Here is a 55,676-nt window from a genome sequence, read left to right on the forward strand (position 1 = left end):
GTCCTGGTCGACCTCACCGGGGCGGAGAACGTCGCCCCCACGACCAGCGCGGCGCTCGCCGCGGCGGGGCGGCAGCTGGCGCGCCGCCGAGGCTGGCTGAAGACCATCGGGCACGGCGCGTCGTCGGCCGCGCGGTACCAGGCGTCGCTGCCGGACGTGTTCGCGATGTACCAGGCGGCGGTGCGCAGGGGCGTGGTCGGCGCCGCGGTCGACGAAACGGCATGACAGGTCCCGGACGGGGGTCCCTCGTGATCCTCGAGCGGTCCGCGGTGACCAAGATGGACCCGGACGCGGCCCGGGGGACGGGGACGCCGGCCGTCGCGGGCCCCGCTGACGCGGTCGTCGCGTGTCTCGCCGCCCGGTAGCGGGGCGGCGCCTGCAGGCGAGTGACCGCCTGCCGGGGTGAAGTGGATCGAGGAACACCGGTGGGTGGGGGACGTGTGGCTCTGGGCGTCGGCGCGGAGCTGGCGGGGCTCGTCGCGGCGGCGTCGTCGCCGGACCAACTGCTCGTGGGGATCGTCGAGCTGGCGGCGCGCGAGGTGCCGGGGGCGGTGTCGGCGAGCGTCGCGCTCACCGCGTCGGCGTTGGGCGCCGAGGCGAGCGCGGCCGACGAGCGCGCCGCCCGGCTCGAGGCCCGTCAGCTGCGGGACGGGGCCGGCCCGGGCCTCGACGCGCTGAAGTCGGCGCACACGGTCGAGGCCGACGACCTGCGCAGCGAACGGCGCTGGCCCGCCTTCGCCCGCGCCGCCACCGCGGAGGGGGTGCTCGCGGTGCGCGCCGTTCCGATGCGCGTCCGCGGCGGCGCCCCGCTCGGCGTCCTCACCGTCCACGGCGGCACGCCCGGCGCGTTCGGGGTCCCGGCCCGTTGGCTCACCGACCGGATCGCCGGCTACGCCACCGTCGCGGTCGCCGGGACGATGCGCACCTACGACGAGACCACGCTGTCGGCGGGCCTGCGGCAGGCTCTGTCGTCCCGGTCCGCGATCGACCAGGCGGTCGGCATCGTCATGGCCGAGCGCGGGTCCTCGCCGGAGGAGGCGCTCGCCGTCCTGCACGCGGCGGCGCGCGAGCGCGGCACGACCCTGAACGCGGTCGCGGCGCGCCTCGTGGCCGACGTGGAGGCGCCGCACGGCAGGTGAGCGGCGGGCCGGCTCGTCAGCGGGCGCTCCCCGGCTGGAGCGACTCGATCCAGTACTCGCGGGCCAGCGCGTCCACGCCGGCCGGGGAGACCCCGCGCAGGTGCACCACCGTGCCGTCGGTTCCCGCGACGCGGCCGTGCTTCTGCAGCTCGAGCACGTGGTAGCGCTCCGGCGGGAAGTCCAGCACCACGTCGACGGGGAAGCGTCCGCGCTCGTCCGGGTTCGCGCCGACCCCGGGGGCGGCCTTGCCGACGGCCTGCACGGACAACCAGCCCTGGTACAGCAGCACGAGCAGCACCACGACCGCGATGCGGCGCAGCGCCGGGCTGCGCACGGCCCTACGCAGGGTCGGCGACGGCATCGGCCTCGTCCCCCACGAGCAGGTCGGTGATCCGGTTGCACAGGGCGCGGAACCGCGGCAGCTCGCCGGTGGTGCGCCAGGCCCGCGGGCGGGGCAGGTCGACCTCCACGATCTCCTGCACCGTGCTCGGCCGCCCGGTGAGCACGACGACCCGGTCGGACAGGAACACCGCCTCGTCGACGTCGTGGGTCACGAAGAAGACCGTGGGCCGCCGCTCCTGGAAGATCCGGGTGAGGTCCTCCTGCAGCCTGCGCCGCGTCTGCGCGTCGATGCTCGCGAACGGCTCGTCCATGAGCATCACGGCGGGCTCGTTGGCCAACACCCGGGCCACGCCGAGCCGCTGCTGCATGCCGCCGGACAGCTCGTGCGGGTAGCGGTGCTCGAAGCCGGTGAGCCCGACCAGGCGCAGGTACTCCGCCGCCGTCGCCTCCCGCTCCGCCTTCGGGACCCCGCGCATCCGCAGCCCGAACGTCACGTTGCCCAGCACGGTCTTCCACGGGAAGAGCGCGTGGTTCTGGAACACGACGCCCCGGTCGGGCCCGGGCCCGGTGACGGGTTTGCCGGCGACGGTGACCGTGCCCGCGGTCTGCTCGACGAACCCGGCCACGATGTTCAGCACGGTGGTCTTGCCGCAGCCGCTCGGGCCGAGGACGGAGACGAACTCGCCCTCGGCGACGGCGAACGAGACGTCGCCGATCGCGACGACCTCGTCGCCGGAGTAGCCGTCGACGTAGGTCTTGTGCAGGTGGTCGATCTGCAGTGCCGTCACCGGGCAGCCTCCTGGCGGACCAGTCCCCAGCGCTCCACCGTCGCCCGCTCGAACGGGGCGAGGAACAGCGCATCGAGCGCGTACCACAGGATGCCCAGCACGATCATCCCGAGGAAGACCTCCGCGACGTCGCCGACGCGGCGGGCGTCGAACATCATGAACCCGATCCCGCTGGTCCCCACGATGATCTCGGCGGCGACCAGCGCCCGCCAGCCGTAGCCGAGGCCGGTGCGCACGCCGCTCGCCACCGACGGCAGCGCGCCCGGCAGGATCACCTCGACGAAGATCCGCAAGCGGCTCGCGCCCAGGCTGCGCGCCGCCCGCACCAGCTCCTGCGGCACCTGCTCGATCCCGGCCACGATGCTGAGCACCAGCGGGAACACGATCGTGTACACGATCACGAACGTCACCGCGGTGAGGCTGAACCCGAACCAGACGATGACGATCGGCAGCCACGCGATGTCGGCGACGGCCTGGAAGAACAGCAGCAGCGGCCAGGTCAGCCGCCGCGCGAGCGGGGACATCCCGATCAGGAAGCCCAGCGGCAGCCCGATCAGCAGCCCGAACAGCACCCCGTACCAGAGCCGCGTGAGCGAGTCGGACAGGTAGCCGGGCAGGATCCCGCGCTCCAGGAGCCCGGCCAGTTCGGCGAGCACCACGTCCGGGCCGACGAAGAACGCAGGCGGGAAGACCTCGAGCGCCGCGAGCGCCCACCACAGCGCCACGACCGGCACGAACGGTCCGAGCGTGCGCACGGCCGGGCGCCGCGCCAGCTGCCGCCACACCGCCGTCCCGCCGGTGGTCATGAGACGGCCACCGTCATGCCCCAGCGCTGCACGGTGCGCCGCTCCAGCGGGGCGAGCAGCAGGCGGTCCATGATCAGCCAGAGCGCACCGATGATCACCATCGAGGCGATGATGACGTCGGTGGAGAACGTCTTCTGGGCGAGGAACAGGGCGTAACCCAGGCCCGCCCCGGTCGCGATGATCTCCGCGGCGACCAGGCCCCGCCAGCCGTAGCCGAGCCCGACGCGCAGGCCCGTCACGACGCTCGGGAGCGCACCGGGCAGCAGCACCTCCCAGAACATGCGCAGGCGCCCCGTGCCCATGCTGCGCGCGGCGCGCAGCAGCGGGAGCGGGATGCGCCGCACCCCGAGCATCGTGTTGTAGGCGAGGGCGAAGAACATCGCGTTCCAGACGATGAAGATCACCGCGCCGTCGCCGTAGCCGAGCCAGAGGGTGGCGATCGGGATCCAGGCGATGCCGGCCAGCGCCACCGAGAACCGCAGCAGCGGCGCGAAGAACGCCGAGAGCCGGGGGCTCGCCCCGAGCGCGATGCCGAACGGCAGCGCGGTGACCACCGCGAGCACCGAGCCGATCAGGACCCGGCGCAGGCTCGCGGCGAGGTGCGCGGTGAGCTCGCCGCTGACGGTCATCCCGACGAGCGCCCGCGCCACGTCGGTGACCTGCGGGAAGATCCGCATCGGCACCCCGGTCGCCGCCACGACCGCGGCCCACACGGCGAGCAGCGCGGCGAACGGGGCGAGGAACCAGAGCACCGAGCGGATCCGGGGGGCCCGCGGCGCGGTCATGCCGCCGGGCACGCCGCCAGCGCGGCGTCGCGGTCGTAGGTGTAGCCGTCGTCGATGCGGGCGCTCTCGGGGATCGGGGGGAGGTCGTCGAACAGGTCGGGCCGCTCGGCCATCACCGTGGTGATCGGGCCGGGCACGAAGCGGTCGTCGACGGTGAACCCGGGCTGGGTGACGCCCTGCTCGGCGAGCATCTGGGCGACGGTGTCCAGCGCGGTGTAGTTGCAGGCCGAGAACCGCGGGTCCAGCTGCGCCACGTTGTACTGCATCGCCTCGTGTGCGACGGCGGGCTCGGTGCCCGGCAGCCACCGGGTGGCCGCCTCGGCGGCCTCGTCGGGGTTGTCGCGCATCTACTTGTCGGCGGTGGCGCGCGCGACGAGGAAGCGCTGCACGACGTCCGGGTTCTGCTCCACGAACTCCCGCATCGCGACGATGTAGCCGACATACGGGATGTGGCCACCGCCCCGCACGATCTCCTCGCTGCCCTCGACCTGCTGCCGGATCGTGATCGGCCACGGGTCCCACACGATCGCGGCGTCGAGGCCGGACGTCTGCAGGGCCACCGGCATGTCCGGCGGGGCGGTGTTGACGATCTCGACGTCCGCGACGGGGATCTGCAGGTCGTTCAGCAGTCCGATCAGGTAGAGGTGGTTGATCGAGCCGACCGACACCCCGATGCGCTTGCCGCGCAGCGTCGCGAGGTCGGCCGCGCTGATGCCCGAGCCGGGCCGCGCGACGACGGCCATGGTGTCGTCGATCGCGCGCTTGCTCGCCGAGCCGGAGTAGTTGCCGAGCAGCACGACGTCCAGGCCGCGCTGCACGGCGCCGATCGCGGGCGTGCCGACCTGGACGAAGTCGACCTCGCCCGCCTGCAACGCGTTCAGCGAGTCGACGCCCGTCGGGAACGGCTGCGCGAGCCGCACGTCGAGCCCCTGTTCCTCGAACGCGCCGATCTCCAGCGCGATCGGCAGCCCGAGCTGGTCGACGGCCGACACGTATCCCGCGTCGACCGTGACGAGCTGCGGGGCGGTGCCGCCGCTCGCGTCGTCGTCGACCGTCGCGCCGCCTCCGCACGCGGCCGACAGGACCATGACAGCGCCGGCGGCCAATGCGGCGGCGCGGTGCGGCTTCCGGTGGTTCACCGTTGAACCCTCCTGTCCGTTCGAGCTCTGATCAGCGGGCGAGCCAGCCCCCGTCGACGGCGAGGACGTGGCCGTGGACGTAGTCCGCGGCGGGGGAGGCGAGGAACACCGCGGCCCCGGCGACGTCGGCGGGCTCGGCCCACCGGCCCGCCGGGATGCGGGCGAGGATCTCGGCGCTGCGGGCGGGGTCGTCGCGAAGCGCCGCGGTGGTCGCGGTGGCGACGTAGCCGGGCGCGATCGCGTTGACGTTGACCCCGTGGGCCGCCCACTCGTTGGCGAGCGCGCGGGTCAGCCCGGCGATCGCGTGCTTGCTCGCCGTGTACGAGGGCACCAGGAGCCCGCCCTGGAAGCTCAGCATCGACGCGACGTTGACGATCTTCCCGGAGCCGCGGGCGACCATCCGGCGCCCCGCCGCCCGGCTCAGCTCGAAGGCGGCGTGCAGGTTGAGCTCGATGACCTCGTACCAGTCCGCGTCGCTGAACTCGGCGGCCGGGGCTCGGCGGATGATCCCGGCGTTGTTGACGAGGACGTCGACCGGGTGCGCGTCGAGCAGCTCCTCGACGGCCTCCCGCCGGGCGGCCCGGTCGGCGAGGTCCAGCTGCGCGGTGGTGACCGCAGCGCCCAGCTCCGCGGCCTCCTTCGCGACCGGGGCGAGGTTGTCGCGCTCGGACATCAGCAGCAGGTCCGCGCCCGCGCCGGCGAGGCCGAGCGCGATCGCCCTGCCGATGCCCGATCCGGCGCCGGTGACCATGGCCAGCCGGCCGTCGAGCGCGAAGGGGGAGCTGGTGGGGGCCACGCCTGGACGGTAGGAGCAGGTCCGGGCGCGGTGAAGCACGACTTCCGGATCTGCGCTATTCGGATCCCGGATCGGGCACCGGCTCGGTGCCCTCCGGGCGGGGCTGGCGCAGGATCTGCTGCAGCAGCGCGCGGGCGGCGGCGGTGAGCATCCGGGAGCTGTCCCAGTGGACGGCGACACGCCTGCCCGCACCGCCCTCCAGCGTGCGCACGCAGACGCCGGTGGTGTCGGTGATCTGGGCCGCGAGCGAGTTGGTGACCCCGACCCCGAGGCCGTGGCGCACCAGCGACATGAGCGTCTGCGGCTGGTTGGTCGCCTGCACCGGCTCGAGCTCGTAGCCGCACTCCCGGAAGCGCTGGTACGACTCGAACTCCCCGGTCTCGGGCGCGTCCAGGCGGCCGATGGACAGCAGGGGGTGCGCAGCCACCTCCGCGACCGGCAGCGGGTCGGGCAGCTCGGACAGCGGGTGCCCGGGCGGGTGCAGCGCGACGAGCGGCTCGGCCCACAGGACGTGCGAGCGCACGCTCGACTTGGACGGGCGCGGGTCGACCGGGCGGATGCACAGGTCGAGCTCCCCGCTGGCGAGGGCCTCGTCGAGCTCGAGCGTGGAGCGCTCGACGAGCACCACCCGCACGTCCGGGCTGGTACGCGCGGCCTCCCGGAGCACGTCCGGGACGAACGCCGCGCTCGCGCTGGGGTGGCTGCCCAGCGTGACGACGCCGCGGGCGCCGCCGCGCCACGCCGCCATGGCGGCCTCGGTCGCCTCCACCTCGCGCAGGATCGCCCGGGCGTGGTCGGCGAGCGCCTTGCCCGCCTCCGTGAGCTCGACGGGGCGTTTGCGCCGGTTGAACAGCGGGATGCCCACCCCGCGCTCCAGGGACGCGACGTGCATGCTGATCCGCGGCTGGGACCGGTGCGTCGCCTCGGCGGCAGCGACGAAGCTGCCGGTGTCGACGACGGCGAGGAACGAGACCAGCCATTCCAGGCGCATGGGACACCACCCCCCGACGTCGGGCCGACCCTAACCGTGTCCGATCAGCCGGGTCCCATCAGCCACGCTGATGGTGGCATCCGCAAAGCGCGGTTCACGCGCCCGCCGCGCGCGAGGTAGAACCGGACGATGACCGAGCACGCGCCGGACTTCCTCGTGCAGACCGCCGACCTGCCCTGGGTGCCGCAGGGATCGAACAACGTCTGGTTCAAGCCCATCCGGATCAACCTGGAGAAGGGCTCGTGGGTGAACCTGCTGAAGGTGGCCAAGAGCGGCGTGGTGAACCGGCACCGCCACCTCGCCGAGGTCGAGGGCTGGGTCGTGCAGGGCAAGTGGCACTACATCGAGCACGACTGGCAGGCCGTGCCCGGCGCGTACGTCTACGAGCCGCCGGGGGACGTGCACACGCTGGTCGCCGATGTCGAGGACGAGTCGGAGCCGATGCTCACGCTGTTCTCGATCCACGGCCCGATCGAGTACATGGACGCCGACGGCAACCTCGCCTACGTCGAGACGGCCGAGACCAAGCTCAAGCGCTACCACGATTACTGCAAGGAAGCCGGGATCGAGCCCGCGGACATCGTCTTCTAGGGATCGATCACGCTGGGCCGAACGCCCGCGCCACGGCGAGGCTGTCCTCGTAGACGTGGTAGCGGGTGATCAGGCCGTCCGCGACGGTGAGGTGGAGCGCGAAGGCCGCGGCGTAGCGCCGGCCCGTCGGCTTGGCGGTGTGCGCGACCTCGCCGAGCACCACCGCGTCCGCGCCGTCGACGAGCACGGCGTGGACGTGCGCGTCGCTCTCCCCGGGGACGTGGTGCGCGGCGAGCTCGCGGAAGTGGTCCGCCGCCTCGGCCCGCGTGCTGCGGTGGCGGATCCACGGCACGGCCCGGGTGTGGTCGCCGTCCGGCCAGTCGAGCTTCCAGTCGACCCGCTCGGCGAACAGCTGCCCGATCCGCTCCGGGTCGCCCTCGGCGATGCGGTGCAGGAACTCGTGGACGGTCTCCGCGGTGTGCACGCCGACGAGCCTGCCCGCGCGCCGGGGGCGTGATCGATGACGTGGCGGGTAATAGTGGGCGGATGAACAGCGGGCGAACCGACACCGCCGACGCCGTCGTGATCGGCGGCGGCCACCACGGCCTCGTCGCGGCCGCCGTGCTCGCCGACGCCGGCTGGGACGTGTGCCTGCTCGAGGCCGCGGAGTCGTTCGGGGGCGCGGTCCGCTCCGCCGAGCTGCACCCCGGGTTCACCGCCGACCTGTTCAGCGCGTTCTACCCGCTCTCGGCGGCGTCGCCGGTGCTGCGGGCGCTCGAGCTGGACCGCCACGGGCTGCGGTGGGCGCACGCCCCCGCCGTCCTCGCCCACCCCGCCCGCCCGGACGGCGCACCGGCGGCCGTGCTGCACCGGGACCGCGAGCGCACCGCCGAAGGGCTCGGGCCTCGCGACGGCGAGGCGTGGCTGCGGCTGTGCGCCCAGTGGGACCAGGTCGGTGACGCGGTGCTGCGCTCGGTCTTCACCGCGTTCCCGCCGGTGCGCGGGCCGCTGGCGCTGCTGCGCCGCATCGGCACGGCCGAGGCGCTGCGGCTCGCCCGGTTCCTGGCGCTGCCGGTGCGGCGGATGGGGGAGGAGCTGTTCGCGGGGGAGGCGGCGCGGCTGCTGCTCGCCGGCAACGGCGGGCACGCCGACATCCCGCCCGACGCGCCCGGCAGCGGCCTGTTCGGGTGGCTGCTCGCGATGCTGGGCCAGCAGCACGGCTTCCCGGTGCCGGTCGGCGGGGCGGGGGAGCTGTCCGGGGCGCTCGCCCGCCGGGCGAGCGCGGCGGGGGCGCGGCTGCACACCGGGGAGCGGGTCGAGCGCATCGACGTGCGCGGCGGCCGGGTCGTCGCCGTGCACACCGCGACCGGCCGGACCGTGCGCGTGCGCCGCGCCGTGATCGCCGACGTGGCCGCCCCCGCGCTGTACCGCGACCTGCTCCCGCCGGACGCCGTCCCGCCGCGGCTGCGCGCCGACCTCGACCGCTTCGCCTGGGACACCCCCACGGTCAAGGTCAACTGGGCGCTGCGGGAGCCGATCCCGTGGGCCAACCCCGGGGTCGCCGGCGCGGGCACCGTCCACGTGGGCGCCGACGAGCGGGGCCTGGTGCGCTGGGCGGCCGACATCGAGTCGGGCACCGTGCCGGACGCGCCGTTCCTGCTGATGGGGCAGATGACCACGGCCGACGCCACCCGGTCCCCGGCAGGCACCGAGAGCGCCTGGGCCTACACCCACCTGCCGCGCGGCGTGGCCGACGACGACGCCGCCGACCGGCTGGCCGAGCGGGTCGACGAGGTGGTCGAGGAGTTCGCCCCCGGCTTCCGGGAGCGGGTGCTGCACCGCACCGTCCAGCGGCCGGGCGACCTGCAGGCGGCCGACGCGAACCTCGCCCACGGCGCCGTGGGCGGCGGCACGGCGCAGCTGCACCAGCAGCTCGTGTTCCGGCCGGTGCCCGGGCTGGGCCGGGCGGAGACGGTGGTCGGCGGCCTGTACCTGGGCAGTGCCTCGGCGCACCCGGGTGGCGGCGTCCACGGCGTGTGCGGCTGGCTCGCGGCCCGGGCGGCGCTCGCCGAGCAGGGGCGGCTCGGCGCCCTCCGCCGCCGGGTGACGTCGGCGGCACTGGAGCTGCTCTACCGGGACCCGCCCTCGGCGAGGTAGGCCAGCCGCCGCAGCGACTCGGTGTTGCGCGGGCCGAGCACCCGGGCGCGGGCCGGCGCCGGCAGCAGCTGCACGGGACCGCTGCGGACGTCCTCGCTCATGACGATCTCGCAGCCGTCGGCCCGCTCCTCGATCGTCAGGCGGGTCTCCGCCGTCCCCATCGGCCACGCGGGCCCGCGCAGCACCAGCTCCCGCTTCGGGACGCACGAGAGCACGGTGGTGGTGTCGTCCACCAGCAGCGGCCACGTGCCGACGGAATGGTGCAGCTGGGTGCCGACCCCCGGCCACGCCGGGTCGACGTCGCGCATCCGCGACGCCCCGACGGCCCAGGACGGGTACAGCCAGCCGTCGGCGAGCACCGCCCAGACGGCATCGACCGCGACGCCGATCGCGCGGCGAACAGTGACCACGCCCGAAGGGTAGATCGACGCTCACCCGATCGCGCCCCGAGGCGGCGCGGTGACCCGGCCGGTGGCTCCGCTGTTGATGACGTCCCGCCCGGCGGGGTGCCGGCTCCGCCGGGCGGGACGATCCCGGCGCGGGGGTGACCACCAGGCCGGGGTGGGCCGGCCGATGCCCCCGTCCGGAGTCCGGATGCCCTGATCGCGAGTGGCGTTCGCGCAGGTGCGGCGGGTTGTTGTCGTATTCCTACCGGGGCGCGGGGCCCGCGGCCAGATGCACGTCGCCCGCTCGTCGCGCGCCACCTGAACGGGTGCGACCGGGGGTAGCGGCCCGCCGGCCGACGGCCCGGGCGACCTCACCGATCAGGACGCGCGGCCGTCGACCCGATCGGCCGACCGTCGGCGTCCGGTCGGAGCAGCGCTCGCCGCGGTGCCCCGGTGCCGCCGCACCCGGGCCCGTGACGGTCGGTGACCGCGCCTCACCCGGTCGGCGCTGTCCGGTCGGGCCGCGGCGTGGAGGCGAGCACGGGGCGGCCGAACGTCGCCGCCACCCCCTCGCTGAAGGCGACGTGGTCGGGCGGGCGCCGGGCGAGGTCGCCGAGCCCGGCCGCGGCGAGCAGGCCGTCGTCCAGCTCGTGGACCTCCGCGCGGCGCAGCGGCCAGGTGACGTGCGTGTTGGGCAGGTACCACGTGCGGCCCAGGTGGGCGACGTGCAGGCCCCAGCGCGCGGTGAGGAACCGTTCGAGGTCACCGTCGATCGAGGGCCCGACGGGGGAGACGGCCACCCGGCTGCGGACCGGCGGGCCGGGGCGCAGCAGCCGGGCGGCGTAGGCGCGCCGCCCGCCCACGCGGCGCAAGCCCATGCGCGCCCACCGGTACGGCAGCCCGAACACCGCCCGGCCCACGGCCACGGCGGCCGCCCGCTCCGCGGCCATGGCCAGGAACACCACGCCGCGCCTGCCGGTGCGGTCCACCGAGTACAACCGGACGTTCGTCTCCAGGAACGTGCCCGCCCACGGCACCGGCGGCCCGCCCGCGACGGCCGTCCCGACGAGGCGGAACGGCACCAGCCCGACGTAGGTGCGCCCGTCGAGCACGTCCGGCGCCACCCCGGGCGGCAGCAGGTGCCCGACCGCGGCGGGCTCGACCGCCCAGTGCAGGAACGCGACGTCGAGCCACCGCTGCGCGAGCAGGTGCGGACGGGGTAGGTACGGCGGCTCCGCCTGCACGGGCTCGATCGCTGCGCTCATGTCGACCATGCTCTCGCGGGCAACGCCCCCAACCCCTCGCGCGTCCTGGTGGTCGAGGGGAACGCGGGAACGGGGGATGACATGCGCGCGACAGCGGTGGTGGCCGGGCTGGCGGTGGCGGCGGTGCTCGGGGGCGGCGCGGCGGAACCCGCGCCGGCAGCCGCGGCCCCGGTGGCTCACACGGTGCTCGCGGAGGAGCCGGAGCTCTTCGACGACGTGCTGCTGCCCGACGAGGGCGAGCCCGCACCCGCCGAGGAGTACACCGACTGGGAGACCGACCGGACGCTCACCCGGCCCTGGCTGCTCGACCCGTGCTCGCCCACCAGCTACCCGACCGACGGGCAGCGGCTGCGCTTCCGCACGGTGAGCCGGGAGGGCCCCGAGGTGTTCGACGCCCGCCAGCTCGGGGTGTACCCGACTCCGGAGGTAGCCGCGGAGGTGGTGGCCGGCTTCCGGCGGGTGCTCGACGCCTGCCGCACCGGGCGGACGGACGACGGCGCGGAGTGGACCTGGGCGACCGCGGCCGCCGACGACCTCGGCGACGAGGGGTTCCTCGCCGCGTCCACGTCCTTCGGGCCGCAGGCGCCGCGGGGCGGTGAGCGGATCGCGGTGACGCGGGTGCGCAACGCGGTCTTCCTCGCCCACGCCTTCGGCGAGTTCTACTCCGCCGAGATCGACGAGGGCGCGCAGGAGGTCCGCGAGGTCGCGCAGCGCTTCGTGGAGTCGGTGTGAGCGCGGGGCGCGAGGTCCTCGTCGTCACCGGCGGCACCCGGGGGATCGGCGCGGCCGTCACCCGGGCGGCGCACGCGCGGGGGTACGCGGTGTGCGCCGGCTACGCGAGCGACGACGCGTCCGCCGACCGGCTGCGGGCCGAACTGCCCGGCGTCGTCGTCGTGCGCGCCGACGTCGCCGACCCCGCCTCCGTCGCGGCGCTGTTCGACGCGGCGGAGGCCGCGCTCGGCCCGGTCACCGCGCTGGTCAACAACGCGGGGATCCCCGGGCGGCTGGGCAGGCACGTCGACGCGCCGGTGGAGATGCTGCGCCGGGTGCTCGACGTCAACGTCCTCGGCACCATGCTCTGCGCGCGGGAGGCGCTGCGCCGGTGGGAGGCGCGCGGCACCGCGGGCCGGATCGTCAACGTCTCGTCGCGGGCGGCCGCCCTCGGCTCTCCCGGCGAGTACGTGCACTACGCCGCGAGCAAGGCCGCGGTCGAGACGTTCACGGTCGGGCTGGCCAAGGAGGTCGGCGCGGCGGGGGTGCGGGTGAACTGCGTCGCGCCCGGCACGATCCGCACCGACATCCACGCGGCGGCGGGCGACGCCACCCGCCCGGACCGGGTGGCCGCCCGGGTGCCGCTGGGGCGGCCCGGCGAACCGGAGGAGATCGCGGCCGCGGTGGTGTGGCTGCTGTCGGACGAGGCCTCGTACGTCACGGGCGCGGTGCTGCAGGCGGGGGGCGGCCTCTGAGAGCACCGGGTCGGAGGCCGGTGGCGGATGACACAGGAGAATCAGTTGTAGAGGCCAACTAACTCCGTATAGTTGCTGGTAGCAACCAACTGGAGAACCTCGTGATCACCACGGCCACCGCCGACGAGCTGCTCGAGCTCCTGCGCACGATCAACCGGGCGCGGCCCACCCGCCTCGGCCCCGACGCCGGGGACATGCCCGTTTGGACGTTCACGGTGCTCGGCCTGCTCGCCAGGGAGGGCGAGCAGCGGCTCGGCCAGGTCGCCGCGCACCTGGACGTCGACCCCTCGGTCGCCAGCCGCCAGGTCGCGACGCTCGAGCAGCTCGGGTACGTGACCCGCCGCCCGGACCCAGCGGACGGCCGCGCGCAGCTGCTCGCCATCACCCCGGAAGGGCTCGCCGCCCGGGAGGGGTACCTCGCGATGCGGGCCCGGTGGGTGGCCGAGGCGCTCCAGGGGTGGGACGACGCCGAGGTCGCCCATCTCGTGGCACGGCTGAAGCAGCTGGTCGAGGACCTGCACTGCGCGATCGCCGCCCACCAGCGGCCGGCCGGACGGGCAACGGCCCGGTCGGCCTCCTGAACCACGCACCACGCGTGCCCGAGCACCGGCCCGAGCATCGGCCCGAGGAGAAGGATTGACCACCACAGCCGAGGAGACGCCGCCCGACCAGGACGCCGTCGCCCGCCGATCGGCCGCCCAGGACGGCGGCCGCATGTCGCGCCGGCGGACCCTGGAGGCGCTCTCCGGGATGCTGCTCGCGATGTTCACGGCGTTCCTGTCGTCGACGATCGTGGCGAACGCCCTGCCGACGATCATCACCGACCTGCACGGGACGCAGAGCCAGTACACGTGGGTGGTCACGGCCACCCTGCTCGCCTCCACGGCCACCACGCCGATCTGGGGCAAGCTCGCCGACCTGTTCAGCAAGAAGCTGCTCGTGCAGCTGGCGATCACGATCTTCACGGTCGGCTCGATCCTCGCCGGGTTCTCCCACTCCGTGGGCACCCTGATCGGCTGGCGCGTCCTGCAGGGCCTGGGCCTCGGCGGGCTGCAGGCGCTGATCATGATCGTGATGGCCGCGATGATCAGCCCGCGGGAGCGGGGCCGCTACACCGGGGTGATCTCCACCGTGATGTCGGTGGCCCCGGTCGCGGGCCCGCTGATCGGCGGCGTCATCGTCGACACCGACTGGCTGGGCTGGCGCTGGTGCTTCTGGGTGGGCGCGCCGCTCGCCGCGCTCGCGCTCGTGGTCGTGCAGCGCACGCTCAACCTGCCGGTCGTCCGGCGCGAGGTCAGCATCGACTACCTGGGCGCCGCGCTCATCGCGGCCGGCGTGTCGGCCCTGCTGATCTGGGTGACGATGGCCGGCGACCAGTTCCCGTGGGCGTCCACGCCCTCGTACGTGCTCGCCGGGATCGGGGCCGCGCTGATCCTGCTGTTCGTGCTGGTGGAGGCGCGGGCCAAGGAGCCGATCATCCCGCTGCGGCTGTTCCGCGACCGCACCACCACGCTCGCCACGCTCGCGAGCGTCTCGGTCGGCGTCGCCATGTTCGGCGGCGCGGTCTTCCTCGGCCAGTACTTCCAGATCGCGCGCGGCTACTCGCCGACCGCGGCCGGCCTGCTCACGCTGCCGATGGTCATCGGCTCGATGATCGCGGCCACCGGGTCGGGCTCGCTCATCACCCGCTTCGGCCGCTGGAAGATCTTCCTGGTCCTCGGTGCGCTCTTCCTGCTCCTCGGCTTCGGCCTGCTGGCGACGATCGACCACGACACCGACATCGTGCTGCTGGGGGCGTTCCTGTTCGTCCTCGGCGTCGGCATGGGCATGTCGATGCAGAACCTCGTGCTGGCCGTGCAGAACTCGGTGGCCGCCACCGACCTCGGCGCCGCCAGCTCCACCGTCACGTTCTTCCGCTCCATGGGCGGCACCGTCGGCGTCTCGGTGCTGGGGGCGGTGATGGCCTCCCGGGTCGGCGAGCTCACCGTCGAGGGGATCGCCGCCGCGGGGCTGCCCGTGCCCGAGGGCGGAGCCGGCATCGGCAACCTCAACGAACTGCCGCCCGCCGTCGCGGGCATCGTCCGGTCCTCCTACGGCGACGCCACCGCGCTGATCTTCCTGATCGCGGGCGTGCTCGCGATCATCACGCTGGTCGCCGTGCTCGCCATCCGCGAGGTGCCGCTGCGCACCGAGACCGGCATCGAGCGCGAGCGCGCCGAGGCCATGGCCGCCGCCGCGCGGGCGGCCGCCCAGACCGCCCAGACCGCCCAGACCAACCAGAACGCCCAGACCGCCCAGGCTGCCGAGAACGCGCAGACGAACGGCCGGGCGCACGACTGGGAGCCGGCCGGCCCGACCACCAACGGGCGGCACCGCGCCGACGGCCAGGCCGGCGGGGCGGGGCAGGCCGTCGACCGGCCGTCCCCGCGCCCGCGACCGGCCCCCGCCGGCCCCGCGATCCACGGCGTCGTCACCCGCGGCGACGGCGCGGCGCTGGACGGGGCCGTGGTGACCGTCACCGACCAGGACGGCGCGCAGCGCGGCGGCGCCACGACCGGCCCCGACGGGACCTACCGCGTCGTGCTGCCCCGCGGCGGCACCTACCTCGTCGTCGCCGCGTCGGGGGCGTTGCAGCCGCACGCGGCGCTGGTGGCGGTGGAGGGCGAGCCCGTCCAGCACGACATCGCGTTGGTGGGCGGCAGCGGCGTGCACGGCGTGGTCAGCAGCGCCGGCGTGGCCCCCGTGCCGGACGCCTCGGTCGCGCTGATCGACGCCCGGGGCGCGGTCGCCGGGGCCACCCGCAGCGACGGCGGCGGCCGCTACCGCATCCCCGGCGTCCCGGAGGGCCAGTACACGCTGGCCGCCACCGCGCCGGGCTACCCGCCGCTGGCGGTGAGCGTCCGGCTGGACCACGGCCGCTACACCGAGTGCGACCTCGAGCTGCCGGTCCGCGCCACCCTGCGCGGCACCGTGATCGCGACCGGCGCGGGCGTCGGCCAGGCCCTCGCCACCCTCACCGACGGCGACGGCAGGGTCGTCGCGTCGGCCGTCACCGGGCCCGACGGCGCGTTCGAGTTCGCCGACCTGCCCCCGGGCACCTACACGCTCACCGCTCGCGGGTACGACCCCGTGTCCCAGGTCGTGCACGTCTCCGCCGGGACGGTGGCCGACGCGCTCGTCGAGCTCGTCCCGCCGTCGGCGCCGACCCCGCCACCGGCGGCGCCGGCGCAGGTGGAGCGCGGAGAGGGCGTGCGGTGACCGGCGGCGCCGTCGCCGGCCGGCTCGCCACCCCCGACGGCAGGCCCGTCACCGGTACGCTCACCGTGCTCGACGCGGCGGGCGGGCAGGCGGCCCGCGCGGTGAGCGGCGCGGACGGGCACTTCCTCCTCGACGGGCTGGCCGCGGGCGCGTACACGCTCGTGGTCGCGGCGGCCGGGAGGCAGCCGCAGGCCGCGGCGGTGACCGTCGCCGACGACGAGATCACCCCGCTCGGGGTGCTGGAGCTGCGCCCGCAGGACGGTCCCGCGCTCCCGTCCCCGGGCAGCTGGATGATCGACCCGCAGCACTCGAGCATCCTCGTCACGGCCCTGCACCTGGGCGTGAGCCGCATCCACGCCCGGCTGCCCCGCTTCACCGGGCGCATCGAGGTGGCCGACCCGTTCGAGGGCTCCTCGGTCGAGGTCGCCATCGACCCCGCCGCGGTCGACTCCGCCGAGCCGGAGCGCGACGCCCACCTGCGCAGCGCGGACTTCCTCGACGTCGCCCGCTTCCCCGAGATCCGCTACAAGAGCGAGGGCCTGCGCTGCGTCGACGCCGAGCGCTTCGAGCTCGACGGCGTGCTGACGCTCAAGGACGTGAGCGCCCCGGTGCCGCTGCACGTCCGCTACGGCGGCACCGCCACCGACCTCGAGGGCTGCCGGCGGGCGGCGTTCTCGGCGACCGCCGAGGTCTCGCGCGACGACTTCGCGATCAGCTGGAACCAGGCCGCGCTCGCCGGCGTGCTGGCCGTGGGCCGGACGCTGCACGTCGAGATCGACATCCAGGCCGTCCGCGGCTGACCCTCCCGCCGCGCACCCGCGGCGGCATCGCCGCGTCCGGTGTCGTCCGCCCGATCCCGGGTAGCCGAGGGGTCGAGACGCGAACCCGACGGCAGTGGAGGCGAGAGCGCGTGGCCGACTCAGTGGGTGACTTCGTCCTGCGCAGGTTGCGGGACTGGGGCGTCGAGCAGGTCTTCGCCTACCCGGGCGACGGCATCAACGGACTGGTGGCCGCGTTCGAGGCCGCGGGGGACCGGCCGCGGTTCGTCCAGTCCCGGCACGAGGAGATGTCGGCCCTGCAGGCGGTCGGGTACGCGAAGTTCTCCGGCCAGGTGGGCGTGTGCATGGCGACGTCCGGCCCCGGGGCGATCCACCTGCTCAACGGCCTGTACGACGCCAAGCTCGACCACGTGCCGGTGGTCGCGATCGTCGGGCAGACCGAGCGCAGCGCGATGGGCGGCTCCTACCAGCAGGAGGTGGACCTGCAGGCGCTGCTGAAGGACGTGGCGAGCGACTACCTCGTCGAGGTCAACGTCGCCGAGCAGCTGCCCAACGCGGTCGACCGGGCGTTCCGCACCGCGCTCACCCGCCGCGCCCCGACCGCGATCATCATCCCGAGCGACCTGCAGGGCGAGCCGTACACGCCGCCGCGGCACGAGTTCAAGCAGGTGCCCTCCAGCGAGCCGGGCCTCGTCGCGCCGACGCTGGTGCCGGCCGAGTCCGAGCTCGCGCGGGCCGCGGAGGTGCTGAACGCGGGCCAGAAGGTCGCGATCCTGGTCGGGCAGGGGGCCCGCGGCGCGTCCGCGGAGGTCGAGCGGGTCGCCGACGTGCTGGGCGCGGGCGTGGCCAAGGCGCTGCTGGGCAAGGACGTGCTGTCCGACGAGCTGCCGTTCGTCACCGGGTCCATCGGGCTGTTGGGCACGCGGCCCAGCTACGAGCTGATGCGCGACTGCGACACGCTGCTCATCGTCGGGTCGAGCTTTCCGTACTCGCAGTTCCTGCCGGAGTTCGGGCAGGCGAGGGCCGTGCAGATCGACCTCGACGGCGCGATGATCGGGATGCGGTACCCGACGGAGGTCAACCTCGTCGGCGACGCGCGGACCACGCTGCGGGCGGTGCTGCCGCTGCTGTCCGGGCCGACCGACCGGGCGTGGCGGGAAGGGATCGAGGACGACGTCGCCCGCTGGTGGGACACCATGCGCCGGGAGGCGATGGTCGACGCCGACCCGGTGAACCCGATGCGCATCGTGTGGGAGCTCTCCGAGCGGATCCCGCCGAACGCGATCGTCACCGCCGACTCCGGGTCGGCCACCAACTGGTACGCCCGCCACCTGCGCGTCCGCGGCGACATCCGCGGCTCGCTCTCCGGCACGCTCGCCACGATGGGCTGCGCGGTGCCGTACGCGATCGGGGCGAAGTTCGCCCACCCGGACCGGCCCGCGATCGCGATCACCGGCGACGGCGCGATGCAGATGAACGGGATGGCCGAGCTGCTGACGATCGCCCGCTACGCCGACCGGTGGGCCGACCGCAGGTGCGTCGTCTGCGTGCTGCACAACAACGACCTGAACCAGGTGACCTGGGAGCTGCGGGCGATGGGCGGGGCACCCAAGTTCTCCGAGTCCCAGGTGCTCCCCGACGTCTCCTACGCCGACTTCGCCCGCGGCCTAGGGTTCGAGGCCGTCACGGTCACCTCGCCGGACCAGCTGGGGCCGGCGTGGGATCGGGTGCTCGCCGCCGACCGGCCGTCGGTCCTCGACGTGCACTGCGACCCCGAGGTTCCCCCGATCCCGCCGCACGCCACGTTCGAGCAGGCGAAGTCGGCGGCCCAGGCCGTCCTCAAGGGCGACCCGGAGGCCTTCCACCTCGTCGTGCAGGGGATCAAGACGAAGCTCCAGGAGGCCGTGCCCGGCCGCCTGCGCTGATGCCCGGACCGGGCCCGTCGGGGGCGCCGTGTGAAGTCCGCATGAAGCCCGTGACGTGGGACGACGCCCTGAGCAGCAAGCCGATCACGAATTCGGGTGAACCCGTGCGTCGCGCCTTGCCGAGGGGCACACTCGTGGGCATCGACGACATCCACGACGGGCGGCTCCCGGTGCCGGGCGTGGACGGGAGTCCGCCGGGGCGGACGCCGCCGATCGGGCGCCGGGGGAGCGTTCGTCCCGCACGAACCCATGGGGGGAACTGAAGCGTGAGATCCGTTCGGAAGCCGATCGGCGCACTGGCGGCGCTGGCCGCCATCGTGGCGACGGTGCTGTTCACCGGCGCCACCCCGGCGCGAGCCGACGAGCCGACGCCTGCGCCCCCGCCGGCGCTGAACGGCCTCATCGACCCGGCCCTGCTGGAGTCGATCCAGCAGTCGATCGTGGGCCTGGTGGTGATCTGGGAGGAGCCCGAGGACCCGTTCGCGTTGATGCCGGAGGCGCCCACGACGCCCGGCTCGGGCGAGCTGCCCGTCATGACGATCTGCACCGGCTGGTTCGACAGCCCCACCACGATCGTGACGGCGGGCCACTGCGTCGACCCGAAGGAGGGCAGGCGCGCCCTCGACAGCAGGCGCGGCCCCACCATCGACCCGACCACCGGCCTCCCGACCGCCGGCAGCGAGACGGCGCGCCCGGACCCGAAGCGCACGGTGTGGGCGTTCCAGCCCCGCGAGATGCAGGGCGCCGTGATCACGGCGCCGGTGATCGTGCGCGTGGACAGCTTCCGCCCCGCCGACGAGGGCGACACGGCCAAGCTGGAGGTGTACGGCCTGCCGCCGGCCAAGCCGCTCCCGGTCGCCCCCACCGCGCCGCGGCTGGGGGAGACGGTCACCTCGATCGGCTTCCCGGGGCTCAACATCGACGAGACCGACGGCGTCGACGTCGAAGGCCTGATCAGCGGCGGCAAGACGCCCGCCGAGGTGCTGCAGGACTCGCGGCTGCAGCCGGTGAACACCAGCGGCACGATCACCGCCCGGCAGTACCGGCAGGGCGTGGCCGTCTACCAGATCAACGCCGACCTCGCGGAGGGCATCTCCGGCGGGCCCACGATCAACGCCCGCGGTGAGGTGCTCGGGGTCAACAGCCAGATGACCGTGCCGTTCATCGGGCAGAACTTCAACGTCATCACCGACACCGGCATGTTGCGCGACTTCCTCGGCCACGACTCGGCACCGCCGGCGGCGGGGCAGGGCGAGCCGACGCAGGTCGCGATCGAGAACACGGCGGCCGCGAGCGGTCAGGCGGCCCCGGTCACCGTCGTCATCTCGCTGATCGGCGGGGCGATCATCGGGGCGATCCTGACGTGGCTCTTCGTGCGTCCTCGCCCCGCGGTGGCGAAGGCGCAGGCCGCGCAGCCCGACCCCGAGTAGCCCACCCGCATCGACCGCGGCCGTCGTTCTTGATATTTTCGGCCGCGGCGTGCGCCCGGTCACACCCGGGCCGCGGACGTGACGGCCGGTCCGCCGTCCTCCGCCGCGACCGAGACCACCGCCTCGTGCGGTGCCCGGCTGCCGCGTCCCTGTCGTACCGGGGCGCGGCAGCCACGACCCCTACCAGCGGCCCCGCTGGTTCGGGATGCGCGTGGCCAGCGCGACGGCGACCGCCATCGCGGCCGCCAGCGCGACGAACGCCCAGGCGTTGGCCGTGGCGGGGTCGTCGGAGGTCGAGGTCGCGACCGTCACCACCGTGATCGCGACGATCGCCCCGGCCTGGCGGAACAGCACCCGCAGGCCCGAGACCGCCGCCGCCTGGTCCGGGACGAGGTGCAACCCGGCGTTGGCCGAGGACGGGGAGGACAGGCCCATCCCGACGCCCATCACGGCCGCCCCGAAGGACAGCCACAGCTCCGGCGTGGTGCGCGCGGGCGGCACCGCGATGAGCACCAGGGCGGCGATGATCGCGGCCATGCCGGCCAGCAGGAGCGGCCGGTACCCGAGCCGGCGCAGCAGACCGACGGCCACCGCCGAGACCACGATCATCAGCACCGCCCGGACGGTCAGCAGCCCGCCCGCGGCGATCGGGGCCATGTCGTAGCGGAGCTGCGCGTAGTGCGGCAGCAGCGAGGAGAACCCGATCACGGCGGCGCCGAAGAGGACGTTCATGACGTTCAGCAGGCCGAGCCGCTGACCGGTCAGCAGCCGCGGCGGGATGATCGGGTCGGGGTGGCGGTGCAGGTGGCGCAGCAGGAAGCGCCCGGACACCACCGCGATGGCGGCGGCGACGACCACCGACGCCGGCCCGGTCCAGCCCTCGCCGATCGCGCCGATCCGGGTGATCGCGACCATCGCCGACAGCAGCAGCACGGTGATCCACGCGGCCCCGGCGAGGTCTGCCGGGCCGACGACCTTGCGCGGCGTCTCCCGGATCAGCGCGTGCCCGAGGAACAGCAGCAGGAGCCCGACCGGCACGTTGACGAAGAAGATCTCCCGCCACGAGGCGAACGTCAGGATCAGCCCGCCCGCGATCGGGCCGAGGACCGCGCCGATCGGGAAGACCGTGCTGAACAGCGCGATCGCCCGGTCCCGGTCGGGCCCGAACTCGTCGGCGACGATCGCGGTGCCCACCGGCAGCAGGACCCCGCCCGCGAGCCCCTGCAGGAAGCGGCCGACGATGAGCTGGACCGTGCCCGACGACAGGCCGCAGAACACCGACATCAGCGTGAAGCCCGCGACCGCGACCAGGTAGACCCGCCGGGCGCCGAACCGGTCGCCCAGCGCGCCTGCGAACGGCAGGATGAGGATCTGGCCCACCGAGTAGATCGTGAGCGTCCAGCTGAGCCACTCCAGGCTCGCCCCGAGGCCGCGCTGCATCGCCGACAGCGCGGTTGCGATCGAGGTCTGGTCGATGGAGTGCATCAGGATGGCGACCACGACGGTGGCGAACACCGACCAGCGGACGAGCGCCGGGCGCCGTTCGGCAGCGACGGCCTTCGACACCGGATCCTCCCCCTAATTGCTTGACGGCAAGCAATCTAACACCGGGTCAGGGCTCCGGCGCGCGCTCCGTCCTGGTTTCATGGGCAGATGCAGGGCGGAGGGTTCGAGAAGGCCTTCGACGACGAGGCGGCGGTGCGGCTGCGTCGCGTGATCGGCAAGCTGGCGCGCTCGATGAACGAGTCGGCGTCGAGCGAGGAGCTCACGCCCACCCAGGCCTCGGTGCTGGGGGTGGTCGTCGCCCGCGGCCCGATCCGCATCTCCGCGGTCGCCGAGCTCGAGGGCGTCAACCCGACCATGCTCTCCCGCGTGATGGGCGTGCTCGAGCAGAAGGGGCTGATCCGGCGCTCATCGGCCACGTCCGACCTGCGCGGTGTGGTCGCCGAGGCCACCGACGCGGGCCGGGAGAAGAGCAGGCGGATCCTGGAGCGGCGCACGGCGACGCTGCGCGCGGTCGTCGAGCGGCTGCCCCCGGAGACCGTCGCGGCGCTGGTGGATGCGCTGCCGGCGTTGGAGGAGCTGACCGCTGCGTTCGCGGAGCGGCGGCCGACGTTGGCGCGGGAGGGGTGAGTCCGGGGCGCTCGTCCCTCGGGTTCCGCGGGACCTGACCTCGCCGCTCTCCTGGGGCGCCGCGATCGAGCGCGCCCACCGGCAGCCGGATCGACCGGTTCGAGTCCCGCGGTACCCACGCCCCGATCACCCGGCTCCGACCGGAGCCGGTTCCGGCTCGGTGGCGTCGGCCCGCCTGCGGGGCAGCGCCTTGAGCGTCAGCACCATCGCCGCCGAGATCAGCGTCCCGATCGCGATCGCCAGCGCGAACCCGAGCGCGCCCGACACGAGCGGCAGCACGAGCACCCCGCCGTGCGGGCTGGTGGTCGCCGCGCCGAAGAGGGCCGCGAGGGCGCCGGTGACCGTCGAGCCGGCCAGCAGCGACGGGACCACCCGCAGCGGGTCGGCGGCGGCGAACGGGATGGCGCCCTCGGTGACGTACACCGCGCCGAGCAGCCAGGCGGCGCGCCCGTTGCGCCGCTCGGCGGGTGTGAACCGGCCGCCCCGCAGGGTGGTCGCGAGCGCCACGGCGAGCGGCGGCGTCATCCCGGCGGCCATCACCGCCGCCATGACCGTCTGGGCCGACGGGGCGCCGGTGGCCAGCCCGGCGACGGCGAACGTGTAGGCGGTCTTGTTGATCGGGCCGCCGAGGTCGGCGGCGACCATCAGCCCGAGCACCGCCCCCACCGGCACGAGGCTCCAGGCTGAGAGGCCGGCGAGCCAGTTCGTGAGGCCCGAGGTCAGGGCGGCCAGCGGGCCGGCGGCCACGAGCCACATCACGACGCCGGTGACCAGGGTGCCTGCGAGCGGCAGGGTCAGCACGGGCCGCAGCCCGGCGACGGCGCGCGGCGGCGGGTGGAGGCGGGCGAGCCGGTCCACCACGACGCCCGCGACCACCCCGGCGACCAGCCCGCCGAGGAAGCCCGCCCCGGTCTGGGCGGCGATCGTGCCGCCCGCGAACCCCGGCACGAGGGCGGGCCGGTCGCCGATCGCGTGCGCCAGGTACCCGCCGACCACGGGGACGAGCAGCCCGAAGGTCAGCGTCCCGAGCTGGTGCAGCAGCGCCGCCCAGCTCGTCAGGGCGAGGGGGTGGAAGTGGTCCGTCACCGGCGGGGCCGTGCCGATCTCGGGGCCGCCGAGCGCGTAGCCGAGCGCGAGCAGGACGCCGCCGGTGACGACGAAGGGGATCGCGTAGCTCACGCCCTGCATGAGCTTGCCGTGGATCGTGGCCACGGTGGGAACGGAGGTGGGGTGGGTCAGGGGGGCAGCATCCATCGGACAGGCCTCCTGCGATCAGGTGGCGAGGGCTTCCAGGCCCGGGTACGGGCGGCGGTCGCCCGCGGGGCCGGTCAGTTGGGAGTAGAGGACGCCGAGCTGCGCGGTGTGCCGCTGCAGCGCGGCGCGGGCGGCGCGCAGGACGCGTTCGCCGCCGCCCAGTGCGGGCGCGGCCAGCGCCGCGGCGAGCGCCGCCAGCGAGGCGACCGCCGCGAACGCGACGGGCAGGCCGACCTCCTCGGCGACGATCCCGAGCAGCGGGGGACCGCCGAGCAGGCCGGTGTAGCCGACGGTCGAGGCGAGCGCGACCCCGCCCGCGCCGGCGTGGGCGCCCGCCCGCGCGATGGCGATCGGGAAGACGTTGGCCAGGCCGAGCCCGATCAGGACGAAGCCGGCGAGCACGACCTCGACGTCGGGGACGGCCGCGACCGCGAGCGCCCCGACGGCGGCGGCGGTCGCCCCGCCGGTCACGACGCGGGTGGGCCCGTACGCGTGCACCAGGCCGTTGCCCGCCAGCCGGCCGCAGGCCATGGCCAGCGAGAAGCAGGCGTAGCCCGCGGCGGCGAGCGCCGGGCTCGCGCCGACCTCCTGCAGGTGCAGCGCGCCCCAGTCGGTGACCGCGCCCTCTCCGAACGCCGTGCAGCCGGCGATGACGCCCAGCACCACGACGATGCCGCGGGTGGTGCCGCGCGGTGGCGGGGCGTGGTCGTCCGGGGCGGGCGCGCCGTCGGCGGCCAGCAGCACGGGCGCGACCGCGGCCGTCGCGACCACCCCGAGCGTCGCGACGACGAGCAGGTGCACCCCGGGCGTGGCGAGGGCGGCCACCGCCCCGCCCGTCACGGCCCCGGCGAGCCCGCCGAAGCTGAAGCCCGCGTGCAGCGACGGCAGCAGCGGGCGGTGCGCCGCGGTCTCGACCTGGACGCCGATCGCGTTCGCGGCCACGTTCAACGCGCCGGTCGCGACCCCGAACACCAGCAGCGCGGCGGCGAGCGCGGGCACCGAGCCGGTGAGCCCGGGGAGGGCGAGCGCGGCGCTGGTCGCGACCGCGGCGGCGACGCCGACCAGCCCGGGGCCGAGCCGCGCGCACAGCCGCCCGGTCAGCTGCATGCCGGCGAGCGCGCCGATCGAGACGCAGAGCAGGGCGAGGCCGAGCGAGGTCGGCGACGCGTCGACGGTCGCCGAGACGTCGGGGATGCGCGACGCCCACGAGCCGAAGACGGCGCCGTCCACCGTGAACACCACGGTGGCGGCGGCGCGGTGCCTGCGCACCGCGGGCGGGGACGGCCTGCGGCGACGCGGGGAGCGCAGGCGTGCGTGATCAAGGGGAAAGGGCATGGGGAGTCGGGTTCCAGGGATCGTCGGCGTTGTGCTTGCTGGCGCAGCGACGAGGGCACCGGGTTCCAGGTTCCACGAAACCCCAGTTGGAATCGATCCAGATCGCGGTGAAACGGCTCACGCCGCCGATCTCGTCGGACCCCGGGTGCACGATGGGCCCATGGTCACGGTCGACGAGGTGCGGCGGCTCGCCCGGTCCCTGCCCCGCACCAGCGAGCACCTCATCCACGACCGCGTGAAGTTCCGGGTCGGCCGGATCGTCTACGTCGCGTTCTCCCGCGACGAGACCGTGATGGGCTTCGCCTACCCCAAGCACGAGCGCGACGCCCTCATCGCCTCCGACCCCGCGAAGTTCCACCTGCCGAGCGCGTCGGACATGCGCTTCAACTGGGTGCACGCGTGGACGGCCGCGCTCGACGAGGAGGAGATGCGCGAGCTGGTGCTCGACGCCTGGCGCATGGTCGTGCCCAAGCGCGTCGCCGCCGCCTACGACGCCGCCCACGGGGCGGGCGCGGGATGAGCCGCCCTCAGCGCAGCTGGTAGCGCTTCAGCTTCCGGTAGACCGTCGCGCGCGAGATCCCCAGCCGTTTCGCCACGGTGTTGCGGTCGCCCCCGGCCTCCCGCAGGGCGGCCGCCAGCACGCGCCGCTCCGCGCGCTGCACCTCGTCGAGCGGCGGGCGGTGGTGGTGCGCCGGCAGGTCGGGCAGGTCGATGGCCGGGCCGGTGGCGCGGATGCGGGCGCTGGTGAGCACCTGCTGCAGCTGCCGCACGTTGCCCGGCCAGTCGCCTGCCGCGAGCGCGGCGGCCGCCCGCGGCGTGAGCTCGGCGGGCCCGGCCCCGGCGGCGGCGAGGAGCGCCGCGCACAGCTGCGGGAACTCGTCGCGGCGTTCCCGCAGCGGCGGGACGGGGACCACCACGGGGAAGGCCTCGCCGACCACGGCCGGCCCGCCGTCCTCCCCACCGGTGGCGACGACGGGGCAGCGGGCCGCCTCCACCAGGTGGGCCACCGTCGTCGCGATCTCGGCCGGGACGTCCTGGACGTGGGCGAGCAGCACCGCCGCCCCGGTCGTCCCCACGGCGGATCGGAGCCCGCGCAGCCAGTCGTCGGGGTCGAGCCGCGCCGCCGCGGCGTCGACCTCCACGACCCGGCCCGCGACGGCGCGCAGGGCCGCCCGCGCCTCGTGGCGCTTCCCGCAGCCCCGCTCCCCGGACAACAGCACCCGCCTCCCCTCGCCCAGGGCGCGGGCGAGGCGCTCGCGGAAGTCGGTGGGCCGGTCGTCGCCGCTCCATCCGACGCTCGCGGGCCGCTCCACCGGCTCCAGCACGAGGACGGCGGCGAACTCGCCCCGTGGCTGGCGCACCGGCAGGACCTGGATGGTGGCGGTGACGCCGGTGGACAGGCGCCTGCGCACCGTGCGCGCCCGGTCGCCCGCGTCCTTGGCGAGCTCGCGCAGCAGCTCCTCGTCGGCGTCGCGCACGAGGGCGCGGCCCTCGGTGCTCACCACCACGAGCCGCCTGCTCACCGCCACCACGGCGCCGCGGTGGCGGCGCTCGGCCGCCGAGTAGGCGTCGAACAGCTCGCGCTCGCCGTCGGTCCGGCTGATGAGCAGCTGCGTCTCGATGGAGCGGCCGATCTCCACGACGAGGGGCAGGAGGGCGGCCGAGCCGTACTCGCGCAGGCAGTGCGCCCCGAAGATCCCTGCGAACCGCTTGGTGAACGGGTCGCGGATGAGGACGCCGGTGGTCGTGAGGATCTCGGTGTCGGTCCGGTAGTGCTCCGTGCCCGAGACGATGAACGCCCGCTGGGTCTCGTGGGCGCAGCCCATCCCGTTGGTGCCCATGACGTCCTCGGCGAAGGTCATCCCGGCGCGCAGGTTCTGCCGGTGCAGCCGCAGCGCGTCCGGGAAGTCCCCGACGGCCACCGTGAGCAGCCGGCACGCCCGGTCGGCGAGGAACCCCCACGAGCTGAGGTCGGCGATCTCGTCGCCCAGCCGGTCCATGATCGGCTGGGCGACGGCGGCAAGCCGGGTGCCCGGCCGGAAGTCCTCGTCGAGGACGTACTCGCGGGCGGCGGGGTCGACGCCGGCGAGCATGGACCGCCGCCAGGAGGCCACGACCTCGGGGCGCACGCCGGGGTAGTCGGCCGGGTCCACCGACAGCGGGTCGCGGGAGAGCACGTCGTGCTTGGCCTCCCGGACCCGGTCCCACTCGGTCGTGGTGCGGGGGACCGGGACCGCCATCAGAGGCTGCGGGCCTTGGGCAGCACCTCGCGGGCGAACAGCTCGAGGCTCGCCCTGGCCTGGTCGTAGGGCATCCCGCCGAACGCGGGCGACAGCGACAGCTCGAAGTCGCCGAGCACGTCGCGGATGTGCTCGATCTGCCCGAGGATCTGCTCCGGGTCGCCCCACAGCGCGGTGGCCGCGTAGTCGTTCGCGGCCTTCTCGAGCCCGATCTCGCGGAAGTAGGCGGCGTTGGCCGCGTACCGCTCGTGGCCCTTCACCCCGGCGAAGTGCTCCCCGGCCATCTCGTAGTGCTCGACGTTGGACATGAAGAACCGGCCGACGTACTCCCAGTGCCGCTCGCGCGCCACCTCGAGGTCCTCGTGGCAGTACACGTTGACGGCCAGGCTGATCGGCGGCGGCGTCTCGCCGTGCTCGGCCTGGTACAGCTCGCGGTAGCGGGTGAAGCCGGGCATCAGGTCCGCCACGGGACGCACGATGAACGACATCATCGCGGCCCGCAGCTTCGCCGCCATCACGATCGAGTCCGGCGAGCCCGCCACCATGTAGCGGCGGTCGCGGAAGGAGCGGCTCGGGCGCGGCCGCAGCTCGGCGCGGGGCTGCGGGTAGTAGGGACCGTCGCCCTCGATGACACCGGTCTCCACCGCCTCGAAGATCATCGGGGCGGCCTCGTCGAAGCGGTCCCGGGTCTCGTCGAGGGTGATCCGGAACGGCACGTACTCCTTGCGGGACAGCCCGCGCCCGAGCCCGAGCAGCAGCCGCCCGCCGGAGATGGCGTCGACCATCAGCGCCTTCTCCGCCACCCGCAGCGGGTTGTTCCACGGCACGATCACCGCGGCCGTGCCCAGCTTGATCGTCGAGGTGCGCCCGGCCAGGTGCGCGAGCACCACCAGGTTGTCCGGGCACAGCGAGTAGTCCGCGAAGTGGTGCTCGACCACCCACACCGCGTCGTAGCCGAGCTCCTCGGCCCGCACCGCGAGGTCGAGCTCCTCGTGGTACATCCGCGCGTCCGAGATCTCCGGGTCGAGCTTGCCGAACCCGAGGTTGATGCCGACATTCACCATTGGACGCCCACCTCCCGCCCGGTGACGCTAGTCACGACCACCCTGCCGCTGCGTCTCACAAATGAGACGGCCGGCAGCGCACGGCACCCGTCATCGCGGGAACACCCGCGACGCCGCTCTGGACACGCCCCGCGGGCGCGGCCAGCGTCGGGGTTCGTGAACCGCTTCGAGAAGGCCCTGTACGAGACGATGACGCCGACCGCCGAGCTGCTGGAGCGGACCACGAACCCGCTCCACCGGGCGATCCTGCTGAACTTCTGGCGGCACGTGCACCTGGAGGGGTCGGGCCAGTTCGACAAGATCGTCGCGCCCGACATGATGGTCGACCACCCGGTCTACCGGGTCACCTGGGGCGCCCACCCCGCGGTGATCGAGGGCAAGGACGGCGTCGTCGCGTTCTACAACAGCGTCGCGGACTCGGTGCTGTGGAACTCCGACGACCGCCTCGCCGTCGCCGACTGGGGCGTGGCCGACGAGCTCACCTTCCACCAGCTCGGGAAGGGATCGGACCTGCGCGCCGTCGGCTACGACAGCGTCCCGGACGACGACAAGCTCTACCACGTGTCGAGCCGGCAGGCGTTCATCTGGCCCTACGACGAGCGCGGCCGCCTCGCCGGGGAGCACCTCTACGAGGACCCGACGAGCGTGCAGGTGGAGGAGGTCGACCCCGCCGAGGCGATCACCGCGGAGCGGGTCCGCGAGATCCACCTCGAGCTGCTGGACCGGCTCGAGGCCGAACGCGGCGAGCGGTACTGGGTGCTGGAGAACCAGTCGTGACCGGCCAGGACCTGTCCTAACGGTCGAGACCGGGTCCTTGGTCCCTGGCGATCCGGCGCGCGGCGGCTCAGGATATGAGGTACCGGGGTGACCGACAGCCTGCAGCCGCCGGCCGTCCGACGGGGGCACGGCCGAGCTGAGCGCGGCGTCGGAACACCTCCGGGGTCCGGGGGCCGGGCATCCGTGCTGGGGAGCGGCGGCTGAACGGCCCCCGGACCGTCGCGGGCGCCGCCTTCAGCCGCCCAGGCCCAGCACGAGCACGGTGACGACCACCAGCGCAGCGATGCCGGCGGCCGCGGCGGTGGCGACCCTCGGGTTGCCCTCGGCGCGCGGCCCGCCCGCGGCGGCGCGGCGCAGCCGAGCGGTGTAGATCGCCCCGGCCACCAGCAGCACCCCGCAGCCCACCAGCGCGAGCGGGACGGCGAGCGTGTCCGGGAAGTACTGCCCGACGACGCTCGGCACCGTCACGAGCGCGCCGACCGCGCCGACGGCGAGCAGCAGCAGTTCCCGCAGCACCGCGCCGGCCACCACCAGCGCGACCACGGACCCGACGGCGAGCACGGCACCCCAGGTGGACTCGACGGCGAACTGCGCGCCGATCACGACGACGGCGCCGCCCAGCGCGTACGCGGCGTTCCGCGCGGCGACCACCCGGCCCCAGCCGAGCACCGCCCAGCAGGCCCCGACGCCCCACAGCGCGAGGCCGATCAGCGCGTCGTCGTCGCCGGGCAGGTGCGCGGTCGCCGACCCCGCTGCGATCGCGAGCGCGACGACCAGTGCGGCCTGCTGGAGCACGCCGCGGTGGCGCCACCACAGCAGGCCGGCGTAGGCGGCCGTGCCGCCCGCCGCCACGAGCGCGACCGTCTCCCCGGGCAGGTCCAGCACCTCGTCGCCCAGCAGCCCGAGCCCCGTCCCGAACAGCGCCGCCGACAACAGCCACGAGACCCCGCGCAGCCGCCTGCCCACGTCGCCCCGCCGCGCCGGGGCGGCGATCCCCGTCGCGAGCAGCAGCGCGGCCGCGCCGAAGGTGATGGAGAGCTGCCCGCCGACGCCGAGCTGCGACCAGTAGCGGCCCGCGACGATCACCGCGCCGACGAGGACCAACACCCCGCCGACGTAGCCCAGGGCCTCGGCCACCAGCGACGCCCGGGACGCCGGCTGCGCCGGCGGCGTCTCCTCCGCCGCTCCCTCCTCGGCGGCGAGGATGCGCTCGGCCTGTTCCGGGCTGATCAGGCCCCTGTCGACCCACCGCCGCAGGGAGGTGGCGAGGTCCGTGGCGCGGGTACCCGGCGCGGGTGAGGTCATGGGTGGATGGTGGCGGCCTCCCGGCGGCGGCGCACGCACGCCACGCTCACCGGTTCGCGCGAGAGAGCGCACACGGCGAAGGGGCCCTCCACCGGTGGTGGAGGGCCCCTTCGAAGCGGGTGCTCAGTCGAGGTAGTCGCGCAGCACCTGCGACCGCGACGGGTGGCGCAGCTTCGACATGGTCTTCGACTCGATCTGCCGGATCCGCTCGCGCGTGACGCCGTAGACCTGGCCGATCTCGTCGAGCGTGCGCGGCTGGCCGTCGGTGAGGCCGAACCGCAGCCGCACGACACCGGCCTCGCGCTCGCTCAGGGTGGCGAGCACCGACTGGAGCTGGTCCTGCAGCAGCGTGAAGCTGACGGCGTCGACCGCGACGACGGCCTCGGAGTCCTCGATGAAGTCGCCGAGCTGCGAGTCGCCCTCGTCGCCGATCGTCTGGTCCAGCGAGATGGGCTCCCGGGCGTACTGCTGGATCTCCAGCACCTTCTCCGGGGTGATGTCCATCTCCTTGGCCAGCTCCTCCGGCGTGGGCTCGCGGCCCAGGTCCTGGAGCAGCTCGCGCTGGATGCGGCCGAGCTTGTTGATGACCTCGACCATGTGCACCGGGATGCGGATGGTGCGGGCCTGGTCGGCCATCGCGCGGGTGATGGCCTGGCGGATCCACCACGTGGCGTAGGTGGAGAACTTGTAGCCCTTGGTGTAGTCGAATTTCTCGACCGCGCGGATCAGACCGAGGTTGCCTTCCTGGATGAGGTCCAGGAACGCCATTCCGCGGCCGGTGTAGCGCTTGGCCAGCGACACCACCAGGCGGAGGTTCGCCTCGAGGAGGTGGTTCTTGGCGCGCTCGCCGTCGCGGACGATCCACCGCAGGTCGCGGCGGAGCTGGGGCGACATCTTCTCGCCCGTCTCCATGGCGCGGCGCAGCCGCTCCGCCGCGTAGAGACCGGCTTCGATCCGCTTGGCGAGCTCGACCTCCTCCTCGGCGTTGAGCAGCGCCACCTTGCCGATCTGCTTGAGGTAGGCGCGGACGGAGTCGGCGGAGGCGGTGAGCTCGGCGTCCTTGCGCGCCTGCCGCAGCGCCTCGGACTCCTCCTCGTCCCAGACGAAGTCGCTGGCCTGCTTCTGCGTGCGCGGGGCGCGACGGTTGGCGCCGGTGTTGGCAACCTCCTCGTCGTCCTCGTCCTCCTCGTCGACCTCCTCGTCCTCGTCCTCGTCGTCGACGACCTCGGTGACGTCGGCGTCGAGATCGGGGTCGAGCTCCACGTCGACGTCTTCGAGGTCGACGTCGGTGTCGGCCAGGTCTACCTCGGCGTCGAGGTCGGTGGGATCGCCCTCGACGGTCGGGTCGGCCTTCTTCGACTTGGCCGCCGACTTGGCGGCCCCACCCTTCGCGCTACCCGAGCGGGACCGGGTGCCGGTCTTTGCGGATGCGCTCGACCGCTTGCCGGATCGGCGAGCAGGTGCGGGACCTGCCGCGTCGTCGACGGTCGGGTCGATGCGGGTTGCGGAGTCTGCGGCTGCCACTAGGCCCTCTCGCTGCGTGCGCTCTATGGTGCGCCGGGAGACGTCGAGCTCCGGCTGCTGGACGAGATGTTGTGCGGATACCTCGACGGATGACGTCCGGTGGTTCTCGCCGTCATCCCGCATCGGGGTACTGCGCCATTGTAACTGCGCGTGCTGCCGGTGTCGGAGACCGCGCCCGAAGGTTGATCGACGGCGGCGGCTCGCCCACCGCGCGGGCCGCATGTGGTCGGATGGTGACCGTGAACGAGGCCCGACCCACCGCTGCGACCACCCCCGCCCACCAGGCCACCTCCGCCGGCGACGAGTTCGCCGAGCTGCGCCGCATCGCCGAGGACCTCGTGACGGAGGCCGCCGAGCACCTCGGGCGGCTTCCCCGCCCGTGGGACGAGCGCGGCGCGGCGGACGCGGGCGTCGCGACGAAGAGCACCCCGACCGACGTCGTCACCGCCTCCGACCACGCCGTGGAGTCCCTCATCCGCGAGCGGCTCGGCGCGCTGCGGCCCGGCGACGTCGTCGTGGGGGAGGAGCACGGCAGCACCGCGGGCGAGTCGCGCACGGTCTGGCTGGTGGACCCGATCGACGGCACGGTCAACTTCCTCTACGGCATGCCGTGGTACGCGATCTCGGTCGCCGCCGTCCGCGACGGCGTGTCGGTGGCCGGGGCCGTCATGGAGCCCGCCGCCGGGCGGCTGTGGAGCGCCGCCAAGGGCGCGGGCGCCACGTGCGACGGGCGGCCGCTGCGCGTGTCGGGGGCCACCGACCTGTCGCTGTCGCTGCTCGGCACCGGCTTCTCCTACCGGCCGGAGCGACGTGCCCGGCAGGTCCGCATGATCAGCGGGATGCTCCCGCACGTGCGGGACGTGCGGCGGGCCGGTTCCGCCTCGCTCGACCTGTGCGCGGTCGCCGCCGGCTGGGCCGACGCCTACCTCGAGCACGGCCTCAACTGGTGGGACTGGGCCGCCGCCGCGCTGATCGCGCAGGAGGCGGGCGCGCTGGTGCGCACCCCGGGCCCGACGGGCAGCGTCCCGCCCGACGACGGGCTCGGGGCCGACGCCGTCTTCGCGGCCACCCCCGCCATCGCCGACGAGCTCGCGGCGCTGGCCCGCGAGCACGGGGCCGCCGAGGTGTGAGCCGCGCTCAGCAGCTCGCGTCGCGCGCCTGCTGGACGAGCTCGGGGTCGACGGTGGGCGGCGCCGGGGCGGCCGCAGGCGCGTCGGGGTCGGCGTTGACGGCGCCGTCGGTGCCCCCGCCCGGCTCGGCGAGCTGGTCGAGCGCGTCGCGCGCCGAGCGGCCCGGGTTGAGGTCGCCGAAGCCGGTGCCCACCGACACGTCCACGGCGGGGCCCTGGCGGCCGTCGCGCACCAGCTCGGCGCACGGCATCACGAGCGTGAGCGTGCTGGCCGCCGCCTCGCCCTCCGGGCCGAAGCGCAGCTGGCCGTAGCACTCCATGTTCCCGTCGGGGAACAGCGGGTCGTTGTCGGTGCCCTGGACCGCGAACCCGAGATCGCCCAGCTGCGCGGCCACGAGGCTCGCCTGCCCGCGCTGCCCACTCGCGTTGAGCACCTGCACCTGCACCGCGGCGGGCGGGATCGGCGCCACCTGGTCGAGCGCCCCGTCGGCGAGCACCTCGCCCGCGGGCGGCTCGGACACCGGGCAGGTCGTGGCGCTCGCCGCGCCGCCCGCGTTGACCAGCACCACGGTCCAGGTGATCGTCGCGAGCACGGCCAGGACGCCGACCACGACGAGCACCGGCCCCTTCCGGCGGCGTTGGTAGGGGCGGGTTCGGGCAGCGGTCATCGGTCCAGTCCCTCCGCGAGCACGTGGTGGCCGAGCGCGACGAGCGGGGCGAGGCTGCCGTCCAGCCCGTCGGCCATCTCGGCGGGCACCATCCCGGCCCGCACGCGGGCGAGGATCCCGGCGAGTACGACGCCGAGCTTGAACGCGCCGAAGGCGACGTACCACTGCAGCGGCTCGAGGTCGAGGCCGGACCGGGCGGCGTAGGCGGCCGCCACCTCGTCGCGGCGCAGGAAGCCGGGCAGCCGGGTCGGGCTCGCCAGGTGCTGCGCCGCCCGCCACACCGGGTGCTCCTCGGCCTGGTGCCAGTAGACGAGCAGCAGCCCCAGGTCGGCGAGCGGATCGCCGAGCGTGGACAGCTCCCAGTCGAGGACCGCCCGGATGCGCCCCGGGTCGGCGGCGTCGAACAGGCAGTTGTCGATGCGGTAGTCGCCGTGCACGATCGCGTGCCGCTGGGTGGTGGGCACGGTGGCGCCCAGGCGCTCGGCGAGGCGGGTGAGGTCGGCGACGGTCCCCGCGTCCGTGGGCACGCCGTCGCGGGCCTGCTCCCACTGCGCCACCCACCGCCGGACCTGCCGGGACAGGTAGCCCTCCGGCCGGCCGAAGTCGCCGAGCCCCACCGCGTCGAAGTCGACGGCGTGCAGGGCCACCAGCACGTCGACCAGTGCCTCGCTCGCGCGGCGGCGCTCCTCCTCGGTGCTCGCCCACCCCGGCGGCAGCTCCTCCTGCGGCACGACGCCCTCGACGAGCTCCATCACGTAGCACGGCGCGTCCACCGGCGGCCCGCCCGCCGAGGCCGCGAGCACCCGCGGCACCGGGACGGGCGTGCCGGCCAACGCCGTGATCACGCGCTGCTCGCGGCCCATGTCGTGCGCGGTCGCGGCGACCTTCCCGAGCGGCGGACGGCGCAGCACGACCGCGCCCGCGGGGCTGTCCACCCGGTAGGTCAGGTTGGACCGGCCGCGGCCGAGCGGCAGCAGCGTGCAGTCGCGCCAGCGGTCGTCGCCGAGCTCGGCGGCGAGCCAGGCGCCCACCGCGGCCGGGTCGGCCCCCGGCACCTGCGCGGGGCCGCCGCGTCCGCGATCATCGCGCTCGGGGAAGACAGCCACGCGGGAACCCTAACCGCGCCCGCGGACGCCACCTCCGGGCGACACGGGCAGGGGTGTACGCGTCGGCGCCCTGGGTTACCCTTCTGCGCCCCCACGGGGGGAGCTCCGCTATCGCGGGCGTGATAGCGCATCACGACCGCTCGTGGGGCTGGGTTGAGACGCGCGTCACAGAACTGTCGGGCACAAACCCCGGCGCTAGGGCGTTGTCCAGCCGCACGACGACGACATGTGTGTAAGAGGGTGGGAACGATGGCGACCGACTACGACGCGCCGCGGCGCAGCGAAACCGACGACCTGGCCGAGGACTCGCTCGACGAGCTGAAGGCCCGTCGCAACGAGGCCCAGTCGTCGGTCGTGGACGTCGACGAGTCGGAGACGGCGGAGAGCTTCGAGCTGCCGGGCGCCGACCTGTCCGGCGAGGAGCTCACGGTCAAGGTGCTGCCGAAGCAGGCCGACGAGTTCACCTGCGCGAGCTGCTTCCTCGTCCACCACCGCAGCCGGCTGGCGTCCAGCAGCAACGGGCAGTACATCTGCCGCGACTGCGCGGCCTGAGCCCCCGGAACTCCACGGGGGGACGCCCCGAACCGGTCCCCGGTTCGGGGCTGTGTCGTATCTGCCGCATCCCTCGTATTCGCCGCACCTGCGCGGTGCGGCCGGGATCAGCGGCCGAGCGCCGCGACCAGCGCGTCCGGGTCGCGGGTGCTGACCACCCAGTACGGCACGTCGCTGTCGGGGTCGGTCACCTCGATCCGCACGACGGGCCCGATCCAGGCCCGGTGCAGCAGGAAGGCGGCCGGGTCGAGCTCGGGGCCGAGGGCCTGCTGCTTGCGTTCCCGCGGCACGACGTCCACCCGCCCGACGTGGCGCAGCGGCAGCCGGGCCTCGCCCGCCCGCAGCTCACCGTCGACGACCCGTACCCGTACGTGCCCCAGCCACAGCAGCGCCCCCACGCACAGCGGGATCGCGATCGCGTACCCGATCCACGAGCGCAGGCCCGGGTAGCCCATGTGAACCTCCGCGCCGAGCAGCACCCCCAGCCCGAGCGCCGGCAGGTACCACCACAGCGGCACGGACAACCGCTCGTCGAACCGAGGGGTGCCGGACGTCGCAGGCGGGGTGGGCGACGGGTGCTCGTTCACGCCACCCGAGGGTAGCCTCGCCCGTCGTGCCCGGCCCCGTCGATGCTCCCCAGCGCGAGCCGCTCAGCGCACCGCTCGTCTCGGCGGCGGACGTCCCAGCGTCCGACCCCGCAGCGTCCGCTGTCCCCGCGCCCACCGTCGAGGTGCTCGTCACCCGGCTCGACGCCGGCCTCCCGCTGCCGTCCTACGCGCGGCCCGGCGACGCGGGCGCCGACCTGCACTGCACCCGCGACGTGGTGCTCGCCCCCGGCGAGCGGGCCGTGATCGGCACCGGCATCGCCATCGCGCTCCCGCCCGGCTACGCGGGCTTCGTCCACCCCCGGTCGGGCCTTGCCGCCCGGGCCGGGCTGTCCATCGTCAACGCCCCGGGCACCGTCGACTCCGGTTACCGCGGTGAGATCCTCGTCTGCCTGATCAACCTCGACCCGCGCGAGGAGCTGCGGCTGCGCCGCGGCGACCGGATCGCCCAGCTGGTGGTCCAGAAGGTGGAGCACGCCCGGTTCGTCGAGGTGGGCGAGCTGCCCCCGTCGGAGCGCGGCGCGGGCGGGTACGGGTCCACCGGCGGGCACGAGCGGCTGGTCACCGGGGACGGGCCGTAAGAGTGGCACGACGCGACCGACGGACCACCGACGTCCCCCTGGAGGAGGACGTACGCGGCGGGGGGCTCGCGCTCGACACCGACAGCCCGATCCCGCCCACCGGGCCGCACGACAGCGAGGACCTCGACCCCGAGGTCACCGAGGCGGCGGGCCTCGTCGACTTCGGGTCCATCCGCGTGCCGGTGCCGGCGGAGGGCACGGTCACCGTCGAGCCGACGGCGGGCGACCGGATGCAGGCCGTGCACATCCGGATGCCGGAGGGGCGGCTGTCGGTGAGCGCGCTCGCCGCGCCGAAGTCGTCGAAGCTGTGGCCCGACCTGGCCCGCGAGATCGACGCCTCGCTGCGCGAGGGCGGCGCGCGGGTGCGGTCGTTCACCGGGGACTGGGGGCGCGAGCTGCACGCCACGTCAGGCGGCGCCACGTCCGTGTTCATCGGGGTGGACGGGCCGCGCTGGATGCTCTACGGCGTCGCGACCGGCCCGAGCGCCCACTCCGCCCCGCTGGAGGCCGAGCTGCGCCGGATGCTGCGGGGCACCGTCGTGGTGCGCGGCAAGCAGCCGTACCCGGCGCGGACGATCCTGCCGCTCACGATGCCCGAGCACCTCGCGGAGGAGGCCGCGGCCACCCCCGTCGTCGCCGCGCCGGGCACGCGGAAGAGGTCGCAGCCGAAGGCGGCGCCCGGCAAGGCGGCCCCCGGGAAGACGGCGCCCCCGAAGTCCGACGCCGGCGCGGCCGCCGCGAAGAAGGCCGCGGCGCGCCGGGCGGCCGCGCGGAAGGCCGCAGCGGCCGCGGCGGTGAAGGCCGCGGCGGAGGTGCTGGCCGAGCGGGCGGCCGAGGACCGCTCCACCGCCGGGACGATCGCCACCGGGCCCGGCCCGGACGCGCCGCTGCGCGAGCAGGCGCCGTCCGCGCGCCGGGCGGCGGCCTCGGCGTGGCGCACCCGGCCCGCCGCGCCCGGCCGGGACGCGTCGCCGGTCGAGGACCCACCCGTCACCGAGGCGATCCCCGCCGCCGAGCTGCCGCCCACGGAAGCGCTGCGCGCGGTCGAACCGGGAACCGGCGGCAGGCGCAGGCTCGGCGAGCCGGCCGTCCCCCCGGCGCCCCCGCCCGGGGGCAGGCGCCACCTGCCGGAGCCGCCGGTCGAGCAGTCGTACCCGGGCGGGCGGCGCAGGCTGCGAGAACCCGCACCGGGCGAACCGCCCGCCCAGGTCCCGCCGCCCGGGGCGCGGCGCCCGGCGGCGCGGAACGGCGCGACCGGCGACTGGGGCGTGAGCGACACCGGTGGGCGGCGCAGGCTCCGCGAGCCGGTGGCCGACCCCGGTGCGACCGGTCGGCGCCACCTGCGCGAGCCGTGGGACGCCGAGCCGCGGGGCGGCGCGTCCCCCTGGACGGCCGAGCCGGCCGAGCCGTCGTGGGCGGGCGGCGAGGGAGGCGTCTCCGCCTCCGGCCGCCGCAGGCTCCGGGAGCCGTGGGAGGACCGGCCCTCCGTCGCGCCGCCCGCGGACGCCGGGGTGTCGGCGTCGGGCCGCCGGCGGCTGCCGGACCCCTGGGCGGCCGAGCCGCCCCGCGCTCCCCGCACCTCCGAGCCCGGGCCCGCGGCCGACACCGGCGTGTCCGCGTCGGGCAGGCGTCGGCTGCGGGAGCCGTGGGACGCGCCCGAGCCGGCGGCCCCGGCGGCGGATTCCGGGGTGTCGGCGTCGGGGCGGCGGTACCTGCGGGAGCCGTGGGACACCGGCCCCGGCGGGGTGAACGGCACCGGTGGGCGGCGTCACCTCGTCGAGCCGCCGCCCTCGGACGCGGGCGTCTCCGGCACCGGGCGGCGACACCTGCGCGAGCCGTGGGACGCCAACAGCGCGGCCCCGCCCCCCGCGGGTGGGCGGCGCGGCCCCGAGCCCTTCCCCGCGCCCGGCCCGGCTGCTCAGGGCCCTGCCCCGTCCGGCCGGCGCGCCCTGGGCGATCCGTGGGACGACGGCGGGCCCGCGCTCGACCGCGGTGTGCCGGCGTCGGGCAGGCGTCGGCTGCGGGAGCCGTGGGACGCGCCCGAGCAGGCGGCCCCGGTGGCCGATTCCGGGGTGTCGGCGTCGGGGCGGCGGTACCTGCGGGAGCCGTGGGACGCCGGTCCCGGCGGGGTGAACGGCGGGGTGGACGGCACCGGTGGGCGACGTCACCTCGCCGAGCCGCCTCCGGACCCGGGGGTCTCCGGCACCGGCGGCAGGCGGCGCCTGCGCGAGCCGGAGCCGCCGCCCGCCCGGGATGGCGCGCGGGCCGAGCCGTGGGCGTTCACCCCGGACGCCGGCGCCCGCCCCCGGCGCGCCGCCGAGCACCTCATCGAGACCGGTGAGCAGGACGCGGCGGGCTGGGCCGATGCGTTCGCCGACCGCGGCGAGCGGCGCGACGGCGGCGGCAGGCACGCCGGCGACCCGGCGACCTCCACCGTCCGGCTGCAGGCGCTGCTCTCCGAGCTGGACCCGAACCGGCCGCGGCGGCGCCACCGCCGCTGAGGGGCACCGGGCCGGTCGGCGCGACTCCACCAACCCGGAGTGCACTCCACCCACCGCCGGCGGTAGGCGAAAGCGCACCCTGATGGGTGACGTTCGTGGGGAGTGCGTTCGGCGGAGACCCGTGCGGCGAACGGTTGCAGAACCGGACGGACCGGCCATCCGTGTCGGATCCCGGCGAGCCCGGCGCGCCGCACGTCGCCCCCGGTAGTCCGTTCGCAGGACCTGCGGCGAAAGGGGGCCTCTGAGGTCTGCGGGGGACGTTTCCGCCGGGTTACGCTGAACCTGTTACGGCCTAGCGCGAGGCCTAGCGAGCTGGGGGAGAGATGACCAGCACCGATGGCGGTGCGTTCCGCCGCATGCTGCGCCGGCTGACCAGCGACGTGGACGAGCTGGATGCCGACGATCTCGAGGCCGGTGCGCAGAAGTCGGGAGCGCAACGCGCGGCCGACTGCGCCTGCGGCCAGGAGGTGACGATGCTCGGCCGGCTGCGCAGCGTGGAGTTCCGACCCCACGACGCGGACGCGGCGCTGGAGGCCGAGCTGTTCGACGGCACCGACGACGTCACCCTCATCTGGCTCGGCAGGCGGCGCATCCCCGGCATCGAGCCCGGTCGCACCATGCGCGTGCGGGGGCGGCTGGCGTTGCGGGACGGGCGCAAGGTCCTCTACAACCCGTTCTACGAGATCTGCGCCGCCGGCACACCGTGACGGCTCGGGCGCGCAGCGCCCGGTACCCTCGGCTGCGCCGGTTCGCCGGTGGAGAACGTGAGCACCTACGAGTCTCCGGTCCGACAGCCAGAGGAGCACTGTGACCGACGGCCCGAACCCAGGCCCTCGTCCTGAGTCCGAGACCGAACCCGGTGCGGCCGGCGGGTCGCAGGAGCGCGAGCTCCCCACCCTGCTCGAGCAGATGGGCGGCGTGCCGGGCATCGTCGCGTCCACCATCCCGGTCGCGGTCTTCGTGGTCGCGAACGTGGCGTTCGGGCTGCAGCCCGCGCTGATCGCCGCGCTGGTCGCGGCGGTGGCGACGGCCGTGTGGCGGCTCGCGCGCAGGCAGGCGCTGCAGCCCGCGGTGTCCGGTTTCCTCGGCGTCGGCATCGCGGCGTTCATCGCCTACCGCACCGGAGAGGCCCGCGGCTTCTACCTGCCCGGCCTGCTGTTCAGCGCCGCCTGCGGGCTGGCGTTCCTGGTGTCGATCTTCATCCGCCGTCCGCTGGCGGGCGTCATCTGGCACGCGGTGAACGGAGACGGGCAGGGCTGGCGCTCCGACCCCCGCCTCCTGCGCGCCTACACGTTCGCCACCGCGCTGTGGACGCTCGTGTTCGCCTCCCGCGTGGTCGTGCAGGGCTGGCTGTACAACGCCGACGAGGAGACCTGGCTCGGCATCGCGCGGCTGGCGATGGGCTACCCGCTGGTGGGGCTCGCGCTGCTCGGCACGATCTGGGCGGTGCGCCGGGCGCGCCGCGACCCGGCGACCGCCTAGCTCAGCTCAGCGCCGCCCGGATGTCCTCCTCGACGTCCGTGGTGGCCACGAACAGCAGCTCGTCGCCCGGTTCGAGCGCGTCGTCGGACTGCGGCACGATCACCCGGCCGCCGCGCAGGATCACCACGAGGGCCGAGTCGGCGGGCAGCCGCAGCGACCGCACCGGCTTGCCGGCGAGCGGGGTGTCGTCGGGCAGCGTGACCTCCACGAGGTTGGCCTGCCCCTGCCGCAGGGTGAGCAGCCGCACCAGGTCGCCGACGGCCACCGCCTCCTCGACGAGCGCGGCGAGCAGCCGCGGGGTGGACACCGCGACGTCGACGCCCCAGTTCTGGTTGAACAGCCACTCGTTGCGCGGGTCGTTCACCCTCGCCACCACGCGGCGCACGGCGAACTCCGTCTTCGCGAGCAGCGACACGACGAGGTTGACCTTGTCGTCGCCGGTGGCGGCGATGACCACGTCGCAGCTCTCCAGGCCCGCCTCCTCCAGCGAGGCGAGCTCGCAGGCGTCGGCGTGCACCCACTCGGCGCGCTCGACCGCCTCCGGGTCGATGTTGGCGAGCTCGCGCTCGATGAGCATCACCTGGTGCTTGCTCTCCACCAGCTCCAGGGCGATGGAACGGCCGACGGCCCCGGCCCCGGCGATCGCGATCCGCATCCTTCTCAGCCCTCCTGCGGTGCTGCGGCGGCCGCTGCGGTGACGTCGCTGACCGTGCCGGACACGGCGGCGACGTAGACGGTGTCCTCGGCCTGCACCACGGTGTCCGGGCCGGGCAGGATCCCGGTGCCGAACCGCACGATGAACGCGACGCGGCAGCCCGCCGCGGCCTCCAGCTCGCTGACCGGGTGGCCGACCCACTCCTCGTGCATCGGCAGCGGCAGGATCGCGACCGTGCCCGTCGGGTCGCGCCACGCCGACGCCACGCCGTCGGGCAGCAGCATCCGCAGGAAGCGGTCGGTGGTCCACGGGACGGTCGCGACGGTCGGGATCCCCAGCCGCTCGTAGACGGCGGCGCGCTTGGCGTCGTAGATGCGGGCGACGACGCGCTCGACGCCGAACGTCTCGCGGGCGACCCGGGCGGAGATGATGTTGGAGTTGTCGCCGCTGGAGACCGCCGCGAAGGCGTCGGCGCGCTCGACCCCGGCCTCGACGAGCACCTCGCGGTGGTAGCCCTCGCCGACGACCTGCTTGCCCCGGAAGTCGGGTCCGAGCCTGCGGAACGCCTGCCGGTTCCGGTCGATGATCGCGACTTCGTGGCCGAGCCGCTCCAAGCCTGCGGACAGGGCGGCTCCGACCCGTCCACACCCCATGATCACGACGTACACCGCACTGCCTCCCCGGTCGCGGGAACGCTATCGCGTCGTGGACGGCTGCACCGCATAGGCTTTCTCCGTGCCCAGACTCGGGGTCGCCGTGAAGCGCGTCCTGGTCGGGCGGCCGCAGCGCAGCGACCGTCTGCCCCACACGCTGCTGCCGAAGCGGATCGCGCTGCCGGTCTTCGCCTCCGACGCGATGTCGTCGGTCGCCTACGCGCCGGAGGAGATCTTCCTGACGCTGTCGGCGGCGGGCATCGCCGCGTACGCGTTCTCGCCGTGGGTCGGCCTCGCCGTGGTGATCGTGCTGATCACGGTCGTCACGAGCTACCGGCAGGTCGTGCACGCCTACCCGTCGGGCGGTGGCGACTACGAGGTCGCCACCGTCAACCTCGGCAGGCGGGCGGGGCTCGTCGTCGCGAGCGCGCTGCTGGTCGACTACACGCTCACCGTCGCCGTCTCGATCTCCGCGGCCGCGGCCAACATCGGCGCGCTGATCCCGTACGTCGGCCAGCACAAGGTGGGGTTCGCGGTGGCCGCGATCGTCGTGCTCACCGCCCTCAACCTGCGCGGCGTGCGGGAGTCCGGGGTCGCGTTCGCCGTCCCGACGTACCTGTTCATCCTGGGCCTCGGCACGATGATCATCTGGGGCCTGACGCGGGCGCTGCTGCTCGGCGAGGTCGTGCGGGCGCCCAGCGCGGACGTCGAGCTGCTGGCCGAGGGCGACGCGTTCACCGGGCTCGCGCTGGCGATGCTGGTGCTGCGGTCGTTCACGCAGGGCTGCGCGGCGCTCACCGGGGTGGAGGCGATCAGCAACGGGGTGCCCGCGTTCCGCAAGCCGAAGTCGCGCAACGCCGCCACCACGCTGCTGCTGCTCGGGGTCATCTCCGTGTCGCTGTTCGCCGGGCTGATCGCGCTCGCGCACATCGCGGGCGCCAAGGTCGCCGAGCACCCGGCGACGCAGATCGCGTCCGCCCCGCCCGGCTACGTGCAGCACACGCTGGTGGCCCAGCTCGCCCAGGCGGTGTTCTCCGACTTCCCGGCCGGGTTCGTCTTCGTCGTCGTCGTGACGGCGCTGATCCTCGTGCTGGCCGCCAACACGGCCTACAACGGCTTCCCGGTGCTCGGGTCGATCCTGTCCCAGGACCGCTACCTGCCGCGGCAGCTGCACACCCGCGGCGACCGGCTCGCGTTCTCCAACGGCATCCTCGTGCTGGCGGCGGTGGCGAGCGTGCTGGTCGTCGGGTTCGACGCCGAGGTCACCCGCCTCATCGCGCTCTACACGGTGGGCGTGTTCACCTCGTTCACCCTCAGCCAGTCGGGCATGCTGCGCCACTGGAACCGGCAGCTGGCCACCGAGACCGACCCCGCGGCCCGGCGGCGGATGCTGCGGGCGCGCACGATCAACGGGTTCGGCGCGGGGTTGACGGGGCTCGTGCTCCTCGTCGTGCTCATCACGAAGTTCACCCGGGGCGCCTGGATCGCGATCGCGGCGATGGCCGTGTTCTACGTGATGATGCAGGCGATCCGCCGCCACTACGACCGGGTCGCCGCCGAGCTGGTCCCGGGCGAGACCGACTCGGTGCTGCCCTCGCGCGTCCACGCGATCGTGCTCGTCTCCACGCTGCACAAGCCCACGCTGCGCGCGCTCGCGTACGCGCGGGCCACCCGGCCCGACGTGCTGGAGGCGGTCACCGTCAACGTGGACACCGTCGACACCAAGCGGCTCATGCGCGAGTGGGAGGCGCGCAAGATCCCGGTGCCGCTCAAGGTCGTCGAGTCGCCGTACCGGGAGATCACGAAGCCGGTGCTCGACTACGTCAAGCGGATCCGCAGCGACAACCCGCGCGACGTGGTCACGGTGTTCATCCCCGAGTACGTCGTCGGCCACTGGTGGGAGCAGATCCTGCACAACCAGAGCGCGCTGCGGCTCAAGGGGAGGCTGCTGTTCCAGCCGGGCGTGATGGTCACGAGCGTGCCGTGGCAGCTGCGCTCGTCGGAGCGGGTCGCGACGCGGCGGCCGGAGACCCCGCCGGGGTCGACGCGGCGCGGCTACGAACCGACCAGCCGCGACGGGGACGCCGCGTCCGCGGCGAAGGCCGGGGCGGCGAGCGCGGGTCGGCGCAGGCCGTGAACCAGATGACCGGGCAGCAGGCCGGGGAGCGGCTGGACTGGACCGACCGGGTGCTGGAGCTCGACGTCGGCCCGGTCGCGCACGGCGGGCACTGCGTCGCCCGCCACGAGGGGCGGGTGGTGTTCGTCCGGCACGCGCTGCCGGGGGAGAGGGTGCTCGCCGTGGTCGTCGAGGACGGCGGGGGCGGGTTCTGCCGGGCCGACGCGGTCGCGGTCCGGGAGGCGGCGCCCGGCCGGGTGGAGCCGCCGTGCGCGTGGGCGCGGGCCGGCGGGTGCGGGGGCTGCGACTTCCAGCACGCCGACCCGGCCCTGCAGCGCGAGCTGAAGGCGGCGGTGCTCGCCGAGCAGCTGCGCAGGCTCGCCGGGATCGAGCGCGCGGTCGAGGTCGAGGAGCTCCCCGGCGGGGCGCTCGGCTGGCGGAGCCGGGTGCGGCTGGCCGTCGACGAGACCGGCCGGCCCGGCCTGCGCGCGCACCGCAGCCACGACGTGTTGCCGATCGCCGACTGCCCGATCGCCCCGCCCGGCGCGCTCCCGCCGGTGCTGGAGCGCGGGTTCGCGCCGGGGAGCGAGGTCGAGGTGGTCGTGGACGCCGACGGCACCACCCACGTCGACGGTTCCAGCCCGGTCGTGCAGCGGGCCGCCGGGCGGGAGTGGCGGCTGTCGCCCGGCGTGTTCTGGCAGGTCCACCCGGCGCTGCCGGACGCGCTCGCCGGGCTCGTCGCCGAGTGGGCCCGCGCCCCCGCGGGCGGGACGGCGTGGGACCTCTACGGCGGGGTCGGCCTGTTCGCGGCGGTGCTCGCCGGGCAGGTGGGGCCGGCCGGGCGGGTGGTCGTCGTCGAGTCGTCGGCGCGGGCCGTCGCCGACGGGCGCGCTGCGCTCGCCGACCTGCCGCAGGTCGACTGGCGCGCCGGGCGGGTCGAGCGGGTGCTGCCGGGGCTCACCGACCGGCCGGACGTCGTGGTGGCCGACCCGCCGCGGCGCGGGCTGGGCCGGGAGCTGGTCGACGCGTTGTGCGCGCGGCGGCCGGACCGGGTGGTGCACGTGGCCTGCGACCCGGCCGCGCTCGCCCGGGACCTCGCGCTGTTCACCGCCCGCGGGTACCGGCTCGACGGGCTGCGCGCCTTCGACGCGTTCCCGATGACGCACCACTTCGAGTCGGTGGCGGTGCTCTCCCGCGCCTGACCGGCGGGCTCACCCGGCGAGCGTGAGCTGCAGGGCGCGCTCGCGGACGTCGTCGAGGCAGCGGGCGACGGCGCCGAGCATCACCACGTCGCCGCCGAGCGTCGAGGCGCGCACGCGGGGCGGCGGGTTGCCGTGCCGCGCCAGCCGCTGCTGGAGGGGCTCGACGAGCGGGCCCCAGGACGCCGCGACCCGGCCGGCGATGATCACGAGGTCGGTGTCGACGAGGCTCGCGATGGTCGCGATCACCAGGGCCATCCGGTCGGCGACCCGGTCGACCACGCGCGCGGCGAGCGCGTCCCCCGCCCGGGCCGCGGCGAACACGGCCTCGGCGTCCGGGGCGCCGTCCGGCCCGGCGGCGAGCACCGACCGCGCCCCCGGCTCGGCGAGCGCGGCGGCCGCGAGGTCCCGGGTCACCTTGGCGACGCCGTCGGGCGAGCCCACCCCGGCCACGAGGTCGAGGAAGCGCATCTCGCCCGCGCCGCCGCGCGCGCCGCGGATCAGCCGCCCGTCGTCGACGATGCCCGCGCCGAGCCGTTCGCCCGCCAGCAGCGCGACGAAGTGCCGCGTTCCCCGGCCGTGGCCCCGCCAGCCCTCGGCGAGCGCGGCGAGGTTGGCGTCGTTGTCGACGACGGCCGACCAGCCGTGCCGGGCGCGCAGCCGCTCGCCGAGGTCGGGGTTCATCCGCTCCCAGTAGGGGTTGCCGCGGAACGCGGTGCGGCCCTCCGCGTCGACCGGGGCGGGCACGCCGACGGTGACGGCGAGCACCCGCCGCGCCGGGACGCCCGCCGCGGCGAGGGCGGCCTCGATCGCCCCGCTCACCGCCGCGACGCGCTCGGCCGGGTCGGTGGAACCGTTGCGGGGCGGGCCCTGGTGGCGCCCGAGCTCGTCCCCGCGCAGGTCGGTGACGAGGGCGTCCACCCGGTGCTCGCCCGCGTCCACCCCGACGACCACCCCGGCGAGCGGGTCGAACGCGTAGCGGCGGGCGGGGCGGCCCTTCCGGTAGTGCTCGCGCTGGCCGACCAGCTCCCGCACCCAGCCGCGGTCGATGAGCTCCTGGCAGACGTCGTGCACGGTGGCGCGGGTCAGCCCGGTGGCGGCCATGAGGTCGGACCCGGTGGCCGTGGGCACGTCCCACATGTGGTCGAGCACGAGCCGCGCGCTCGCCTCGCGCACCATCCGCGAGGACGGACCGCCGACCCGTCCCGGCTCCACCGCGACCTCCCGCTCGTCGGACGACACGACCAGCCCTCTTTCTACGCCACGGGGCACAACCGGGAGCGGTCGCAGGCACCGCGAACCGCTGTTTCCGCTGCTGATCACGAGCTGTGAGGGTCTGTCCGGTCGGGGATCTCCGATCGAAAGGACCCTTCGGATGACCCTCGCTGCACCCGCCCGGGACCTGGACGGAAAGGTCGCCGTCGTGGCGGGCGGATCCCGCAACATGGGCGCCGAGTTCGCGACGCGGCTCGCCGCCCGCGGCGCGGCCACGGTGATCAGTTACTCGGGCGACGAGGCCGCGGCGCAGAAGACGCTCGCCCGCCTCGGGGAGCACGGCGCGACCGCGCAGGCGGTCCGGGCCGACGCCACGGACCCGGCGCAGACCGAGGCCCTGTTCTCCGGGGTCGTCGAGCGCCACGGCCGGCTCGACATCGTCGTGCACCTGCCCGGCATGGTGCTGAAGAAGCCGCCCGCCCGGTGCACCGACGACGACTACGACCAGGTGATCGACCGCAACCGCACCGGCTGTTCACCCCGCAGAACCGGCTGGGGCTGCCGAGCGACATCGGGCCGATGGTCGGGTTCCCGGTCAGCCGACGCCGGGTGGGTCAACGGGCAGACGCTGCGCGTGAACGGCGCGCTCTACTAGCGGGCCGGGGCGGCGCCGGGCTCGGCGGGCTCATCCCAGCCGGTGAGCGCCCGCGTCTCGGCGACCAGGCGGGTGACCAGCGGGACGGGCGCGGCGGCCGTCCAGACGGCGACGAGGGTGCTCGGCTCGGCGTCCACGACGGGCAGCCAGCGGACCCGCGGGTGGGGCGAGTACCGGCTGATCGGCTCCGGTGCGAGCCACACGCCCCGCCTGCGGGCCACCGCCAGCAGCCGGTCCTCGAGCCGGTCGGCCGCCGGCCCGCGCTTGACCGGGCGGCCGTCCGGGCGGGGCTCGGCGAGCCAGTGGGCGATCACCTCCTCGGCCGCCTCGGTGGGCACGACGACCGGGTCGTCGGCCAGGTCGGCGAGCGTGACGGCGGCGCGGTCGGCGAGCGGGTGGTCAGCGGCGACCGCGACCATCCGCCGGTCGGTGCGCACCGGGGCGTGCTGCAGGCGCGGGTCGGTGATCGGCGCCCACAGGAAGCCCGCGTCGACCCCGCCCGCCTCCAGCAGGTCGAGCTCCTCGCGCAGCGAGGACACGGTGGTGAGGTCGATCTGCACGCCGGGGACGGTCGCCTCCATCGCCTCGATCACCTCGAGCGCGAACTCCGCGGTGATGTGCGGCTTGCACACCAGCCGCAGCCGCCCGCGCTCGCCGCGGGCGACCCCGCGCACCCGCTGGACGAGGTCGTCGACGTGGGACAGCGCGCCGGGCCCGTCCGCGGCGAGCTCGCGGCCCGCGGCGGTGAGCAGCACCCCGCGCGAGGTCCGCACCAGCAGCGCGACGCCGAGCATGCGCTCGAGCTGGCGCATCTGCGCCGACACCGCCTGCTGGGCCAGGTGCAGGCGCGCGGAGGCGCGGGTGATGCTGCCCTCCTCGGCGACCACCAGGAAGGACTCCAGCAGACGCAGGTCCAGCGCGACCATCTGATCACCTCAAGGAGGGGGCCGGCATGGCCGACGGCCCGGTCAGCGCGCACGCCGTGCGGGCCGTTCCGGCGGCGAAGACCGCCGAGTTCGAGGCGTTGCTCCAGGAGGTCATCACCGCCGCCCGCGGCTTCGACGGCCACCTCGGCGTCGACGTCCTCCGCCCGCAGAACGGGGGCACCTACCAGGTCGTCTTCCGCTACCGTACCCGCCGCGAGTACGAGGCCTGGATGGCTTCGCCGCAGCGGCGCCTGCTCGTCGCGCGGATCGACGAGCTGCTCGGCCCCGCGCCCGAGCGGGTCCGGGCCGTCGACGGCTGGGAGGGCTGGTTCGTCGCCCCGGACTACGCGCCGCCCACCCCGCCGAAGCGCTGGAAGATGGCGCTCGCGACGTTCGCCGGCCGCTACCCGGTCGTGCTGGTGATGCAGGTGCTGCTGGGGCCGGTCACCGCGCCGCTGCCCTGGCCGGTCGCGCTGCTGGTGGCGATGGCGGTGACCGTCCCCGTGATGACGTGGGCCGTGATGCCGCTGCTGACGAGGCCGCTCGGCGCGTGGCTGCGGCGCTGACGCCCGGTCGTCAGGGCGCGAGCGCCCGCAGGGCGAGCCCGGTGACGGTGTCGGCGTAGTCCGGCGTGAGCGGGGCGGTGCGCAGCAGCCAGCGGTGGTAGAGCGGCCCGATCACGAGCTCCACGGCCACGGCCGGGTCGACGTCGGCGCGCAGCTGCCCGGCCTCCTGGGCGGCGCGCAGCCGGTCGGCGATGGCCCGCAGCTGGGGGCCGAGCAGCCGCTCGCGCACCATCTCGGCGAACTCCGGGTCGTCCTGCATCTCGACGGTGAGGGCGCGGGTGGTCCCGGACAGCTCGGGGTCGTCGAGCTCGGCGACGATCGCGCGCACGACGCCGCGCAGGTCCGCGGCGACGTCGCCGGTGTCGGGGAGCGAGAGGTCGTGCGGGTCCTCGTTCACCGCGGCGAGGACCCCGTCGAGCACCACCGCGGCCTTCGACGGCCACCACCGGTAGATCGTCTGCTTCCCGACGCCCGCCCGGGCCGCGATGGCCTCGATGGTCAGCTTCCGGTAGCCGACCTCGCGGACGAGCTCCATCGCCGCGGTGAGGATCGCACGGCGGGACCGTTCGCTGCGCCGGGACGGGTCGGGCATGAGGGCGATCATACGCACAGGCGAGACGAGACGAACCGTCTTGACATGTGCGGCGCTCTCCGGCATCGTTGCCGCGACGAGACGGACCGTCTCGTTTTGGAGAGAAGGGGGTCCGATGGCCCACATCGCCATGGTCAGCATCCCGGCACCCGGGCACGTGAACCCGAGCCTGGAGGTCATCCGGGAGCTGGTCGCCCGCGGGCACCGCGTGACGTACGCCAACGACCCCGCGTGGGCGGAGACGGTGCGTGGGGTCGGGGCCGAGCTGGTCCCGTACACCTCGACGCTGCCGTTCCACAAGGAGGAGGCCTGGGACGGCGACGCGATCGCCGCGCTGCGGCTCTTCCTCGACGACGCGATCGCCATGCTGCCGCAGCTGCGCGCGGCCTACGCCGACGACCGGCCCGACCTGTTCCTCTACGACATCGCGGGCGGCCCGGCGCGCATCCTCGGCGCGCAGTGGGGGATCCCGGCCGTCCAGCTCTCGCCGACCTACGTCGCGTGGGACGGCTACGCCGACGACATGCGGGAGATGACCGACGCCTGGAAGGCCGACCCGCGCGGCGCGGACTACTACCGGACGCTGCACGACTGGCTGGCCGCGGAGGGGGTGGAGGCCGACGAGTCCTGGATGGGCAGGCCGGAGCGCTGCATCGTGCTGATCCCGCGGGTGCTGCAGCCCAACGCGGACCGGGTGGGCCCGCAGTTCACGTTCGTCGGGCCCTGCCTCGCGCCGCGGCCGGAGCAGGGGGAGTGGGTCCGCCCGGCCGACGCCGAGAAGGTGCTGCTCGTGTCGCTGGGTTCCGCCTTCACCGACCAGCCCGACTTCTACCGGCGGTGCATCACGGCCTTCGGCGACCTCCCCGGCTGGCACACCGTCCTGCAGATCGGCAAGCACGTCGACCCCGCGGCGCTCGGGGACGTGCCCGCCTCCGTCGAGGTGCACCCCTGGGTGCCGCAGCTGGCCATCCTGGAGCAGGCCGACGCGTTCGTGACCCACGCCGGCATGGGCGGGTCGTGCGAAGGGCTGTGGACCGGCACGCCGATGATCGCCGCGCCGCAGGCGGTCGACCAGTTCGGCAACGCCGACGCGCTGGTCGCGGCCGGGGTGGCGCGCCGGGTGGACTCCGACACGGTCACCGCCGAGGAGCTCCGCACCAGCCTGCTGGAGCTCACCGGCTCGGCCGAGGTGGCGCAGCGGGCGGCGCAGATCCGGCGTGAGCTGCGCGAACAGGGCGGAACGGCGGGTGCGGTGGAGCTGATCGAGCGGGAGCTGCCCTGAGCACCCACCCCTCGGCGCGCCGCCGCGCCGGCGACCGGGACGATGTGCGGGTGACAAGCACGTCGCTCTCGACCCCGCAGCAGCAGCCCGCCGCCCTCCGACCCCATTCGATCCCGCAGCGCATCGCCGACGAGCTCGGGGTGCGCCCGCACCAGGTGACGGCGGCGATCGACCTGCTGGACGGCGGCGCCACCGTGCCGTTCATCGCCCGGTACCGCAAGGAGGCCACCGGCGGGCTGGACGACGCGCAGCTGCGCACCCTCGAGGAGCGGCTGCGCTACCTGCGGGAGCTGGAGGAGCGGCGCGCGGTCGTCCTCGAGGAGATCCGCAAGCAGGGCAAGCTGGACGAGGCCCTCGAGGCGCGGATCATGGCCGCGGAGTCGAAGGCGCGGCTCGAGGACATCTACCTGCCCTACAAGCCGAAGCGCCGCACCAAGGCGATGATCGCCCGCGAGAACGGCCTCGAGCCGCTCGCCGACACGCTGCTGGCCGATCCGTCGCAGGACCCGGCCACCGTCGCGGAGGCGTACCTGAACGAGCAGGTCCCCGACGTCGCGGCGGCCCTCGAGGGCGCACGGGCCATCCTCGTCGAGCGGTTCGCGGAGGACGCCGACCTCATCGGCGGCCTGCGCGAGCGGATGTGGACGCGCGGCAGGCTGGTCACCAAGGTCCGGGAGGGCAAGGAGACCGAGGGCGCGAAGTTCGCCGACTACTTCGACTTCTCCGAGCCGTTCACCACGCTGCCGTCCCACCGGATCCTCGCGGCGTTCCGCGGGGAGAAGGAGGAGGTGCTCGACGTCTCGCTGGAGCCGGAGAGCGAGCCGGTCGAGCCCGGCGTCGTCACCGAGTACGAGCGGGCCATCGCGGCCGCCTTCGGCATCCGCGACGAGGGCAGGCCCGCCGACAAGTGGCTCGCCGACACCGTCCGGTGGGCGTGGCGCACCCGGATCCTGCTGCACCTGTCGATCGACATCAGGGTCCGGCTGCGCACGGTCGCCGAGGAGGGCGCGATCAAGGTCTTCGCCTCGAACCTGCGCGACCTGCTGCTCGCCGCGCCCGCGGGCAGCAGGCCCACGATGGGCCTCGACCCGGGCCTGCGCACCGGCGTGAAGGTCGCGGTCGTCGACGCCACCGGCAAGGTCGTGGCCACCGACACCGTCTACCCGCACGCGCCGCGCAACGACTGGGAGGGCGCGCTCGCGACGCTCACGAAGCTCGCCGCCGCCCACGGGGTGGAGCTGATCGCCATCGGCAACGGCACGGCGTCGCGGGAGACCGACAAGCTCGCGGGCGAGCTCGTCGCCCGCAACCCCGGGCTCAAGCTCACGAAGGTGATGGTCAGCGAGGCGGGAGCCTCGGTGTACTCGGCGTCGGCCTACGCCTCCGCCGAGCTGCCCGACCTCGACGTGTCGCTGCGCGGCGCGGTCTCGATCGCGCGGCGGCTGCAGGACCCGCTCGCCGAGCTGGTGAAGATCGATCCGAAGTCGATCGGGGTGGGGCAGTACCAGCACGACCTGCCCGAGTCGGCGCTGTCGCGCTCGCTCGACGCGGTGGTGGAGGACTGCGTCAACGCGGTCGGCGTCGATGTCAACACCGCCTCGGTGCCGCTGCTGCGCCGGGTCTCGGGCATCACCGAGAGCCTCGCCACCCAGATCGTGCAGTACCGCGACACCCACGGCGCGTTCCGCACCCGCACCCAGCTCGCCGACGTGCCGCGGCTCGGCCCGAAGGCGTTCGAGCAGTGCGCGGGCTTCCTGCGCATCCGCGGCGGGGACAACCCGCTCGACGTGTCCGGCGTGCACCCGGAGGCCTATCCGGTCGTGCACCGGATCCTGGAGCGGGCCAAGACCGACATCCACTCGCTGATCGGCAACACCCAGAAGATCAAGTCGCTGCGGCCGCAGGACTTCGTCGACGCCCAGTTCGGGCTGCCGACCGTCACCGACATCCTCGCCGAGCTGGAAAAGCCCGGCCGCGACCCGCGCCCGGCGTTCCGCACCGCGGCGTTCGCCGAGGGCGTCCACCAGATCTCCGACCTCAAGCCGGGGATGGTCCTGGAGGGCGTGGTCACGAACGTGGCCGCGTTCGGCGCGTTCGTCGACGTCGGCGTCCACCAGGACGGGCTCGTCCACGTGTCGGCGATGTCGGACAGGTTCGTGTCCGACCCGCGCGACGTCGTGAAGTCCGGCGACGTCGTCCGCGTGAAGGTCCTCGAGGTCGACGAGGCGCGCAAGCGGATCTCGCTCACGCTCCGGCTCGACGACGAGCCCGGCGCGGCGGCGCGGCAGAACCAGGGCCGCAAGGGCGGCAGGCGCGACCGGCCGGCCGGAGCCGACGGTCAGCGCGGCGGCAAGCCGCAGGAACGGCGCGGTGGGGATCGGCGCGGCGGGGACCGGCGCGGCGGGCAGCGCGGCGGCGCGGGCGCGCCGGTCAACAGCGCGATGGCCGACGCGCTGCGCCGCGCCGGCCTCACCGGGGGCGACGGCAGGCGCTGAGCCGCGTGGACGCCTGCGGGGTCACGGCTTGCGCCCGACGCCCCCGTAGGCGTCCACAGGGCGCGGCTCGCCGACCTCCGTCGGCTCGGGGCGCCACAGCGGGCAGCTGACCACGCCCGGGTCCACCAGCTCCAGCCCGTCGAAGAAGCCGGCGATCTCCTCGGGGCTGCGCAGGAAGTACTGCACGGCGCCGCGGTCGTTGTGCTGCTTCTGCGCGGCCAGGAGCTCCTCGTTGGTGCTCGTCCCGTCGCAGACCAGGAGGTAGCTGCCCGAGGGCAGCGCGGACAGCAGCCGCCCGACGATCCGGCGCGCCTCGTCGTACTCGGGCAGGTGGCCGAGGATCCCGCTGAGGATCAGCGCCACGGGCTTGCCGAGGTCGAGGGTGTCGGCGGCGGAGGCGAGGATCTCGTCGACGTCGTGCAGGTCGGCGTGCAGGTAGGCGGTGGCCCCCTCCGGGGAGGAGACCAGCAGGGCCCGCGCGTGCGCCAGCACCAGGGGGTCGTTGTCGACGTAGACGATGCGCGACTCGGGGGCGATCGCCTGCGCGAGCTCGTGGGTGTTGCCCGCCGTGGGCAACCCGGTGCCGATGTCGAGGAACTGGCGCACCCCGGCCTCGCCGGTCAGGTAGCCGATCCCGCGCCGCAGGAAGGAGCGGAACGCGCGGGCGTTCTCGATGATCTCGGGGAAGGCCTCGCGGAACCGGTCCCCGGCCTCGCGGTCGACGGCGTAGTTGTCCTTGCCGCCGAGCCAGTAGTTCCAGATGCGGGCCGAGTGCGGCACCGTCGTGTCCACCGCGGGAACGGACGAACCACCAGAAGAATCCACGGCGACATCCTGGTCGACCCCGGCCCCGGAAGGCACCCCCGGGTCGCGTGGACCGGGCGGATCGCGGGTACCGCTGCCGGCATGGCGAGCATCGGCTACTTCCTGTCCTGCGAGCAGTTCGGCCCGAAGGAGCTCATCGACCAGGCGAAGCGCGCGGAGGCGGCCGGGTTCGAGAAGCTGTGGATCTCCGATCACTTCCACCCGTGGAACGACGAGCAGGGGCAGAGCCCGTTCGTCTGGGGCGTGATCGGCGCGCTGTCCGAGGCGACGTCGCTACCGGTGACGACCGCGGTCACCTGCCCGACCTTCCGCATCCACCCGGCGATCACCGCCCAGGCGGCCGCAACCGCGGCCTGCCAGCTCGACGGCCGGTTCGTCCTCGGCGTCGGCAGCGGGGAGGCGCTCAACGAGCACGTCCTGGCCGACCCGTGGCCGTCGGTGGGGGTGCGGCTGGAGATGCTGGAGGAGGCGATCGACGTGATCCGGCTGCTGCACCGGGGCGAGGAGGTCAGCCACCACGGCACCTACTACGAGGTGCAGGACGCGCGGATCTACACGCTTCCCGCCGAGCCCGTGCCGATCTACGTGTCCGGATTCGGCCCGCAGGCCACCCGGCTCGCCGGCCGGATCGGCGACGGCTACGTGACGACCATCCCCGACGCCGACCTCATCGGCGTGTTCAAGGAGTCGGGCGGCGCGGACAAGCCGGTGCAGGCGGGCACGAAGGTGTGCTGGGACCGCGACGCCGAGCGCGCCCTCGACATCGCCCACCGCACCTGGGGCAACCAGGGGCTGCCGGGCCAGCTCGCCCAGACGCTGCCGCGGCCGCGGGACTTCATGGACGCGCAGGCGCTCGTCCCGCGCGAGTCGACCGCACGGGCCGTGGCGTGCGGCGACGACGTCGACGCGCAGGTCGCGCAGGTGCGCGCCTACCTCGACGCCGGGGTCGACGAGGTCTACGTCTCGCAGATGGGGGACGACGTGGAGGGCTTCTTCGCGGCGTGGGACGAGGACGTGCTCCCCGCGCTGCGGTGAGGCGCGGCCCCGGTGTGCGAGTGACCTCGATCACCTGGGACTATGTGAGGTCGGTGGTGCGTTGACCACCACCGTGAGACCGCACCGGCCGGGTAGTAGTGGTGCCGACGGCCCCGCGGGCTCATCCCGCGGGAGCGCAGTCGGTGCTCCCGTCCCTGCGACGGAAGACGATTCTTGATCGAGAACGAGCAGATGCTCGACCAGCCCCGCTTCTCCGACCTCCCGCTGCGCGACGAGCTGCTGCGCGAGATCGAGGAACTGGGCTACCGCACCCCCAGTCCCATCCAGGCGCAGTCGATCGCCCCGCTGGTCGAGGGCCGAGACCTGCTCGGCCAGGCCGCCACGGGTACCGGCAAGACCGCCGCGTTCGCCCTCCCGCTGCTGCAGCGCCTCTCCGAGCGCCGCCCGCAGCGGGCCAAGGGCGACGCGCCGTTCGGCCTCGTGCTGGCCCCGACCCGCGAGCTCGCCCTGCAGGTGGCCGAGGCCGTCACCCGCTACGGGCGCGGCCTGGGCGCCCGCGTCGTCACCGTGTACGGCGGGGCGCCCGTCGGCCCGCAGTGGCGGGCGCTCGAGCAGGGCGTCGACGTCGTCGTGGCCACCCCGGGCCGCGCGATCGACCTGCTCAACCGCGGCGCGCTGCGCCTCGACCGGCTCGAGACGGTCGTGCTCGACGAGGCCGACGAGATGCTCGACATGGGCTTCGTCGAGGACATCGAGACCCTGCTCGACGCCACCCCCGACACGCGGCAGGCCGTGCTGTTCTCGGCCACCATGCCGCGGCGCATCGAGGCGCTCGCGCAGAAGTACCTGCGGGAGCCGGTCATCGTCCGGATCCGGCGCGAGGCCGTGCCCGAGGGCGAGGCGCCCAAGGTCCGCCAGACCGCCTACCTGGTGCCGCGCAGCCACACCACGGCCGCGCTCGGCCGTGTGCTCGAGGCGGAGCGGCCGCGGGCGGCGATCGTGTTCTGCCGCACCCGGCTCGACGTCGACGCCGTCACCGAGACGCTCACCGCCCGCGGCCTGCGCGCCGAGGCGCTGCACGGCGGCATGGACCAGGAGCACCGCACCCGCGTGGTCGAGCGGCTGCGCAGCGGGCGCACCGAGCTGCTCGTCGCCACCGACGTCGCGGCCCGCGGGCTGGACATCGACCTGCTCACGCACGTGGTCAACCACGACGTGCCGCAGTCGTCGGAGGCCTACGTGCACCGGATCGGCCGGGTCGG

55 protein-coding genes (1 of these 55 running past the window's edge) are annotated in these 55,676 nt (G+C 74.9%); 28 read left to right on the forward strand and 27 right to left on the reverse strand.

The features are described 5' to 3' along the window. Both VKZ81_RS05520 and VKZ81_RS05525 read left to right on the forward strand, forming a co-directional pair. Nucleotides 1-225, forward strand: a 225-nt coding sequence (locus VKZ81_RS05520) for a hypothetical protein (RefSeq protein WP_324240319.1), incomplete at its 5' end; no start/stop codon positions are given. Between the two features lie 215 nt (nt 226-440). Beyond that, complete coding sequence (locus tag VKZ81_RS05525) at nt 441-1,139, forward strand: GAF and ANTAR domain-containing protein (RefSeq protein ID WP_324240320.1); 699 nt, start codon at nt 441-443, stop codon at nt 1,137-1,139. 16 nt (nt 1,140-1,155) lie between these two features. Here the strand turns inward: VKZ81_RS05525 and VKZ81_RS05530 are convergent, their stop codons facing one another. The 8 genes from VKZ81_RS05530 to VKZ81_RS05565 are packed head-to-tail and all read right to left on the reverse strand — an operon-like array spanning nt 1,156 to nt 6,786. Continuing rightward, the gene (locus tag VKZ81_RS05530; RefSeq protein WP_324240321.1) at nt 1,156-1,500 is read right to left on the reverse strand and encodes a hypothetical protein; all 345 of its coding nucleotides are present in this window, start codon (nt 1,498-1,500) and stop codon (nt 1,156-1,158) included. After that, nucleotides 1,478-2,269 carry an ABC transporter ATP-binding protein gene (locus VKZ81_RS05535; RefSeq protein WP_324240322.1) on the reverse strand — a complete coding sequence of 264 codons (792 nt, stop codon included), beginning with the start codon at nt 2,267-2,269 and terminating at the stop codon, nt 1,478-1,480. The genes VKZ81_RS05530 and VKZ81_RS05535 overlap by 23 nt, the downstream gene beginning before the upstream one ends. Next, a complete protein-coding gene (locus VKZ81_RS05540) occupies nt 2,266-3,075 on the reverse strand; it encodes an ABC transporter permease (RefSeq protein ID WP_324240323.1) in 810 nt (269 codons plus the stop codon). The genes VKZ81_RS05535 and VKZ81_RS05540 overlap by 4 nt, the downstream gene beginning before the upstream one ends. Then, complete coding sequence (locus tag VKZ81_RS05545; protein WP_324240324.1) at nt 3,072-3,860, reverse strand: ABC transporter permease; 789 nt, start codon at nt 3,858-3,860, stop codon at nt 3,072-3,074. Before VKZ81_RS05545 ends, VKZ81_RS05540 begins: the two co-directional genes overlap by 4 nt. After that, nucleotides 3,857-4,207: a hypothetical protein gene (locus VKZ81_RS05550; protein WP_324240325.1), complete on the reverse strand. Its 351-nt coding sequence runs from the start codon at nt 4,205-4,207 to the stop codon at nt 3,857-3,859. The genes VKZ81_RS05545 and VKZ81_RS05550 overlap by 4 nt, the downstream gene beginning before the upstream one ends. Further along, entirely contained in the window at nt 4,208-4,999 is a 792-nt protein-coding gene (locus VKZ81_RS05555) for an ABC transporter substrate-binding protein (protein WP_324240326.1), read from the reverse strand. 31 nt (nt 5,000-5,030) lie between these two features. Next, on the reverse strand, nt 5,031-5,795 hold the full coding sequence (locus VKZ81_RS05560; protein WP_324240327.1) for an SDR family NAD(P)-dependent oxidoreductase: 765 nt from the start codon (nt 5,793-5,795) through the stop codon (nt 5,031-5,033). Nucleotides 5,796-5,850: 55 nt separating this feature from the next. Then, on the reverse strand, nt 5,851-6,786 hold the full coding sequence (locus VKZ81_RS05565) for a LysR family transcriptional regulator (RefSeq protein ID WP_324240328.1): 936 nt from the start codon (nt 6,784-6,786) through the stop codon (nt 5,851-5,853). Nucleotides 6,787-6,915: 129 nt separating this feature from the next. On the opposite strand from VKZ81_RS05565, the gene VKZ81_RS05570 reads away from it, so the two are divergent. Beyond that, nucleotides 6,916-7,377, forward strand: coding sequence for a 2,4'-dihydroxyacetophenone dioxygenase family protein (locus VKZ81_RS05570; RefSeq protein ID WP_324240329.1), 462 nt, complete (start codon nt 6,916-6,918; stop codon nt 7,375-7,377). A gap of 7 nt (nt 7,378-7,384) precedes the next feature. Here the strand turns inward: VKZ81_RS05570 and VKZ81_RS05575 are convergent, their stop codons facing one another. Next, on the reverse strand, nt 7,385-7,801 hold the full coding sequence (locus tag VKZ81_RS05575; protein WP_324240330.1) for a nuclear transport factor 2 family protein: 417 nt from the start codon (nt 7,799-7,801) through the stop codon (nt 7,385-7,387). 62 nt (nt 7,802-7,863) lie between these two features. Here VKZ81_RS05575 and VKZ81_RS05580 point away from each other — a divergent pair, with 62 nt between their 5' ends. Continuing rightward, the gene (locus tag VKZ81_RS05580; RefSeq protein WP_324240331.1) at nt 7,864-9,474 is read left to right on the forward strand and encodes a phytoene desaturase family protein; all 1,611 of its coding nucleotides are present in this window, start codon (nt 7,864-7,866) and stop codon (nt 9,472-9,474) included. Here the strand turns inward: VKZ81_RS05580 and VKZ81_RS05585 are convergent. Both VKZ81_RS05585 and VKZ81_RS05590 read right to left on the reverse strand, forming a co-directional pair. Further along, on the reverse strand, nt 9,447-9,884 hold the full coding sequence (locus tag VKZ81_RS05585) for an SRPBCC family protein (RefSeq protein ID WP_324240332.1): 438 nt from the start codon (nt 9,882-9,884) through the stop codon (nt 9,447-9,449). The genes VKZ81_RS05580 and VKZ81_RS05585 overlap by 28 nt on opposite strands. 470 nt (nt 9,885-10,354) lie before the next feature. Next, the gene (locus VKZ81_RS05590; protein WP_324240333.1) at nt 10,355-11,125 is read right to left on the reverse strand and encodes a YqjF family protein; all 771 of its coding nucleotides are present in this window, start codon (nt 11,123-11,125) and stop codon (nt 10,355-10,357) included. An 81-nt stretch (nt 11,126-11,206) separates the two neighbouring features. Here VKZ81_RS05590 and VKZ81_RS05595 point away from each other — a divergent pair, with 81 nt between their 5' ends. From VKZ81_RS05595 to VKZ81_RS05625, 7 genes are all read left to right on the forward strand, one after another. Further along, a complete protein-coding gene (locus VKZ81_RS05595) occupies nt 11,207-11,857 on the forward strand; it encodes a hypothetical protein (RefSeq protein WP_324240334.1) in 651 nt (216 codons plus the stop codon). After that, entirely contained in the window at nt 11,854-12,591 is a 738-nt protein-coding gene (locus VKZ81_RS05600; protein WP_324240335.1) for an SDR family oxidoreductase, read from the forward strand. The genes VKZ81_RS05595 and VKZ81_RS05600 overlap by 4 nt, the downstream gene beginning before the upstream one ends. A gap of 101 nt (nt 12,592-12,692) precedes the next feature. Beyond that, nucleotides 12,693-13,172 (forward strand): MarR family winged helix-turn-helix transcriptional regulator, encoded by a 480-nt coding sequence (locus tag VKZ81_RS05605; RefSeq protein ID WP_324240336.1) that lies wholly within the window; start codon nt 12,693-12,695, stop codon nt 13,170-13,172. Between the two features lie 55 nt (nt 13,173-13,227). After that, nucleotides 13,228-15,849 (forward strand): MFS transporter, encoded by a 2,622-nt coding sequence (locus tag VKZ81_RS05610; RefSeq protein WP_324240337.1) that lies wholly within the window; start codon nt 13,228-13,230, stop codon nt 15,847-15,849. Then, nucleotides 15,846-16,649 carry a YceI family protein gene (locus VKZ81_RS05615; RefSeq protein WP_324240338.1) on the forward strand — a complete coding sequence of 268 codons (804 nt, stop codon included), beginning with the start codon at nt 15,846-15,848 and terminating at the stop codon, nt 16,647-16,649. Before VKZ81_RS05610 ends, VKZ81_RS05615 begins: the two co-directional genes overlap by 4 nt. A gap of 110 nt (nt 16,650-16,759) precedes the next feature. Further along, the gene (locus VKZ81_RS05620; protein ID WP_324240339.1) at nt 16,760-18,553 is read left to right on the forward strand and encodes a thiamine pyrophosphate-requiring protein; all 1,794 of its coding nucleotides are present in this window, start codon (nt 16,760-16,762) and stop codon (nt 18,551-18,553) included. A gap of 266 nt (nt 18,554-18,819) precedes the next feature. Then, nucleotides 18,820-19,983, forward strand: coding sequence for a trypsin-like peptidase domain-containing protein (locus tag VKZ81_RS05625; protein WP_324240340.1), 1,164 nt, complete (start codon nt 18,820-18,822; stop codon nt 19,981-19,983). A 180-nt stretch (nt 19,984-20,163) separates the two neighbouring features. Here VKZ81_RS05625 and VKZ81_RS05630 read toward each other — a convergent pair whose 3' ends face one another. Continuing rightward, on the reverse strand, nt 20,164-21,549 hold the full coding sequence (locus VKZ81_RS05630) for an MFS transporter (RefSeq protein WP_324240341.1): 1,386 nt from the start codon (nt 21,547-21,549) through the stop codon (nt 20,164-20,166). A gap of 87 nt (nt 21,550-21,636) precedes the next feature. On the opposite strand from VKZ81_RS05630, the gene VKZ81_RS05635 reads away from it, so the two are divergent. After that, complete coding sequence (locus tag VKZ81_RS05635) at nt 21,637-22,116, forward strand: MarR family winged helix-turn-helix transcriptional regulator (protein WP_324240342.1); 480 nt, start codon at nt 21,637-21,639, stop codon at nt 22,114-22,116. A gap of 126 nt (nt 22,117-22,242) precedes the next feature. On the opposite strand, the gene VKZ81_RS05640 is transcribed toward VKZ81_RS05635, so the two are convergent. Both VKZ81_RS05640 and VKZ81_RS05645 read right to left on the reverse strand, forming a co-directional pair. Beyond that, entirely contained in the window at nt 22,243-23,370 is a 1,128-nt protein-coding gene (locus tag VKZ81_RS05640) for a PTS fructose transporter subunit IIC (protein WP_324240343.1), read from the reverse strand. Between the two features lie 18 nt (nt 23,371-23,388). Then, on the reverse strand, nt 23,389-24,639 hold the full coding sequence (locus VKZ81_RS05645) for an MFS transporter (protein WP_324240344.1): 1,251 nt from the start codon (nt 24,637-24,639) through the stop codon (nt 23,389-23,391). A 226-nt stretch (nt 24,640-24,865) separates the two neighbouring features. On the opposite strand from VKZ81_RS05645, the gene VKZ81_RS05650 reads away from it, so the two are divergent. Beyond that, complete coding sequence (locus tag VKZ81_RS05650; RefSeq protein WP_324240345.1) at nt 24,866-25,225, forward strand: MmcQ/YjbR family DNA-binding protein; 360 nt, start codon at nt 24,866-24,868, stop codon at nt 25,223-25,225. 7 nt (nt 25,226-25,232) lie between these two features. Here VKZ81_RS05650 and VKZ81_RS05655 read toward each other — a convergent pair whose 3' ends face one another. Beyond that, nucleotides 25,233-26,945: an AAA-type ATPase lid domain-containing protein gene (locus VKZ81_RS05655; RefSeq protein WP_324240346.1), complete on the reverse strand. Its 1,713-nt coding sequence runs from the start codon at nt 26,943-26,945 to the stop codon at nt 25,233-25,235. Continuing rightward, nucleotides 26,945-28,009 carry an LLM class flavin-dependent oxidoreductase gene (locus VKZ81_RS05660; protein ID WP_324240347.1) on the reverse strand — a complete coding sequence of 355 codons (1,065 nt, stop codon included), beginning with the start codon at nt 28,007-28,009 and terminating at the stop codon, nt 26,945-26,947. The genes VKZ81_RS05655 and VKZ81_RS05660 overlap by 1 nt, the downstream gene beginning before the upstream one ends. Before the next feature lie 156 nt (nt 28,010-28,165). Here VKZ81_RS05660 and VKZ81_RS05665 point away from each other — a divergent pair, with 156 nt between their 5' ends. Beyond that, nucleotides 28,166-28,786 carry a hypothetical protein gene (locus tag VKZ81_RS05665; protein ID WP_324240348.1) on the forward strand — a complete coding sequence of 207 codons (621 nt, stop codon included), beginning with the start codon at nt 28,166-28,168 and terminating at the stop codon, nt 28,784-28,786. Nucleotides 28,787-29,020: 234 nt separating this feature from the next. Here VKZ81_RS05665 and VKZ81_RS05670 read toward each other — a convergent pair whose 3' ends face one another. Continuing rightward, nucleotides 29,021-30,091 (reverse strand): DUF2157 domain-containing protein, encoded by a 1,071-nt coding sequence (locus VKZ81_RS05670; RefSeq protein WP_324240349.1) that lies wholly within the window; start codon nt 30,089-30,091, stop codon nt 29,021-29,023. A 123-nt stretch (nt 30,092-30,214) separates the two neighbouring features. Next, nucleotides 30,215-31,837: an RNA polymerase sigma factor gene (locus VKZ81_RS05675; protein ID WP_324240350.1), complete on the reverse strand. Its 1,623-nt coding sequence runs from the start codon at nt 31,835-31,837 to the stop codon at nt 30,215-30,217. Between the two features lie 92 nt (nt 31,838-31,929). Between VKZ81_RS05675 and VKZ81_RS05680 the strand changes: the two genes are divergently transcribed. After that, nucleotides 31,930-32,745: an inositol monophosphatase family protein gene (locus tag VKZ81_RS05680; protein WP_414709332.1), complete on the forward strand. Its 816-nt coding sequence runs from the start codon at nt 31,930-31,932 to the stop codon at nt 32,743-32,745. 7 nt (nt 32,746-32,752) lie between these two features. Here the strand turns inward: VKZ81_RS05680 and cei are convergent, their stop codons facing one another. Beyond that, a complete protein-coding gene (cei, locus tag VKZ81_RS05685; RefSeq protein ID WP_324240352.1) occupies nt 32,753-33,412 on the reverse strand; it encodes an envelope integrity protein Cei in 660 nt (219 codons plus the stop codon). After that, entirely contained in the window at nt 33,409-34,518 is a 1,110-nt protein-coding gene (locus tag VKZ81_RS05690) for a phosphotransferase family protein (protein WP_324240353.1), read from the reverse strand. The genes cei and VKZ81_RS05690 overlap by 4 nt, the downstream gene beginning before the upstream one ends. Before the next feature lie 249 nt (nt 34,519-34,767). On the opposite strand from VKZ81_RS05690, the gene VKZ81_RS05695 reads away from it, so the two are divergent. After that, nucleotides 34,768-35,070: a DUF4193 domain-containing protein gene (locus tag VKZ81_RS05695; RefSeq protein WP_324240354.1), complete on the forward strand. Its 303-nt coding sequence runs from the start codon at nt 34,768-34,770 to the stop codon at nt 35,068-35,070. 107 nt (nt 35,071-35,177) lie between these two features. Here the strand turns inward: VKZ81_RS05695 and VKZ81_RS05700 are convergent, their stop codons facing one another. Then, nucleotides 35,178-35,657 (reverse strand): DUF3093 domain-containing protein, encoded by a 480-nt coding sequence (locus VKZ81_RS05700; RefSeq protein WP_324240355.1) that lies wholly within the window; start codon nt 35,655-35,657, stop codon nt 35,178-35,180. A 143-nt stretch (nt 35,658-35,800) separates the two neighbouring features. Here VKZ81_RS05700 and dut point away from each other — a divergent pair, with 143 nt between their 5' ends. From dut to VKZ81_RS05720, 4 genes are all read left to right on the forward strand, one after another. Further along, nucleotides 35,801-36,256: a dUTP diphosphatase gene (gene dut, locus VKZ81_RS05705; RefSeq protein WP_324240429.1), complete on the forward strand. Its 456-nt coding sequence runs from the start codon at nt 35,801-35,803 to the stop codon at nt 36,254-36,256. A gap of 2 nt (nt 36,257-36,258) precedes the next feature. Next, nucleotides 36,259-38,757 carry a DUF3710 domain-containing protein gene (locus tag VKZ81_RS05710; protein WP_324240356.1) on the forward strand — a complete coding sequence of 833 codons (2,499 nt, stop codon included), beginning with the start codon at nt 36,259-36,261 and terminating at the stop codon, nt 38,755-38,757. Nucleotides 38,758-39,080: 323 nt separating this feature from the next. After that, complete coding sequence (locus VKZ81_RS05715; protein ID WP_324240357.1) at nt 39,081-39,464, forward strand: OB-fold nucleic acid binding domain-containing protein; 384 nt, start codon at nt 39,081-39,083, stop codon at nt 39,462-39,464. A gap of 100 nt (nt 39,465-39,564) precedes the next feature. Further along, the gene (locus VKZ81_RS05720) at nt 39,565-40,239 is read left to right on the forward strand and encodes a DUF3159 domain-containing protein (protein WP_324240358.1); all 675 of its coding nucleotides are present in this window, start codon (nt 39,565-39,567) and stop codon (nt 40,237-40,239) included. Nucleotide 40,240: 1 nt separating this feature from the next. On the opposite strand, the gene VKZ81_RS05725 is transcribed toward VKZ81_RS05720, so the two are convergent. Both VKZ81_RS05725 and VKZ81_RS05730 read right to left on the reverse strand, forming a co-directional pair. Then, nucleotides 40,241-40,894, reverse strand: coding sequence for a potassium channel family protein (locus tag VKZ81_RS05725; protein ID WP_324240359.1), 654 nt, complete (start codon nt 40,892-40,894; stop codon nt 40,241-40,243). A gap of 5 nt (nt 40,895-40,899) precedes the next feature. Then, complete coding sequence (locus VKZ81_RS05730; RefSeq protein ID WP_324240360.1) at nt 40,900-41,562, reverse strand: potassium channel family protein; 663 nt, start codon at nt 41,560-41,562, stop codon at nt 40,900-40,902. A gap of 67 nt (nt 41,563-41,629) precedes the next feature. On the opposite strand from VKZ81_RS05730, the gene VKZ81_RS05735 reads away from it, so the two are divergent. Beyond that, nucleotides 41,630-43,684 carry an APC family permease gene (locus tag VKZ81_RS05735; protein ID WP_324240361.1) on the forward strand — a complete coding sequence of 685 codons (2,055 nt, stop codon included), beginning with the start codon at nt 41,630-41,632 and terminating at the stop codon, nt 43,682-43,684. 5 nt (nt 43,685-43,689) lie between these two features. Then, nucleotides 43,690-44,865 carry a class I SAM-dependent RNA methyltransferase gene (locus VKZ81_RS05740; protein ID WP_324240362.1) on the forward strand — a complete coding sequence of 392 codons (1,176 nt, stop codon included), beginning with the start codon at nt 43,690-43,692 and terminating at the stop codon, nt 44,863-44,865. Between the two features lie 9 nt (nt 44,866-44,874). Here VKZ81_RS05740 and VKZ81_RS05745 read toward each other — a convergent pair whose 3' ends face one another. Beyond that, the gene (locus VKZ81_RS05745) at nt 44,875-46,104 is read right to left on the reverse strand and encodes an ROK family protein (protein ID WP_324240363.1); all 1,230 of its coding nucleotides are present in this window, start codon (nt 46,102-46,104) and stop codon (nt 44,875-44,877) included. 133 nt (nt 46,105-46,237) lie between these two features. Between VKZ81_RS05745 and VKZ81_RS05750 the strand changes: the two genes are divergently transcribed. Further along, the gene (locus VKZ81_RS05750) at nt 46,238-46,732 is read left to right on the forward strand and encodes an SDR family NAD(P)-dependent oxidoreductase (protein ID WP_324240364.1); all 495 of its coding nucleotides are present in this window, start codon (nt 46,238-46,240) and stop codon (nt 46,730-46,732) included. Here the strand turns inward: VKZ81_RS05750 and VKZ81_RS05755 are convergent. Beyond that, nucleotides 46,729-47,658, reverse strand: coding sequence for a LysR family transcriptional regulator (locus VKZ81_RS05755; protein ID WP_324240365.1), 930 nt, complete (start codon nt 47,656-47,658; stop codon nt 46,729-46,731). The two genes, VKZ81_RS05750 and VKZ81_RS05755, sit on opposite strands and share 4 nt — an antisense overlap. A 26-nt stretch (nt 47,659-47,684) precedes the next feature. Between VKZ81_RS05755 and VKZ81_RS05760 the strand changes: the two genes are divergently transcribed. Then, nucleotides 47,685-48,224: an antibiotic biosynthesis monooxygenase gene (locus tag VKZ81_RS05760; protein ID WP_324240366.1), complete on the forward strand. Its 540-nt coding sequence runs from the start codon at nt 47,685-47,687 to the stop codon at nt 48,222-48,224. A 10-nt stretch (nt 48,225-48,234) separates the two neighbouring features. Here the strand turns inward: VKZ81_RS05760 and VKZ81_RS05765 are convergent, their stop codons facing one another. After that, nucleotides 48,235-48,816 (reverse strand): TetR/AcrR family transcriptional regulator, encoded by a 582-nt coding sequence (locus tag VKZ81_RS05765; RefSeq protein WP_324240367.1) that lies wholly within the window; start codon nt 48,814-48,816, stop codon nt 48,235-48,237. Nucleotides 48,817-48,931: 115 nt separating this feature from the next. Here VKZ81_RS05765 and VKZ81_RS05770 point away from each other — a divergent pair, with 115 nt between their 5' ends. Next, nucleotides 48,932-50,098 carry a macrolide family glycosyltransferase gene (locus tag VKZ81_RS05770; RefSeq protein WP_324240368.1) on the forward strand — a complete coding sequence of 389 codons (1,167 nt, stop codon included), beginning with the start codon at nt 48,932-48,934 and terminating at the stop codon, nt 50,096-50,098. A gap of 50 nt (nt 50,099-50,148) precedes the next feature. Beyond that, nucleotides 50,149-52,593: a Tex family protein gene (locus tag VKZ81_RS05775; protein ID WP_324240369.1), complete on the forward strand. Its 2,445-nt coding sequence runs from the start codon at nt 50,149-50,151 to the stop codon at nt 52,591-52,593. Nucleotides 52,594-52,614: 21 nt separating this feature from the next. Here VKZ81_RS05775 and VKZ81_RS05780 read toward each other — a convergent pair whose 3' ends face one another. Continuing rightward, nucleotides 52,615-53,385: an SAM-dependent methyltransferase gene (locus VKZ81_RS05780; RefSeq protein ID WP_324240370.1), complete on the reverse strand. Its 771-nt coding sequence runs from the start codon at nt 53,383-53,385 to the stop codon at nt 52,615-52,617. Nucleotides 53,386-53,499: 114 nt separating this feature from the next. Between VKZ81_RS05780 and VKZ81_RS05785 the strand changes: the two genes are divergently transcribed. Together VKZ81_RS05785 and VKZ81_RS05790 are read left to right on the forward strand one after the other, a co-directional pair. Then, a complete protein-coding gene (locus VKZ81_RS05785) occupies nt 53,500-54,453 on the forward strand; it encodes a TIGR03557 family F420-dependent LLM class oxidoreductase (RefSeq protein ID WP_324240371.1) in 954 nt (317 codons plus the stop codon). A gap of 174 nt (nt 54,454-54,627) precedes the next feature. Continuing rightward, nucleotides 54,628-55,676 carry the 5' portion of a DEAD/DEAH box helicase gene (locus tag VKZ81_RS05790; protein WP_324240372.1) on the forward strand. It continues 673 nt past the right edge of the window, so 1,049 of the gene's 1,722 nt are visible here — the first part of the coding sequence; the start codon lies at nt 54,628-54,630; the stop codon falls past the right edge of the window.

Origin of the sequence: Pseudonocardia sp. (genome assembly GCF_035305885.1) — a bacterium.
Taxonomy (GTDB): domain Bacteria; phylum Actinomycetota; class Actinomycetes; order Mycobacteriales; family Pseudonocardiaceae; genus Pseudonocardia.

Bases quoted from the DNA above. Each gene is read 5' to 3' on its own strand.
- VKZ81_RS05765 (WP_324240367.1), bottom strand. From the start codon at position 48,816: ATGCCCGACCCGTCCCGGCGCAGCGAACGGTCCCGCCGTGCGATCCTC.
- VKZ81_RS05640 (WP_324240343.1), bottom strand. From the start codon at position 23,370: ATGGATGCTGCCCCCCTGACCCACCCCACCTCCGTTCCCACCGTGGCC.
- VKZ81_RS05755 (WP_324240365.1), bottom strand. From the start codon at position 47,658: ATGGTCGCGCTGGACCTGCGTCTGCTGGAGTCCTTCCTGGTGGTCGCC.
- cei (WP_324240352.1), bottom strand. From the start codon at position 33,412: ATGACCGCTGCCCGAACCCGCCCCTACCAACGCCGCCGGAAGGGGCCG.
- VKZ81_RS05580 (WP_324240331.1), top strand. From the start codon at position 7,864: ATGAACAGCGGGCGAACCGACACCGCCGACGCCGTCGTGATCGGCGGC.
- VKZ81_RS05750 (WP_324240364.1), top strand. From the start codon at position 46,238: ATGACCCTCGCTGCACCCGCCCGGGACCTGGACGGAAAGGTCGCCGTC.
- VKZ81_RS05550 (WP_324240325.1), bottom strand. From the start codon at position 4,207: ATGCGCGACAACCCCGACGAGGCCGCCGAGGCGGCCACCCGGTGGCTG.
- VKZ81_RS05785 (WP_324240371.1), top strand. From the start codon at position 53,500: ATGGCGAGCATCGGCTACTTCCTGTCCTGCGAGCAGTTCGGCCCGAAG.
- VKZ81_RS05565 (WP_324240328.1), bottom strand. From the start codon at position 6,786: ATGCGCCTGGAATGGCTGGTCTCGTTCCTCGCCGTCGTCGACACCGGC.
- VKZ81_RS05650 (WP_324240345.1), top strand. From the start codon at position 24,866: ATGGTCACGGTCGACGAGGTGCGGCGGCTCGCCCGGTCCCTGCCCCGC.
- VKZ81_RS05675 (WP_324240350.1), bottom strand. From the start codon at position 31,837: ATGCGGCCCGCGCGGTGGGCGAGCCGCCGCCGTCGATCAACCTTCGGG.
- VKZ81_RS05660 (WP_324240347.1), bottom strand. From the start codon at position 28,009: ATGGTGAATGTCGGCATCAACCTCGGGTTCGGCAAGCTCGACCCGGAG.
- VKZ81_RS05540 (WP_324240323.1), bottom strand. From the start codon at position 3,075: ATGACCACCGGCGGGACGGCGGTGTGGCGGCAGCTGGCGCGGCGCCCG.
- VKZ81_RS05760 (WP_324240366.1), top strand. From the start codon at position 47,685: ATGGCCGACGGCCCGGTCAGCGCGCACGCCGTGCGGGCCGTTCCGGCG.
- VKZ81_RS05695 (WP_324240354.1), top strand. From the start codon at position 34,768: ATGGCGACCGACTACGACGCGCCGCGGCGCAGCGAAACCGACGACCTG.
- VKZ81_RS05670 (WP_324240349.1), bottom strand. From the start codon at position 30,091: ATGACCTCACCCGCGCCGGGTACCCGCGCCACGGACCTCGCCACCTCC.
- VKZ81_RS05655 (WP_324240346.1), bottom strand. From the start codon at position 26,945: ATGGCGGTCCCGGTCCCCCGCACCACGACCGAGTGGGACCGGGTCCGG.
- VKZ81_RS05590 (WP_324240333.1), bottom strand. From the start codon at position 11,125: ATGAGCGCAGCGATCGAGCCCGTGCAGGCGGAGCCGCCGTACCTACCC.
- VKZ81_RS05635 (WP_324240342.1), top strand. From the start codon at position 21,637: ATGCAGGGCGGAGGGTTCGAGAAGGCCTTCGACGACGAGGCGGCGGTG.
- VKZ81_RS05570 (WP_324240329.1), top strand. From the start codon at position 6,916: ATGACCGAGCACGCGCCGGACTTCCTCGTGCAGACCGCCGACCTGCCC.
- VKZ81_RS05740 (WP_324240362.1), top strand. From the start codon at position 43,690: ATGACCGGGCAGCAGGCCGGGGAGCGGCTGGACTGGACCGACCGGGTG.
- VKZ81_RS05595 (WP_324240334.1), top strand. From the start codon at position 11,207: ATGCGCGCGACAGCGGTGGTGGCCGGGCTGGCGGTGGCGGCGGTGCTC.
- VKZ81_RS05725 (WP_324240359.1), bottom strand. From the start codon at position 40,894: ATGCGGATCGCGATCGCCGGGGCCGGGGCCGTCGGCCGTTCCATCGCC.
- VKZ81_RS05770 (WP_324240368.1), top strand. From the start codon at position 48,932: ATGGCCCACATCGCCATGGTCAGCATCCCGGCACCCGGGCACGTGAAC.
- VKZ81_RS05715 (WP_324240357.1), top strand. From the start codon at position 39,081: ATGACCAGCACCGATGGCGGTGCGTTCCGCCGCATGCTGCGCCGGCTG.
- VKZ81_RS05530 (WP_324240321.1), bottom strand. From the start codon at position 1,500: ATGCCGTCGCCGACCCTGCGTAGGGCCGTGCGCAGCCCGGCGCTGCGC.
- VKZ81_RS05545 (WP_324240324.1), bottom strand. From the start codon at position 3,860: ATGACCGCGCCGCGGGCCCCCCGGATCCGCTCGGTGCTCTGGTTCCTC.